This is a genomic window from Hydrogenophaga flava NBRC 102514 (assembly GCF_001571145.1).
Classification (GTDB): domain Bacteria; phylum Pseudomonadota; class Gammaproteobacteria; order Burkholderiales; family Burkholderiaceae_C; genus Hydrogenophaga; species Hydrogenophaga flava.
In genome coordinates, this window is sequence record NZ_BCTF01000021.1 from 54,680 (window position 1) to 111,129 (window position 56,450).

Genomic DNA, 56,450 nt, shown 5'->3' on the forward strand with positions numbered 1-56,450 from the left:
TGCGCCGCACCCCCGTCGCTGGCGCAGGACCGGGTGCTCACCACCCAGCCGCTGCCCGAGCTGGCGCACCGCCTGCTCGGCAGCCGCCTGGCCCGGCTGGACGACGTGTGCCTGGAGTCGCGCCAGGGCCAGCCATGGATCACCTGGGCCGCGCCCGCCGCCGGTTACGACGACAAGGACCGCCTCTCGGCGGCCCGCTTCCAGATCGCCCTGACGCGCTACGGCAGCCTATTGCCGGCCGACGTCGACGGCGTCTGGGGCGAGAAAAGCCGCAACGCCCTGCAGCGCTTCCAGTCCGGCATCGGTCTGGAACCCACGGGCAAGGTCGACCCATTGAGTGGACTGATTTTGGAGAAGTTTTATGTACAAGAGCAGTGACGGTACCGGCGTGACGCCGGGAGGGGACCGTCGCAACCTGGGCAGCTTGCTGATGGCCAGCGGCCTGGTCACCCAGGTCGACATCGATTACGCCTGCCAGAAGCAGGCGGTCGAAGGTCAGAAGCTGGGCCGCATGCTCGTGGAGCTGGGCTTCCTCAGCGCCAAGGACCTGGCGCGTCATCTCGCCATGCAGCGCGGCATCGAGTTCCGCGACGTGCCGCCCGCCATCGACGATGGTGTGGCCGCGGCCTTCAACCGCAGCCTGTGCCTGACGCACAACTTCCTGCCCATCGGGCGCGAGGGCGAGCGCATCCGCATCCTGCTGGGCGACGCCGAGCCCGAGCTGGTGTCGGCCCTGGTGCAGCGCCGCGTCGGCCAGGAAGCGGTGTTCTGGCAGGGCGATTTCTTCGCCGTGGTGGACGCCATCCACCAGCACTACTACTTCCAGGAAAACCCGGTCGAGAAGCTGATCGCGGCCGAGATCCGCAAGCTGTCGGACGACCGCGACCACGCCTTCAGCCCCGAGCGGCTGATGGAGCTGATCCTGCACACGGCGGTGCGCGAGCGCGCCACCGACGTGCACCTGGCCCCCACCGCCAACAGCCGCACCGTGCTGATGCGGGTGGACGGCGTGCTGCGCCCGATGTTCGCCATGCCGCCGTCGCTGGACCGCCTGGTGGCCTTCATCAAGCTCAAGGCCGACATGGACGCCAGCGAGCAGCGCCTGCCGCAGGACGGCAGCTTCACCATCCAGCTGATGGACGCGGCCTACACCATCCGCGTCTCGACCATGATTTCCGAGTTCGGCGAGCGCATGGCCCTGCGCCTGCTGGCCGAGCGCAGCGACCTCGACCGCCTGCAGGACCTGGGCTTCCTGGACGAGGACGTGGCCGAGATGGAACGCTCGTTCTCGCGCCCGCATGGCCTGATCCTCATCACCGGCCCGACCGGCTCGGGCAAGAGCACCACGCTGCACGCCGCGCTGCGGGTGCAGCCGCTGGTCGAACGCAACGTGCTGACGGTGGAAGACCCTGTCGAGTACCGCGTGCCGGTGGCCTGCCAGACCGAGGTGAACCGCCGCGCCGGCTACGACTTCGCCAGCGCCATGCGCCACTTCCTGCGCCACGATCCGGACATCATCCTGGTGGGCGAGGTGCGCGACGCCGAGACCGCGCGCGCGGCGCTGGACGCGTCGTCCACCGGCCACCTGGTGCTGTCGACACTGCACGTGGGCGGCATCTTCGGCGTGGTGCCCCGTCTGCGCCTGCTGGGCGTGGACGCGGAGACCGTGGCCGAGAACCTGGTGGCGGTGATCAACCAGCGCCTGGTGCGCTGCATCTGCCCTCACTGCAAGACCAGCCGTGCGGCCACGCAGGAAGAGCGCCGCTGGCTGGGCGAAGAGGTCGAAGAGGTGTTTCACGGCACCGGCTGCAACCACTGCCGCGGCAGCGGTTACCGCGGCCGGGTGCCGGTGTACGAGATCCTCACCGTGCGCCGCGAACTGGCCGACGCCATCGTGGCCGAGGCGCCGCGGGCGCGCCTGCGCGAGCTGGCCGAGGCCGGTGGCCTCAAGCCCATGGAAGGCCTGGCACGGCGGCGCGTGCTGGCCGGTGAAACCACGATGGACGAGATCCGTCGCGCCATCGGACTGGATTGACCATGAGCACCGCAGGTCTGCGCACCTACTTCTACCGGGTCCTGCTGCCGCACGGCAAGGTTCAGACCGGCTTCCTCCGACTGCTGGTCGAGCGCGACCACTCGGCGCGCCTGCGACTGGAGCAGCAGACCGAAGGCACCGTGCTCACGCTCAAGCGGCTGCCGCAGTGGCTGTCCATGCTCGACGACCTGCGCCGCAAGGTCTTCGCCGGCCACGTGCGGCCGGTGGACCTGGCGGGCTTCCTGCGCGACATGGGCATCATGCTCGACGCCGGCGTGCCGATGATGGAGGCCTTGCGCACCCTGATCGAGGACCAGTCGGGCCACCCCGGCGTGGCCGACATCGCGCGCCGCGTGCACACCGACATGGGCTCGGGCATGCGCATCACGCAGTCCTTCGCACGCCACCCCGACGTGTTTCCCGAGACGGTGCGCAACCTGGCCGAGATCGGTGACGAGTCCGGCGCGCTGCCCAGGATGCTGCTGGAGTCGGCGGCCCACGTGGAGCGGCTGATCGACATCAAGCGCGACATCCGCACCGCCATGATCTACCCGACGCTGGTGCTGGCGTCCATCATGGCCGTGGGCTTCTTCTGGCTCTACTACGTGGTGCCCAACCTGGCCCAGCTGTTCAAGCAGCTGCGCGCCAAGCTGCCGCCGCTTACGCAGTGGCTGATCAACGTGTCCGACGTGCTGGTGCAGTACCTGCTGCTGGTGGCCATCGGCGTGGTGCTGCTGGTGGTGGTCCTGGTCTGGCTCTACCGCTCGGTGCCGAAGTTCAAGCAGGGCTGCCACGAGCTGATGCACCGCCTGCCCATCCTGCGCACGCTCTCGACCTCGTCGGGCATGGCCTTCATCACCGAGCACCTCTCGCTGCTGGTGCGGGCGGGTCTGGACTTCATGATGAGCCTGGACGTGCTCTCGCGCGCCACCTCCAACGAGTACTACCGGGCGCGCCTGATCAAGGTGCGCGACGGCGTGGCGCGGGGCGAGGGCATCGGTGCCTCGATGCGCCGCGTCGGCGGCTTCCCGCCCATGGCGGTGCGCATGATCTCGGTGGGCGAAGAGTCGGGTTCGCTGGAAAAGCAGCTCGACCGCCTCTCCGACGAATACCGCAAACGCCTGGACGTGGTGGTCAAGTCGCTGGGCGAGATCGTCAAGCCGGCGCTGATCCTGCTGGCCGGTGGCCTGTTCATCTTCCTGATCGTGGCGCTGCTGCTGCCCATCTACGACCTGGTGCGCCAGTCGGTCAGCCAGTCCATGGGGGGCGGCTGATGGCCATCCGGGTGCCCCTGCCTTCCCGCCGCACCGTGCAGCGGGGCTTCGGCCTGCTGCAGGTGATGCTGCTCATCGCGGTGCTGGGCGGCCTGGCGACCATGGGGTACCTGGAGTGGCGCGAGCGCACCGCTGTTGAAAACGCGCGGCTCGAACGCCTGCACCTGTCGCAGGCCGACCAGGCGCTGCAGACCTTCGCCACCGTGGCACGCCGCCTGCCGTGTCCCGACACCGACCGCGATGGTGTGGAAGACTGCGGCGGCACCGAACAGAAGGGCTGGCTGCCCGCCACCACGCTGCGCATGGCCGGTGCCGATCCGGGCGTGGACATCGGCCAGATCCGCTACCTGGTGCAGCGCGGCGCGGGCGACTTCGACCTGACGGTGCTGGACGACGCCTGGCGACCGCTCGAATACGACGACGACGGCGCCACCTTCTTCGCCATGCGCGATGCGCCGCCGTACCAGGAAAACATCCGCACCCTGGCCGACTTCTGCCAGCGCCTGCAGGCCGGCGCCGACACCGCGCTGGCCGCCGGCATGGCGCAGGTGAACGCGGCCCCCGCGCGCGCCGTGGCCTACGCCCTGGCCCACCCGGGCGACGAGGACACCGACGGCGACGGCTCGCTGTTCGACGGCGCCAACACCGGGGCCACCAGCGTGCTGGAGGACCCGCAGCGTGCACCGCTGCTGGCCACCTACGACGACATCGTGCTCGACCGCCCCTTCGGTGCGCTGCAGACCGCCTTCCACTGCAACGTGCTGGTCGACTCCATCAACACGGTGGCGCTGGCGCACGACATCTCCAGCTCGGTCGACGAGATGAAGGAGGAGAACATCGAGTCGGCCGAGCGCGCCATCATCTTCGCCTCCATCGGCGCCGCCATCACCGCGGTGGAAACCGCGGGTGTGGTGCTGGAGGGCATCAGCGACGCGGGCAACGCGGCCGGCGAGTGGGCGGCATGCATTGCTTCCCTGGGCATCCTGGCCAACGCCTGTGCGGCTGCGGGCATCCACACCACGTCGGCGGCGCTCACGGCCGGCGTGATCGTGGCCAACGTGGCCTCCATCGCGGCCAACGTGACGGCGGCCGTGCTGGCTGGCAATGCGCTCGCGCTGGCCGACAGCGATGTCGATGCCTCGTCGCTGAGTTGCTCCGTGCCAGATTTGACAGACCAGCTCAACCAGGCACAGGGCGAGCTCAACGATGCCATCGCCGACCGCCAGGCCATCGTGAACGAGATCGCGGCCAAGCAGATCGAGCTGAGCAACGCGATCGCGGCGCGCAACCAGGCCATTGCCAGCCTGCGGTTCTGGGTGCGCTGGGGCTACCCCTGGTCCAGCATCGACGGCCGGGTCGACACGCTGCTGTCGTCGGCCGCCACCTGGGGCACCGCCAACAACAGCTACTCCGACGCGACGACCCAGGTGGCGCTCTACCAGGACGCGGTGACCAACTGGACCGCCACCCGCGACGACTACGCCAACATGATCGCCAACCGCACGTCGATGATCGGCCAGCTGCAGTCGGAGATCGCGGCGCTGGACACGCAGATCGCACCGCTGAGTCAACAGGTGACTTCGCTGAACCAACAGATCAGCGCCACATCCGACCCGGACTTGATTGCTTCCTTGACCGCGCAGCGAGATGCGGTGCAGACCCAACTGACTCCGCTGCAAACGGAGCGCCTGGAGAAAACCGCGCGTCTGTCGCTGCTGCAGGATGCGACCGCTCTGCAGAACGAATACGACGACGCAGTCACCGAGCTGGCGACAGCACAGTCCAACCTGGCCGCCGCGCAGGCGGCGCAGACCGCCGCCCTGACCTCGATCAACTCGGCCCAGTCGTCCTACGCCAGCAACTACAACAGCCTGCAGAACCCGGGCCGCTACCAGCTGCAGGTGCTGCCCAGCGTCGTCTGGGCCTGTTCCACCACCGCCATCAACGTCTGCCAACCCGGGGACATCAACACCTACTCGGCAATCCAGACCGCGCTCAACGACCTGTTCGGTCCGGCCACCAACGTGGCACTGGCCCCGGGGCCGAGCAGCCGCTACTTCCGGCCTGAGCAGATCCAGAGCGAGATTGACGAACTCAACCGTTCGTTGGCCGCTGCCGACCGCCGCATCGACGCGGCGCAGGACTCCTACGACTCGCTGGCGGCCCAGGTGGCCAACCCGCCGCCCTGCAACATCACCGGCTCCGGCGTCACGCCGATGCCGCCCGATGCCGCAGAGAGCATCCTGATCAACGTGGACATCAAGGGGGGCACGCGATGAGGCGGCCACCATTCAGACAACGCGGTTTCTCCCTGGTGGAGATGGGTGTGGCCCTGGTGGCCATCGGCATCATCGGCGTCATGGCCTGGCGCTGGGTGGCGACCACCCAGGCGCCGATGGACCGTACTGACATGCAGCGCCAGCTCAACGAGGCCCAGGCCAGCGTGGAAGGCTTCCTGCTGGCGAACCACCGCCTGCCGTGCCCGGCCGCTGGCACCGACGGCGTCGAGGCCTGCAGCAGCACGACCGCGGTGCGCTTTCCCTGGCGCACGCTGGGCATGGACAGCGAACTGGCGGCGCTGCACTACGGCGCCAACCGCGGCGGCGGTGCCGACCTGGCGGCCCTGCCGGCGGCCCAGGACTGGCCCGACTTCGGCCTCACCTTCACCGAGGTGCCGGTGTTCCCGGCGCTCAGCCCCGTGCCGGCCGATGTGACCGCCGCAGGCACCCGTGTCAACGCTTCCTACGCCGACGCGGTCGCCCTGCGCCCGGTGGTCAACGGCCTGGACTGGTGTGCCGTGGTGCGGCGCCTGGCGGCCAACAGCGGGGCCACGGGTGTGCTGCGCGCCGGCGCCACCGGCGGCAGCGTGCCGGTGGGCTTCGTGATCGCCCACCCGGGCGCGAACCGCCAGTTCGAAGGCAACAACGCCGAAGGGGCCAGCGCCAGCTTCCGCTTCGACCTGCCGGGCCGTTCGCAGGACCTCAACTACGACGACCTCATGCTCGCCGTCGGCCCGGGCGACCTGTCGGCCCGCCTGGGCTGTGCGGTGCGCCTGAGCGAGATGCAGGTGGCCATGCAGTCGAGCTACGCGGCCTACGACACTGCGCGCGTGATGCAGCAGTACTGGTCCCTGCTGCGCTTCGACATCGACCAGGCCGAGTCCGCGGTGGACGGCGCCGAGTCGGGCGTGGCCCTGGCCGCCATGGGCCTGGCGCTGGCCACCACCAGCGCGGTGCTCAGCATCGCCTCGGCGGCCAACACCGAAGGCGTGACCGCCTTCATCGTGGTGATGGCCGCGGTCAACGTGGCCGCGTCGATTGCCGAGACCGTGCTGGCCGCACAGGACCTGACCGCGGCCCAGGAAGACCTGCAGGCCGCACGCGACAAGCTGGTGGCGGGCAACGCCTACGCCATCCACGTCTACAACAGCCTGGCCGACGCGCTGGACAACGCGGTGGTGCTCGACCGGAAGGGACTCAACCCATGATGAAGCGCCACCAGGCGGGTTTTTCGCTCGTCGAGCTTTCCGTCGCGCTGCTGGCGCTGGGCATGGTGCTGCTTGGCGCGGTGGTGTACTGGCAGTTCCAGGAACGCCAGCGGGTCGGTACCGCGCAGATGGACGCACAGCTGCAGGCGCGCGACGCCCTGGTGGGGTTTGCCCACGCCCAGCACCGCCTGCCGTGCCCGGCCGTCGACGCCAACGGGGTCGAGTCCTGCGCGGCGGGCGCCGGCCTGCGCCAGGTGGGCTATGTGCCCTGGCAGACCCTGGGCCTGCCGCGCCCGGAAGCGGGCCGCCTGCGCTACGGCGTGTACCGCGAGGCCTCGGCCACCGCGGCCGGCGACCGCGACCTGGCGGTGGCGCTGGACCGCATGAACCCGCTGCGCGCGCTGACGCCGAACCCGCGCCCGCAGAACGGCGACGGCCCCAACCCCAACATGCCACCCATCCCGTCGCTGGCCACTGTCCAGCTCGGCGCGACCGAGGCCACCACCGGCACCGACCCGTTGAACGCCGCCTGCAGCGCCGCCAACAGCCCGCCCTGTCCGGTGGGCGGTGCCCAGTCGGTCAACCAGATCGACCTGTGCCTGGCGCTGAACACCACGACCGACGCCTTCGCCGGGCCGGCCGGGCGGCTGGCGGTGTCGGCCTCCGGTGCGCGCCGGGCCGTGGCTTTCGTCATCGCGGCGCCGGGCATGCTGGACGCCGACGGCAACGGCCTGTCCTTCGACGGCCTGAACGCCAGCGTCAGCGATGCCGACCCGACCTTCGCCGCGCCGCGCACGCCCATCAGCGACGCCTACGACGACCAGGTGATCGCCATGAGCGCCGCCGAGCTGTTTTCCGAACTGCGCTGTGGCGGCGCGCTCTCCGCCGCCTCGCACGCCCACTTCAACGCCGCCACCGGCGCGCTGGTGATGGAGCGTGCGATGTACGACTACCGCGACCAGCTCTATGTGGCGATCAAACTGGCCGAGGCGGATGTGGCCGCATCGGCGGCGGGCATCGCGGGCGCCATCTCGGCGGACCTGGATGCGGCCAAGGAGATGCTCTCGGCCGTGGGCGACACCACGATGAGCGCGGGTGCTCGCTCGTTCCAGATCGGTCTGGCCGCGGCCGGCATCGTGGCGGCGGTGGCGGGTTCGGTGGCGGCGGCGGCCTCGATGGTGCTGTCGGTGGAGTCGCTGGACGCAGCAGAGCAGGACCACGCCGACTTCGCCGCGCGCACCACGGCCGCGACCGAGCTTTCCATTTCCGTGAACCGCAATGCCCTGCGGGCGGACGCCATCGGCTTCTGAACGCGGCGGACCCCGAGGTGAACCCCATGAACAAACCTTCCTTCTCCGCCCGCCGGCCGGGCCTGGCCCGGCAGCGCGGCTTCACCCTGATCGAACTGGGCGTGGCCCTGCTGGTCATCGGCCTGATGCTGGGGGCGGTGGCGGTGGGGCGCGATCTGCAGCGCAATGCGTCCTACCAGCGGCTGTCCACCGACTTCGTGCAGGGCTGGCAACTGGCCTACGAGGCCTACGTCACTGGCGTGGGCTACCCGCCGGGCGACAACCCCACCGACCCGACCGGCCGCATCAACGGCAACACCGCCCCGGCGGGCACCGCGCTGTGCGGCAACGACCTGATCAACGCCTTCCTGGCCGCCGGTGTGCGCCTGCCCGAGGGTCGCACCGAGGGCCAGCAGGACCGCTACGCCTACCTCGACAGCAACGGCAACCCGCAGGAGGTGCGGGTCTGCTTCCAGAGCGTGAACTGGGCCGAGCCCGGCGCCAGCGTGGGCACCTACGTGACCCGCACGCGCAACGTGATGACGCTGCAGAACGTGACCTACTCGCTGGTGTCGCTGCTGGACCAGCAGGTGGACGGCAAGGGCGACGCCCGCTTCGGCAAGCTGCGCGACATCTCGCTGGCGAATTCGATCGCCGTGACCACCGGCCAGATCTGGCCCCTGGACGACCGCATGGCCTTCGGCAGCACGACGCCGACCTCGCTGGACGAATCGCAGGTGGCGGTGACCACGGCGTACTTCCAGATGCTGCGCTGAGGCCGGCACCGGCCTCGCGGCACAAGCCGCTCGCGGCTGCTGTCAGGTCTGGGCGTCGCGGTGCGCCCGGGCCTGTTCGGCGATGGCCCCGCGCGCCTCGGGCGCCAGCCGGTCCAGGTTCTTCATCTGCATGGCCATGCGCGGGTTCTGCCGCAGCATGGTCTCGTGCCGCATCAAAAAGTCCCAGTACAGCGTGGTGAAGGGGCAGGCCTTCGGTCCGGTGCTCTGCGCTGGGTCGAAGCGGCAGCCGCCGCAGTGGTTGCTCATGCGCTGGATGTATTTGCCGGTGGCCACATAGGGCTTGCTGCCCAGCAGGCCACCGTCGCCGTACTGGCTCATGCCCAGGGTGTTGGGCAGCTCCACCCATTCCACCGCGTCCACGTAGACGCTGAGGTACCACTCGTGAACTGCTTGCGGCCGCACGCCCAGCAGCAGCGCGTACAGGCCCGTGACCATCAGGCGCTGGATGTGGTGGGCGTAGCCGTGCGCCAGGGTCTGCGTGATGGCTTCGCGCAGGCAGGCCATCTCGGTCTCGCCGGTCCAGTACCAGGCCGGCAGTGGGGCTTGTGCGTCCAGCGCGTTGCGGTCCAGGTAGCCGGGCATCTGCGTCCAGTAGATGCCGCGCACGTACTCGCGCCAGCCCAGGATCTGGCGGATGAAACCTTCCACCGCGGCCAGCGGCGCATGGCCGCTGCGGTGCGCCGCTTCGGCCGCGGCCACCACCTCGCGCGGGTTCAGCAGCTTGAGGTTGAGCGCGGCGCTGAGCTGCGAATGCCAGAGCCAGACCTCGCCGGCCCACATCGCATCCTCGAACTGGCCGAACCGCGGCAGGCGAAGCTGGATGAAGTCGTCCAGCGCACGCAGCGCGTCGGCGCGGGTGACGGGCCAGGCGAAGTGGTCCAGCGAGCCTGGATGGTCGGCGAAGCGCGTATTGACCAGGTCGATGACCTCGCGCGTGGTGACATCGGGTTCGATGAAGAACGGCGGCGGCACGTTCTGCGGGCCGGCCTTGCCGAAGCTCTCGCGGTTGTCGGCGTCGAAATTCCACTGGCCGCCCACCGGCTGCTGGCCGTCCATCAGCACGCCGTGTTTCTTGCGCAGCTCGCGGTACCAGTATTCGAGGCGCAGCTGCTTGCGGCCCTGGGCGTGGGCGGCGAACTCGCGCACGGTGCTGAAGAAGTGTGTGTCGTCGCGCAGCTCCAGTGGCAGGCCGGCCTGCGCCGCCACGCCGCGCAGGGCCTGCAGCACGCGCCAGTCGCCGGGGGCGGTGAGGATTAGACCTTGGGGCCGCAGGTCGGCGATGGCGCGCTGCAGTTCACCCGCCAGCGTGCCGGTGTTGTCGGCGTCGTCGAGCCGCGCGTAGCGCAGCGGCAGGTGGCGCTCGCTCAGCTCGGCGGCGAAGTGCCGCATCGCACTCAGGAAGATCGCGATGCGCGGCTTGGCCGACCAGACGTGGGTGGACTCTTGCGCCACTTCGGCCATCCACACCAGGTCCCGCGCGGGGTCGAAGCCGTCGAACGCGGTGCTGTCGTGGTCCAGCTGGTCGCCCAGCACGATGACCAGGTGGCGGATGGGCGCGGCCGGCATCTCAGGCATTCGGCGGCGCGGTGTTCTTGCGCGCCCGGCAGGCGTCGGAACAGTACTTCACGTCGTCCCAGTTCTTTGCCCAGGCCTTGCGCCAGCTCATGGGCCGGCCGCAGACCACACAGGGTTTGCTGGGCAGGTGGGCCTTGTTGCCTTTGAAGTCGTTGTGCACGCGCCGGTTCTACCGCATCCGGCAAAACCGCTTGGGGCCGGGGGTCAGCCGTGCTGCGCCAGTGCCTTCGCAATCTTCCCGCGCTTGACCGTCGGCCGCGGCACCTGGCAGGGCAGGTGCTCGAACCAGCGGCGCACGTCGTCGTCCACGCACAGTCCGTGCATGTAGTTGTAGATCGCCTTGCGCAGGCCCTGGCCCAGCAGGTCGTGGTCCACGCCGGGTGGCATGGACGTGGGGTCGGTGAAGCCGATGTCGTTCTTCGCGAACGTCACTTCGGGCAGCGGGATCAGTTCGACGCCGTAGGCCGCCGGGTCCATGCCGACGGGGGAGTGCACGGTGCAGGAAAAGCGGTGGAAGAAGCCGCTCTGGATGCAGCCGTTCTCGAACAGCTGGCGCACGTATTCGAGTGCGTCCACCGTGTCCTGCAGGGTCTGGGTGGGGAAGCCGTACATCAGGTAGGCGTGCACCAGGATGCCGGCGTCGGTGAAGCCCTTGGTGACGCGCGCCACCTGCTCGACGCTCACGCCCTTTTTCATGAGTTGCAGCAGGCGGTCGCTGGCCACTTCGAGGCCGCCGCTCATGGCGATGCAGCCGCTTTGCGCCAGCAGCTCGCTCAGCTCGGGCGTGAAGGTTTTTTCAAAGCGGATGTTGCCCCACCAGCTGATCTGCAGGTCGCGGCGGATCAGTTCCTCGGCCAGGGCCTTGAGCGCCTTGGGCGGCGCGGCCTCGTCGACAAAGTGGAAGCCGGTCTGGCCGGTCTCGTGGACGATCTTCTCGATGCGGTCGGCCAGGGTGGACGCGGTCGCGGTTTCATAGCGGCCGATGTAGTCCAGGCTCACGTCGCAGAAGCTGCACTTTTTCCAGTAGCAGCCGTGCGCCACAGTCAGCTTGTTCCAGCGCCCGTCGCTCCACAGCCGGTGCATGGGGTTGAGCATGTCCAGCAGGCTCAGGTAGCGGTCGATGGGCAGGCCGTCCCAGGTGGGCGTGCCCACGTCCTCGAACGGGATGTCGGGCTCGGCCAGGTTGACGTACTTCACCTCGCCGTTCTCGCGCAGGAAGGTGCGCTGAAGGCGCTGCTTGCCGCGCTCGCCGTGCAGGTGTTCGATCAGCGAGAGCACGGGCCGCTCGCCCGCGTCCAGCGTCACGTAGTCCACAAAATCGAACACACGAGGGTCTTTCAGCTCGCGCAGTTCGGTGTTGACGAAGCCGCCGCCCAGGCCGATGCGGATGTGCGGGTTCTGCGCCTTGATGGTCTGCGCGATGCGCAGCGCGGCGTACATGGCACCGGGGAAGGGCACCGACAGCAGCACCAGCGTGGGCTGGTGGCGGTGGATGGTCGCCAGGGTCAGGTCGTGCAGCAGCCGGTCGACCAATGAGGGCGGCGCGGCCAGGGCATTGGCCAATGGGTCGAAGCTGGGCTGGCTGCTGGCCAGCGACTCGGCGTAGCGCACGAACTCGAAACGTTCGTCGGCCGCGTCGCGGATCACGTCCGACAGGTCGTTGAGGTAGAGCGTGCACAGGTGGCGCGCCTTGTCCTGCACGCCGAGGGCGCCGAAGGCCCAGCCCAGCGGGTCGCCACTGCCGTCATCCACATAGTTGTCCAGAGCGGAAAAACGCGGCCCCTCGGGCAGCAGGCCACGCGCGGCGATGCGGTAGGCCAGGGTCGAATCACGCCCCTGCAGGTAAGCAATGACCGGGCCGATGGTGGCCCGGTAGGCCTCGAACTGGTCGAGGAAGTTGTGCACGCTGGCCGTGCGCAGCGCCTCGGGTTGCGCCAGGGCGCAGCCGCGCAACGCCTCCAGTCCGGCCGGTGTGAACAGCTGGAGCACCAGCGCCAGCGCCAGGTCTTCCTGCACCGCGTCGATGCCGCGCGAGCGCAGGAAGCCGGTGAGGTAGGCGGTGGAGGGGTAGGGCGTGTTGAGCTGCGTCATCGGCGGGATGAGGCTCAGCACGCGGAAGGCAGCTGCTGTCATCCCCCGATTGTGCCGACAAGGGCCGGTCGGGCGGGCTTGGGGGTCAACACTCCACGATGTTCACCGCCAGCCCGCCGCGGGCGGTCTCCTTGTATTTGGTCTTCATGTCGGCCCCGGTCTCGCGCATGGTCTTGATGACCTTGTCCAGGCTGACGTGGTGCGTGCCGTCGCCGCGCAGCGCCATGCGCGCGGCGTTGATGGCCTTGACCGAGGCGATGGCGTTGCGCTCGATGCAGGGGATCTGCACCAGGCCGCCGACCGGGTCGCAGGTCAGGCCCAGGTGGTGTTCCATGCCGATCTCGGCGGCGTTCTCCACCTGTTCGGGCGTGCCGCCCAGCACCGCGCACAGCGCACCGGCGGCCATGGAGCAGGCCACGCCCACCTCGCCCTGGCAGCCCACCTCGGCGCCGCTGATGCTGGCGTTTTCCTTGTAGAGGATGCCGATGGCCGCAGCCGTGAGCAGGAAGTCGACCACGCCGTCGTCGTTCGCGCCGGGCACGAAGCGCCGGTAGTAGTGCAGCACCGCAGGCACGATGCCGGCCGCGCCGTTGGTGGGCGCGGTCACCACGCGACCACCGGCGGCGTTCTCTTCGTTGACCGCGAGCGCGTAGAGGTTGACCCAGTCGAGCACGGCGAGCGGGTCGGTCAGCGCCTTCTCGGGGTGGCCGGTGAGGTCGCGGTAGAGGGCGGGCGCGCGGCGCCGCACCTTGAAGCCGCCGGGCAGCACGCCGTCGGTGCTGCAGCCGCGCTGCACGCAGGCCTGCATCACGTCCCAGATGCGCAGCAGGCCGACGCGGATTTCTTCGTCGCTGCGCCAGTGGCGCTCGTTGGCGCGCATCACGCCCGCGATGGACAGGCCGTGTTCGCGGCAGCGCTGCAGCAGCTCGTCGCCGGTGCGAAACGGGATCGGCAGTTGTGTGATGTCGGGTGCGATCACCTTCTGCCGCTGGCCGTCGGCCATGACCTCCTCGCTCACCACAAAGCCACCACCCACCGAATAGAAGGTGCGCTCGGACAGCACCGCGCCCGCTGCGTCCCACGCCGTCAGGCGCATGCCGTTGGCGTGCAGCGGCAGGGCCTGGCGGTGCAGGGTCAGGTCCTCGCGGTCGGCCCAGTCGATGGTGTGCGTGCCCATGAGCGGCATGCGCCCCTGTTCGCGGATGGCGCGCACGGTGGGTTCTACCGATTCGATGGGCACCGACTCCGGCTCGTGGCCGCACAGCCCGAGCAGCACGGCCTTGTCGCTGCCATGGCCGCGGCCGGTGGCGCCCAGCGAGCCGTACAGGCCCACCTGCACCCGCGCCACGGCAGGCAGCAGGCCGGCGGTCTCCAGCCCGTGCGCGAACAGGCGCGCCGCGCGCATGGGGCCGACCGTGTGCGAGCTGCTGGGCCCGATGCCGATCTTGAACAGGTCGAAAGCCGATACCGCCATGCGTGTCTCCTGGTTGTTGTTGTGGTGGTGTTGTGTGTGCGTCAGGCCAGCGCGGGCCGGGCCACGCCGCGACCCGAGCGCGCATCTTCCCACTGCGCCACGTGCCCGGCCAGCTGGTGCGCGGTGATGGCCGAGAGCGTCCAGCCCAGGTGGCCGTGGCCGGTGTTGTAGAACACGTTGGGCAGGCGGCCGGGGCCGACGCGGGGCAGCATGTCCGGCATCATGGGCCGCAGACCGGCCCAGGGCTCGACGCGGCGCGTGCTTACGCCTGGGAAGCACTGGTTGACCCAGTCCACCAGCGGCTTGATGCGGTCGGCCCGGATGTCGCGGTTGAAGCCGTTGAACTCGGCCGTGCCGGCCACGCGGAAACGGTCCACACCCAGGCGGCTGGTGACCAGCTTGGTCTCGTCGTCCAGCAGGCTGACGTTGGGCGCGGCGGCCTGGCTGGCCTCGTCGTTCAGCATCACCGTGATCGAATAGCCCTTGACCGGGTACACATTGAGCCGGTCACCCAGCTGCGCGCCAATGGCGCGGCTGTGCACGCCGGCACAGACCACCACGGCGTCCGCGCTCACCACCTGGCCGTCGTCCAGGGTGACGTGGGCGGTTTTGCCGGTGCTCTGCACACGCGCCACGGCGCGGCCGGTCAGCAGGCGCACGCCACGGCGTTCGCAGGCCTGGCTCATGCCGTGGGTGTACTTGTGGATGTCACCGGTGGAATCGCTCTCGGTGTAGTAGCCACCGTAGTAGCTGCCGGCCAGCGTGGGTTCGATGGCGCGCATCTCGTCGGGGGTGACGGCGCAGCGCGGCAGACCGCCCGCGGCCAGCAGCTTGGAGACCTCGCCCGCGTGGTCGAAGCCGGCCTTGTCGCGGTAGATGTGCAGGATGCCCTGCTTCTTCAGGTCGAAATCGATGCCCTCGGCCTGCGCCCAGCCGAACAGGTGCTCGCGCGCGGCAATCGCCAGCTTCGCGGTGGCGATGGTGTTCTCGCGGTACTTGGGAATGGCGGCCGCGAACTCGGCGAACCAGCTCAGCTTGTGCCAGCTCGGCTTGGGGTTGACCAGCAGCGGCGCGTCGGCCTTGAGCATCCACTTGATGCCCTTGAGCAGGGTGGACGGGTGGGTCCAGGTTTCGGCGTTGGATGCCGACAGTTGCCCGCCGTTGGCATGGCTGGTTTCCATGCCCGCGTAGCGGTGCTGTTCGATCAGGGTGACCTGGTGACCTTCGCGGGACAGGGCGTAGGCGCTGGTGACGCCGGTGATGCCGCCGCCGATGACGATGATGTGCGTGGACTGAGCCATGGGAATCTCTCTGGAAAGGCCGTCAAACAGGGATGGGCACGGCCCGCACACCGTGTGCGGACCATGACCCCCTCTGTTTGTGACCTGAGAGATTCACCCGCCGGGTGGGCGGACTTGCTCCTGCGGTGGGCCGGGGGACGAATCCCGGCCACTCTTCAGAGTGTTGCGCTGAGTGCGCGCTGAACGCCGATCGGTCCTTTTGCCTGAGAGTTTCCGGGGCGGTTGCTCCTTCGGCGCCGGTTCCCCTGTGGGGCCGGTCTCTCCCGATCAGCGGAAGAAGGCGCTTATTGTGCCTGCAGACCGATGGATTTGACGATGGCCCTGAACTGTTGGGTGCCATCGGCATACGCCTTGTCGGCCTCGGCCAGCGTCTGCGGTTTGGGCAGCAGCTGGCTGTTGGCTTCCAGCGCGGCGTGCACCGCCGGGTCGCCCAGGGTGCCGGTGATGGCTTTGTGCAGCGCAGCCACGACAGGTTCGGGCGTGTCGCGCTTGACGAAGTAGCCGGTCCAGATCTTGAACGTGAAGTCCTTGAGCTGCTTGCTTTCGCTGATCGCGGGGTACTGCTTCACGCTCTCCAGCCGTTCGCTGTTGAGCATGGCCAGCACCTTCACGCGGCCCTGCTTCTGCATCTCGTCGTACTTCTTGCCGTAGGGCGCAAGGAAGAAGTCCACCTGGCCGGCCATCAGGTCCTGCTCGGCCGGGGCGGCGCCCTTGTAGGGCACGTGCACCATCGGAATGCCGGTGACCTTGGACAGGTGCTCGCCCAGCAGGTGGTAGAACGAACCGGGGCCGACGCTGGCGAAGGTCAGCGGCTTGCCGTCCTTGGCGGCCTTGCGCGCGTGTTCGACGAACTCGTCCACGCTGTTCACCGGCAGGTCTTTCTTTGCGAGGAAGGCGATCTGTGCGGTGGCGATCATCTGCACCAGGCGGAAGTCCTCGCTCTTGAACTTGATGGACGAGATCGCCAGCGGCGCCAGGATCAGCTCGTTCGGCGAACCCTGGAAGAGGGTGTAGCCGTCGCTCGGTCCGTTGAGCACCTTGGCCGCGGCAATCGAGCCGCTGGCGCCGCCCAGGTTTTCCACGATCACCGGCTGGCCCAGCTGCTTGCCCAGGGTGTTGTTGACCGAGCGCGCGATCACGTCCGACAGGCCGCCCGCGGGGTAGGGCACCATCAGCGTGACCGGCTTGGACGGAAAGGTCTGGGCCGCGGCGGTGCTGGCCAGGCCCAGGGTGGCCAGCGCGGTGGCGGCCAGAGCGAAGTGGATGCGGATGCGGGCGTTCATGGGCGTGTCTCCTGTCGTGGTTCTCAAGGGGTGGGGGAAAGCAGCTCGTTGACCAGGGCGATCCAGTAGGCCGCGCCGGGGGCGATGTTGTGATCGTTGAAGTCGTAGGCCGGGTTGTGCACCATGCAGGCGCCGGGTTCGCCGTCGGCGCCGTTGCCGATGAAGAGGTAGCTGCCCGGCACACGTTCGAGCATGAAGGCGAAGTCTTCGCTGCCGCTGACCATCGGGCCCTGCGGGTTGATCTGGTCGGCTGGGAAGTGCTTGCGCGCCACCGCCAGCGCGCGGGCGGTCTGCTGATCGTCGTTGACCAGCACCGCGTAGCCGGCGCGCCAGGCGATCTCGGCGCACACGCCGAAGCTCTGGGCTTGCAGCTGCACCAGTTCGCGGATGCGCTGCTCCACACTGCGCCGCACCTGCGGGTCCAGCGTGCGCACGCTGATCTCCAGCCGCGCCTCGGCCGGGATCACGTTGTTGGCCTCGCCGGCGTGGATCGCGCCCACGGTGACCACGGCCGGCTGCAGCGGGTCGACGTGGCGCGAGACCACGGTCTGCAGCGCCATCACCAGCGAGGCTGCGGCCACCACCACGTCGGTCGCCTTGTGCGGCATGGCGCCGTGGCCGCCGTGGCCGTGCAGGGTGACGGTGGCGTAGTCGGACGAGGCCATGGCCGGGCCGCTGCGGAACACCAGCTGGCCTTGCGGGATGCCCGGCATGTTGTGCATGGCGAAGACGGCGTCGCAGGGGAAACGGTCGAACAGACCGTCCTCCATCATCTTCAGCGCACCGCCGCCGCCTTCTTCGGCCGGCTGGAAGACCAGGTTCAGCGTGCCGTCGAAGCGGCCGTGCTGCGCCAGGTGGTGCGCGGCGGCCAGCAGCATGGCGGTGTGGCCGTCGTGGCCGCAGGCGTGCATCACGCCGTGTGCGCAGCTGGCCCAGGCCGCGCCCGTGGCCTCGGCAATCGGCAGCGCGTCCATGTCGGCGCGCAGGCCGAGGGTTCGGTTCGATGTTCCGCGCTTCAGTTGCCCGACCACGCCGGTGCCGCCCAGGCCGGTGGTGACCTCGTAGCCCCAGGCGCCCAGCTGGGCCGCCACCAGCGCGGCGGTGCGGCGCTCGCTGAAGGCCAGTTCCGGGTGGCGGTGGATGTCGCGGCGGACGGCTATGAATTGTTCGACGGCGGCGTCACTGAGGCGATCCATGCAAAGCGCTCCTGGAACATGAACTTTGTTGCATGTTAGGAAGCGCCTGAATTAAAGTCCAATGCATTGATATGCAATGATCAATGACTTTTGATGGAGATTGGGGATGACCCTTGTGCAGCTGAAGCACTTTGTGGTGCTGGCGGAGGCGGGATCGTTCGTGCAGGCGTCGAAGGTGCTCTACCTGACGCAGCCCGCGCTGACGCGCAGCATCCAGGGGTTGGAGGACGAGCTGGGCGGCCGCCTGTTCGACCGGCTGGGCCGGCGCATCGCGCTCACCCCGTTCGGCCAGGAGGCGCTGCACCGGGCGCGCCGCCTGGTGGCCGACGCCGAGGCGCTCAAGCAGACCGGCAAGGGCCTGCACGCGGGGCTTATCGGCACGCTGCGCATCGGCCTGAGCTCGGGACCGGGCGCGCTGCTGTCGGTGCCGCTGATGCTGCACTTGGGTGAGCACCACCCGAAGCTGCAGCTGCAGATCTCGCGCGGCAACACCAGTGTGCTGGTCGACGCGCTGCGCGAGCAGCAGCTGGACGCAGCGGTGCTGGACGTGCGCTCGGTGCGGCCCGCGGCCGACCTCGCCATCGCGCAGGTGTTCGAGCTGGCGGCGGGCTTCCTGGTGCGGCCGGACCACCCGCTGGTGCAGCTCGGGCGGCCGGCGACCATCGGGGACGTGCTGGCCTACCCCATCGCCTCCACGCCGCTGAGCGACGAGGTGGCGCGCATTCTGATTGGCCGCTACGGCCCGCAGGCCAACCCCGACGACATGGTGACCCTGCGCAGCGACGAGACGCTGACCATCGTCGAGGTGGCGCGCCAGAGCCAGGCCATCGTGCTGACCGCCCATGCGGCCGCGCCGGGGCTGGTGCCGCTGCGCATGTCGCCCGCGCTGGACGCCACCGCGCGTTTCGGACTGGTCACGCTCAGTCAGCGGCAGGAGGCGCCGGCGCTGCGCATCCTGCGCGAGTGGCTGGCGGGCTGGGTGGTCCAGAATGGGGCCGCATGAAACTCACGGCTTTGCTGATCGCGATCGAGGTGGGTGGCACGGTGGCCTTCGCCATGTCCGGGTTGATCGAGGCCATGCGCAAGCGCATGGACGTGGTCGGCGTGTTCTCGGTCGCCTTCGTCAGCGCCTTCGGCGGCGGCACCGTGCGCGACCTGCTGCTGGACCGCCGCCCGCTGTTCTGGGTCGAGCACGAGGCCTATCTCTGGCTGGTGTTTGCCATGGTGATCAGCGCGCCCTGGTGGCTCAAGGCGGTGCTCAAGGACGCGGGCGCGCGGCTGATGGAGTGGGCCGACGCCTTCGGCCTCGGGCTGTTCGCGATCTCGGGCACCAGCATTGCCGTGGCAGCCGGGATGTCGCCGGGCGTGAGCGTGCTGATGGGCGCCACCACCGCCATCGTGGGCGGCGTCGCGCGCGACGTGCTGTGCAACGAGGTGCCCAAGGTCTACCAGGACCACCGGCCTTACGCGCTGTGTGCGGTGGCGGGCAGCGTCGCCTTTCTAGGGCTGGTGGCGCTGGGCCTGGGTTCCGAGCTGGCGAGCCTGGTGGGCATCGCCCTGGCCACCGGCAGCCGCCTGCTGGCTGTCGCCCTCGACTGGCAGCTGCCCGGCTGGCGCCTGCCGCAAAAATGAAAAACGCCGGTGAGGGCAGGCCCCACCGGCGTCTGTTCGAACTCGACGGCGTTCAAGCCCGGGTGCTTACTCGGATTCCTGGATCACGCGGCCATGACCGGGTTGGATCGGGCGGGCGTTGGCGTTGAAGATGCGGCGGAACGCCTTGATCTGTTCTTCGCCCAGCCGCACGGGCTCCTTGAGCACCATCCAGTTCACGCCTTCGGAGCACGGAGGCGTGGTCAGCGAGCCGGTGTAGTGGTAGTAGGCCTTGTTGGCCGGCAGCAGGGCACCCAGGTTCAGCTGCAGATCGTCCACCGTGATGTGTTCGCCCTTGCGCGGCAGGTGGTTGAACACGGGGGCGTAAGCGGCGTTGGTCTTACCCGGCTGGATCAGCACACCGATCACGCCCAGCTGACCCGCGGTATTCTTGTGGACGAAATGCGCCACCATCGCGGCGCGCTTGCCATTGACCGCCTCTTCGCTGGGGGTGTGGAAGTGGAACTGCAGCAGCTCGTAGGTCTGATCGCCGACGGTCAGCGTCTGCCCGGCGGGAACATTGACCTGGATCGTGTGACCGTTGTTGGTGAGGTTCGGTGAGACCGGGTTGTAGGCGAACTGAAGCGCAGGCAATGCCGCCTTGACCGCCTGGCGAATGTCGATGGGGCTTTGCAGCTGCCCCTTGCCACAGGCTTCAAACGCGGGCTCGAGCTCGGCCCAGTGCGCAGGGCCTTCATGGCCCCGTTCGTAGTTCCAGTGCCTGTGTGTTCCGTCGGCGTGGGACGACAACGAAAAAAAGGCCATGGCCAGGCACGCAAGGGGCTTGGCGGCGATGCGGATTCGGTGGTGTGCAGACATGTGATGTGAGAGAAGGGATGCCGCGGGGGCGGGAGTGCGTGCACGACTGGGCACGCACTCCGAGTCTTGGACCCTCTTCTTAGAGGGAACTTAATCCGCGCAGGCACCGCTCCTTTTCACGCCAGCTCGCTCACCGGCACGCAGCTGCAGAACAGGTTGCGGTCGCCGTAGACGTTGTCCACGCGACCCACCGAGGGCCAGTACTTGGTGTTGAGCGCCGTGCCCTGGGCGGCCACCGCCACGTCGCGAGGGTAGGGATGCGGCCACTCGCCCTTGAGCACGCTGGCCGCGGTGTGCGGGGCGTTCTTCAGCGGGTTGTCGTCCTGCGGCCACTCGCCTTTTTCCACGCGGCGGATTTCCTCGCGGATCGCGATCATCGCGTCGATGAAGCGGTCCAGCTCCTCGCGCGTCTCGCTCTCGGTCGGTTCGACCATCAGCGTGTTGGCGACCGGGAAGGACAGCGTGGGGGCGTGGAAGCCGTAGTCCATCAGGCGTTTGGCCACGTCCTCGGCCATCACGCCGCAGGTCTCCTTGAAGCCGCGCAGGTCCAGGATGCACTCGTGCGCCACATGGCCGTTGGCCGAGGCGTAGAGCGTGGGGTAGTGGTCGGCCAGGCGCTTGCTGATGTAGTTGGCCGAGAGGATGGCCGCTTCGGTCGCGTGCTTGAGGCCGTCGGCGCCCATCATGCGGATGTACATCCAGCTGATGGGCAGCACGGCCGCGTTGCCCAGGGGCGCGGCGCTGACCGCGCCCACTGCATGCTGGGACTCGGGCGTTCCACACACACCACCCGGTTCCTTGCCACGGCCATGGCCGGGCAGGAAGGGCACGAGGTCGGCCACCACGCAGACCGGGCCGACGCCCGGGCCGCCGCCGCCGTGCGGGATGCAGAAGGTCTTGTGCAGGTTCAGGTGGCTCACGTCGCCGCCGAACTCGCCCGGTGCGGCCACGCCGACCAGGGCGTTCATGTTGGCGCCGTCCACGTACACGCGGCCGCCGTGCTGGTGCACCAGGGCACAGAGTTCCTTGACGGTGGTCTCGAACACGCCGTGCGTCGAGGGGTAGGTGATCATCACCGCCGCCAGGTTGGCGCTGTGCTGCTCGCACTTGGCCTTCAGGTCGGCCATGTCCACGTTGCCGTTCTCGTCGCACTTGGTCACCACCACCTGCAGGCCCACCATCTGGGCGCTGGCCGGGTTGGTGCCGTGGGCGGACGAGGGGATCAGGCAGATGTTGCGGTGGCTCTCGCCGCGCGAGGCGTGCCAGCCCTGAATGGCCAGCAGGCCGGCGTATTCGCCCTGCGAACCGGCGTTGGGTTGCAGGCTGATGCCGGCATAACCCGTGGCCTGGCAGAGCCATGCGCGCAGCTGCTCGTCCAGTTCCTGGTAGCCCGCCAGCTGGTCGGCGGGGGCGAAGGGGTGCACGCCCGCGAATTCCGGCCAGGTGATGGGGATCATCTCGCTGGTGGCGTTGAGCTTCATGGTGCAGGAGCCCAGCGGGATCATGCTGCGGTCCAGCGCCAGGTCCTTGTCGGACAGCGCGCGGATGTAGCGCAGCATGCCGGTCTCAGAGTGGTGGCTGTCGAACACCGGGTGCGTGAGGTAGGCGCTGGTGCGGCGCAGCTCGGCCGGGATCAGCGGCTCCACGCCCTTCTCGAAGGCGTCGAACGAGGGCAGGGCCTGGCCGTCGGCCGCGAACGCCGACCACAGCAGGGCGATGTCGTCGCGCGTGGTGGTTTCGTCCAGCGAAATGCTGACGAACTGGCCCCAGGACAGGCGCAGGTTGGCGCCCTTGGACAGGGCCTTGGCCACGATGGCTGTTGCCTGGGCGGCGTCGGCGGCCTTCACGGTCAGCGTGTCGAAGGCCGATTCGCTCGTGAGCGTGTGGCCCAGCTGCTGCAGGCCGGCGGCCAGCACGGCGGTGTAGGCGGCCACGCGCTGCGCGATGCGCTTGAGCCCCTGCGGGCCGTGGTAGACCGCGTACATGCTGGCCACGACGGCCGGCAGCACCTGCGCCGTGCAGATGTTGGAGGTGGCCTTCTCGCGGCGGATGTGCTGCTCGCGCGTCTGCAGCGCCAGGCGGTAGGCCGGGTTGCCGTGCGTGTCCACGCTCACCCCGACCAGACGGCCGGGCAGCGAGCGCTTGTACTCGTCGCGGCAGGCCATGTAGGCGGCGTGCGGGCCGCCCGCACCCATGGGCATGCCGAAGCGCTGCGTGGTGCCGACCACGATGTCGGCGTCGAACTCGCCCGGGGGCACCAGCAGGGTCAGCGCCAGCAGGTCGGCCGCCACGATGAAGGCCGCCTGCTTGCCGTGCACGGCCTGCACGTCGGCGCGCAGGTCGTCGATGCGGCCGCTGGTGGACGGGTACTGCGCCAGCACGGCGAAGTAGTCGTCGCCCTTGAGCGCCTCGGCCCATTCGGGCGCCGAGTTGGCCAGCTTCACCGTCAGGCCCAGCGGCTTGGCGCGGGTCTGAATCACCTCGATGGTCTGCGGGTGCGCGTCGCCGGCCACCACGATGGTGTTGCCTTTGGCCTTGACCGAGCGCTTGGCCAGTGTCATGGCTTCGGCGGCGGCGGTGGCTTCATCCAGCATGGACGCGTTGGCAATCGCCATGCCGGTCAGGTCGGTCACCATGGTCTGGAAGTTGACCAGCGCTTCCATGCGGCCCTGCGAGATCTCGGCCTGGTAGGGCGTGTATGCGGTGTACCAGGCGGGGTTCTCCAGGATGTTGCGCAGGATGACGCCCGGCGTGTGCGTGCCGTAGTAGCCCTGGCCGATGAAGCTTTTGAACACCTTGTTCTTGGCAGCAATGGCCTTGAGTTCGGCCAGCGCCGCGGCTTCGATGGCAGCGGGCGGCAGGTCCATGCCGGCGCTGCGAGCGATGCTGCGCGGCACGATGGAGTCGATCAGCGCGCGGCGCGAGGCCTCGCCGATGACCGACAGCATGTGGGCTTCATCGGCTTCGCTGATGCCGATGTGGCGGGCGATGAACTCGCTGGCGTTTTCGAGTTCACCCAGGGGTTTGACGGACGGCATCAGCATGGCGGCAGGCTCCGGGCAGCAGGGAATCAGGCGTTGGCCGAAAAGGCGGTGTAGGCGGTCTCGTCCAGCAGGGCGTCCAGCTGCGAGGCGTCGCTCAGCTTGACCTTGAAGAACCAGCCGGCGCCCAGCGGGTCGCTGTTGGCCAGGGACGGGTCGGCGCGCAGGGCCTCGTTCACCTCGGTGACTTCGCCGCTGATGGGCATGTACACGTCGGCGGCGGCCTTGACCGACTCGACCACACCGGCCACGTCCTTCTGGGCGAAGGTCTTGCCCACTTCGGGCAGGTCCACGAACACCACGTCGCCCAGCGCATCCTGCGCGTGGTGGGTGATGCCGACGGTGGCGGTGTCGCCGTCAACGGTGATCCATTCGTGGTCTTCGGTGTATTTGGTGGTCATGGTGGGCTCCGGTGAAAAGATGAAACAGGTGGAAGGACTCAGCCGCGGTAGTAGCGGTTCGGGACGAAAGGCAGGGACGCGACCTCCATCGGCACGGCCTTGCCGCGCACGATGGCGTTCACGCATGTTCCGACGGCGGCGCATTCAGGGCTGACGTAGCCCATGGCGACCGGCTTGTCGGCGCTGGGGCCGAGCAGGCCGCTGGTGACTTCGCCGATCTTTGCGCCGTCCAGGCTCTGCAGCTCGACGTGTTCGCGCACGGGCACGCGCTCCAGCGCGACCAGGCCCACGCGCTTGCGCGTCAGGGGCTGGGTGCCGTCCAGCTGGGCCAGCACCACGTCGGCGCCCGGGAATCCGCCGGCGCGTTCGCCGCCGGTGCGGCGCACCTTCTGCATGGCCCAGTTCAGGGCGGCTTCGACCGGTGTGGTCGTGGTGTCGATGTCGTTGCCGTAAAGGCACAGGCCGGCTTCCAGCCGCAGCGAGTTGCGGGCGCCCAGGCCGATGGGCTTGACCTCGGGCTGCGCCAGCAGGGCGCGGGCGAAGGCCTCGGCGCTGTCGGCGGGCACCGAGATCTCGAAGCCGTCTTCGCCGGTGTAGCCGCTGCGGGTGACGTACAGGTCGGCGCCGTTCCAGTTGAATCCGTGGCCGGTCATGAACACCAGGTTCTCGACGCCGGGCAGCAGGCGCTGCAGCGCGCTCACGGCCACCGGTCCCTGCAGGGCCAGCAGGGCGCGGTCGAACTGCGGGGTGACGGTGCAGCGGCTGCCGATGCGGGCCTGGATATGGGCCAGATCGCCGTGCTTGCAGGCGCCGTTGACGATCACATAGAGGTGGTCGCCGCGGTTGACGAACATCAGGTCGTCGATGATGCCGCCCTGGTCGTTGAGCAGAAGGCCGTAGCGCTGCTTGTTCACGCCCAGGCCGATCACGTCCACAGGCATCAGGCTCTCGAACGCGGCCGCCGCATCGGGGCCGGACAGCAGCAGCTGGCCCATGTGGGAGACGTCGAACAGGCCGGCCGAGCGGCGCGTGTGGTGGTGTTCGGCCATCAGGCCTTCGGGGTACTGCACCGGCATGGAATAGCCGGCAAACGGCACCATGCGAGCACCGAGTTCGATGTGCAGGGCGTTCAGCGGGGTCTGGAGCAGGGCGGTGGCGTCGGAAGGCGTGGACATGGGGCGGACTCTTGAAGCTGGGGCAGATGCCATGGCACGGGGCCACAGCGACGACACGGTGCATCCGTGTGCTGCCCCCCTGTCCGCTTTACCTGAGAGATTCGCACGGGCGATGCCGCACTTGCTCCTTCGGTGGATGGCCGCTGGGGCCACCTCTCTCCAGTGGGGGACACCGGCCTTGCGGCTGGTGGTCATCAGTCCTTTTGCCTGAGCGTTCAGGGCCGTTGCAACGACCGCCTGCGCCTTCGGCGGCTCCACGGGGGAGCGCTCTCCTGATCGCGCGAGTTTACTGGAATCAAGGTCGCAAAACCGCGCGCCGGTGGCCCGGGCTCGGGTTACGGCGCAGCTTCCAGCAATCCGGCCGGCAGCAGTTTGGCCAGGCGCTCGCTGATGCCGTCGGCACGTTCGCTGCCCGCCAGCGCCTCCACGTCGGCGATCAGGGCGCGGCCCACGGCCAGCATGGCCTCGGGGTCGCGTGCCTCGCGCAGGGCGTCCCGGTAGCGGTTGGCCAGCGCCTTGTCGCGCGGGGCAAACAGGCGCTCGCTCAGATCGAACAGGAACATGCGCGCGGTGGCCAGCGACCGGGTGCCGGCGAACTGCTCGCCATGCGAGGAAGGGGGCGTGGTCTGCGGTGGCGACACAGGCGCAGGCGACGCAGCGTTGCCGGACGCATGCCGCACCAGATAGCCCTGGGCCAGCAACTGGTCGATCAGGCGGCGGCCATCGCCCTGGAACAGCTCGGCCATTTTTGATTCGCTCTGCTGGCCATCGGCCACCAGCAGAAGGGCACGCTCGCGCTGTCCCAGGCTGCGGTGGCCCGGGCGCAGTTCAAGGCGACCTTTTTCGGTCTTGATCAGCATGGTTCACTCCAACGACGAGCGGGCACTGTGCCGCTGTTTCATGTCGTTGTCGTGAAACCCCTGCGGGGTGAAAATGGCTTCAGCCGACGATCCGCTCGGGGCCGGGGAGATGCTGCCTGCGCCGCCAGCGCAGCCACAGCGTGCGCACCACCAGCACCAGCGCCAGCAGCATCATCGGATGGGCCGGTGACGAGTAGCGCGGGATGTTGTGGCTGAGGAAGGCGTAGAACATCAGCAGACCCACGGGCAGCACGGTCACCGCCACCCACTGCGCGTGGCGCCGGAACAGGCCGTAGCAGAACACGCCGAACAGGGCGACGCCGGCGAACAGGTTGAGCAGCTCGCCGATGGCGTCTTGCGTCTCGAGCGACACCAGCGGCACCTCGACCTTCTTGAAGCTCCAGAAGCCGTGCCAGAAGAAAGGCACCGTCATCGCCACGTGGCGCCAGGGCCGTGCCTTGAGCATGGCCATCGCCTCGCCCTTCATCTCGTCGCCCACGGCCTGGTCGGGGAAGGGGTGGCCCGCCTCGCGCTTGCGGAACACCCGCTGGTTGTATTGCGCGGCCAGGTTGTAGTGGAAGCTGATGGCCTGCTCGGGCAGCCCCTCGTAGGCGGCGCGGCGGTCGGACTCCCAGAAGGTGGAGAGGTGGCGGTTGATGCGCTGCCAGCGGCCGCCGCGTTCGAAGTCGCCCGGCCTCTCACCCAGGTGGGTGCCGGCCACGGCGCGCCGGTACAGCGTGGGGCTGTGGTCGTAGACCAGGCCGAGCACCTCTTCGTTGCTCATGTTGTTCATGTGGGCGCGGCCCCAGAGGATCAGGCCACCGCGCTCGTTGATGCGCAGGTTGTCGAAGTGCACGTAGTTGCGCGCCAGCCAGGGCGAGAGGGTGAGCAGGAACGCAAACCCCATCACCAGCCCCCACACGATCACCTGCGAGAAGGCAAACCGGTCGGGGCGCCGGGCGATCAGCAGGGCCGCCATCAGCAACGGCACGGCCACGACCCCGATGTAGGCGAACGAGGCCTTGCCCAGGGCCAGCAAACCCATCAGCATGCCCGAGCCGAAGAACCAGCCCAGCGACTGCTGCTGCACCGACCGCAGCAGGCCGTAGGTGCCCCAGATCATCAGGGTGGCGGCGGACAGCTCGGTGTACAGGGTGTCGATGTAGGTGCCGCCGTGGAAGAAGATCTGGAAGCTCAGGCCCGTGGCCACGGCGCCTGCCAGGTTGCTGCCGCCCAGCCGCCGCGTCAGCGCCCAGATGCCCGCTAGGCCAAGGAACACCCAGAGCAGGTTGCTCATCTTGACGGTGCGGGTGAGGTCGCCCGACCGGAAGTCGGCCATGGGCCGGTCCACTGCGTCGGGCACGGCCAGCTTCAGGTGCAGCGCCACCACCAGCGGGTCCAGCGGCTCGCGGAAGTTGGTGGGCCGGGGGTGGGGGCTGTTGTTGTTGTCCAGCGAGAAGGTGCCGTGCTTGAACAGGTTCACCGCCATCAGCATGTTCTGGATGCCGTCGCCGACGATCGGGTCGCTGGAGATGCGGTCCGAGGCCTTCCAGGTCTGGCCCAGGCACACCACCAGCGGAAGCAGCCAACCGCGGGCCACGGCCTGCCACAGGCCCTGGTGCCACCGCGGGCGCTCGCGGCGCATCCAGCCCAGGGCCAGTTCCGCGGCCAGCCAGGCCAGGCCCGCGAACAGGGCCACACCCAGCGCCACCGGCCAGATCTGGCGCGTGGGCGGGCTGATGACCTGCTTGGGCAGCCGGTACACGAAGTGGGGGTCGGCACCGGTGACCCGGAAGCGGATCATCTCGGGCTCCACCGCCACCACGTCGAGGTCGCTCATGCCCTGTATGGCCTCGCGCAGTTCAGGGCCCTGCAGGGTGAGCACGCCCCAGCGGCTTCGGAGTTCCAGCGCGCCGAAATCCACCTGGCCGGGCAGGGTGGTCGGGTCCATGCGGACCTGGGTCACCTTGCGCAGCGTGTTCACGTTGACCGTGTGCCGCTGCCACTCGCCCGCCCGCGTCGAGCGGGTGTAGTTCAGCCGCTCGCTGAAGTTGCCCTGGTCGTCGGCCAGGTAGAGCTGGTAGGGGCCGGGGCGCTCGACCCGCAGGTCAAAAACAATCTGGAGATCGCGGCTGAGCCTGGCCTGCAGAAAGACCAGGAGGACGGCGAGAAAGGCGACCGCCAGCGACCGGAGGGCCACTTTGCGCGGGGATTGACCTGTTGGCTCGCTGGAGAGCGCCTGATGCATGCAAGACCACCCGTTTTGTTTGTTGTGTCCCCTGGCGGTGCCTGCCGGCCCGATTCGGGATCTGCTCTGGTGCCCTTCGGAGCGTGGGGTCTGCCGAGGAGATACAAAACTTAAGGATGATAAGTTGGGTCACTTAAGTGACGTTTACGAACCCTGGGGCCCGAGCACCCCGGACAGGGGAAATGTTGCGCTGCAGAAACAGGCGATTTGGGGGGCAGGGCATACGCCCTGCGTTCACACAAACTGGCTGCTGCGTTCGTCCCAGGTCACCCGGCGTCGGGCGCGGTGGGCCGAGGCTTCGATGCGGCGGGCGTTGGGTTCGTCGGTCTGTGCGATCCAGGCCAGGGCCTGCTCGCGTGTGCGGCCAAACTGCATGTGGCGCGCGGCAAGCCGTTCCAGCCGCAGGTCCGCAGGTACGTCGAGGTACCAGACCTCGTCGAGCAGGTCTGCGACGGGGGCCCAGGCCGGGTCGTCGTCCAGCAGCAGGTAATTGCCTTCGGTGATGACCAGTGGCGTGGCGGCAAAGACGGGCAGGGCGCCGGCCACGGGTTCTTCGATCTCGCGCCGGAAATCGGGCGCGTAGACCGTCTCGTCGGCGGCCTGCTGGCGCAACCGGCGCAGCAGGGCGGCGTAGCCGGCGGCGTCGAAGGTGTCCGGCGCGCCCTTGCGCTGCGCACGGCCCAGCCGTTCCAGTTCGACCTGCGCCAGGTGGTAGCCGTCCATGGGCACGGCCTGGGCGCGCTCGCCCAGCGCCTGCGCCATCAGCGCCGCCAGGGTGGACTTGCCTGCGCCGGGCGGGCCGACCACGCCGAGCAGCCGGCGCGGACCGGTGGCCAGGGCATGTAGTTGTGTGATCAGGTCGGGGTGCAGTTGCGGAGCGCTCATGGCGCGCCAATGTAGCGCAGCCCGGCTCAGTTCTGCGGGATGGGCTGAGGGCCTGTCTGCGGTGCGGCCAGCACCCGGGTCCGCGCCTGCTGCAGGTGTTCGCGCAGCGTGTACCAGCGGTCGGCGTAGCGGTCGGGCAGCTCCATCTTGTCGACCTGCTGCTCCAGCATCACAAGGCGGCGCGCGGCGGCGCGCAGCCGGACCGGATCGGGGTTTTTGGAGAGGTCCTCCTCCAGGAACTTGAGCTCTCCGTAGAAATGCAGGATGGCGGCGTCGACGCGCCAGTCGATGTAGCGGGGTGCGCGCAGCAGCAGCATGGTGCCCGCCAGGCCCACGGGCAGCAGCGCGTACAGCACCAGCTCGGCCCACTGCGCGATGCCGTAGGGCAGGATGGTTTCCATCCAGGGGCGACCACCGCGCAGCGCTGTCCGGGCGACCGGGGACACCGGGTAGTTGCTGCCGATGGCGGTGGGGTAGAGCCCCTGGCCTTCGAGGAAGCCGGACATCACGTGCAGCTCACCGGCCACGTCCACCAGCGCGCGCTGCAGCGCGGGGTGCAGGTCCTCGCGCACCATCAGGTGGGTCTGCGTGACCATGGTGGGCAGGTCCGCCGCCGGCAGGTTGGCGCGCAGCTCGATCGATCCCTGGGGCATGACCAGGGCGCGCAGCCGGGGTTCGCGCGAGGCCAGCTGCCCGGCGCGTTCCACGCCCAGCAGGCGCACGCCGTCCAGCCGCGCCAGGGTGGCTGCGGTCTGCGAGTCGCCGGTCGCCACATGCACCACGGCGTCCACGCGGCCGGCGGTGATCGCATCGATCGCGGCGTCGCCGACGTCGTTCGTGAACGCCACCTCGTCCTTGGCCAGCCCGGCATGGCGCAGCAGCAGGTCGGCCGCGATGCGGTTGGACGAACCTTCTACCGAGGCCGCCACGCGTCCGCCCCGCAGCTGGTCCAGGTGGTCGATGCCTTCGCGCGCAAACACCCACACGATTTCGTGACCCACCACCGCCAGCGCCTGCACCGCAGTGCCCTTGGGCGCGTACAGACCCTGTGCGAAGGTGACATCGATGCCGCGCTCGCCCGCGGCCATGCGGTCCAGTGCGTCCTGGGGCCGGTCGTGGGCGACGATGTCAGCCTGGATACCCAGGTTCTCCAGCCTGGCCGCGTAGTTGCGGGCCAGCTCCAGATAGCTGCTCTGGCCGGGGCCGGTGCCGATGACCACGCGCTGGGGCGGCAGCGGCTTCCAGACCCACAGGATGGCCACGACCGCCGTGCACAGCAGGAGCAGCAGCGGCAGGTAGATCAGGAACCAGCGGCGCTGGTAGAGCAGCAGGATCTTCATCGGCCGCGGTACTCCCGGATCCGTTGCCGGACGAAGTTCACGTGCTGGCGCAGGGTGTAGCAGCGCTGCGCCAGTTCCGGTGGCAGCCCTTCGCCGACGATGGCCATTTCCATGCCATTGAGCCGACCGTGGATGCGGCTGAGGTCCATGCCGCCCAGGTTGACGGCGTTGTTGGCCAGGTCGTTCTCGATGAACCGAAGCTCGCCATACCAGCGGGTGACGCGGTGCTCCAGCCGCCAGCGCACCCAGGCCGGCACCAGCCGTGCGAGCACCAGGGCCAGCAGCAGCATGGGCACGCCGATCACCAGCAGGCGCTGCAGCACCTGCGCCCACCAGAAGGGCAGCAGAGCCTCCAGACCGCCCAGGCCCTGGGACAGCACCCGGCGCGCTTCGGGGGCCGAGGGAAAGTCGCTGAAGCGCAGGGCCGGGAACTCGCCCGCGCGATGGAACGCATCGGCGCCGCCGTGCACCTCCATCGCCACGGCTATCGCCAGGCGCTTGAGGGCGGGATCCAGGTCCTGGCGCACCAGCAGGTGCGTCGGTGTGGTCAGCACCGGGGTGTCGGCCGGTGGCTGTCTGGGGCCGAGCGCGTCCTCCGGCAGAAGACGGTTTTCCAGGTAGTTGTTGCGCTCCGAGATGGCCGCTGTGCGGCGAAGCGACGCAAGATGAACGCCCCGCGCGGCCAGCAGGGCCCCGATGCCGGGCGCACTCGGCGCTGCCACCATGAACACCGCATCCACCTCGTGCCGCAGCAGTGCATCGCGCGCGGCCACACCGCTGTGCGCCGTCAGCGCCACCTGGCCCAGGTCGACGTGCATCTGTTTCAGCAAGCGCTGCAGCATGGCGCGGTGGCCGCTGCCCTCGGGGCCGGCCGCCACCCGTTTGCCCGCCAGGTCGAGCAGGGAGGTCATCGGCTGATCGCGGCTGAACAGCCACAACACCTCGATGTCCACGCTGCCCAGGGTCTGGACATCGGCCGCCCTGCGGGCCGCCCCGGCGGCGGATGACCAGCCAAACCCGCCCTGCACAAGGGCCAGGTCGGTCTGCGGGGGCTGTGCCTGCAGGCGCTGCAGGTTGGTGGCCGAGCCTTCGGAAGAATGGATCTCCAGCGAAATGCCATGGCGGGAAAAGGCCTCGGCGTAACGCATGGCGTGGCGCTGGTAGGCCCCGTCCGCCTGGCCGCTGCTGATCGTCAGCTGGGTGGACGGCATCGGGTACAGCCACCACCAGGTCGCCGCGGCCATGACCATCACAGCCAGCACGATCGGCAGGCGGATCAGCAGCCAGCGGTGGCGGTAGAGGTGGGCGTAGGTCATGTGGGGAAAACCCATGGTGAGGATACGGGTTCTGTATCCTTTTGCAACCAAACGCAGGCACAAAAAAGCCGCCCGGGCGGGCGGCTGGTGTCAGGAAGCCACAGGGCTCACATGCCGGCGTAGTTCGGACCGCCTCCGCCCTCAGGCGTGACCCAGACGATGTTCTGTGTCGGGTCCTTGATGTCGCAGGTCTTGCAGTGCACGCAGTTCTGCGCGTTGATGACCAGCTGGTCCGTGCCGTCCTTCTCGACGAACTCGTACACGCCGGCCGGGCAGTAGCGGCTCTCGGGGCCGGCGTACTTCGCAAGATTGATCTTCACCGGCACGCCCGCGTCCTTGAGCGTCAGGTGCGCCGGCTGCTGTTCCTCGTGGTTCGTGTTGCTGACGAATACGCTGGAGAGGCGGTCGAAGCTGATCACGCCGTCCGGCTTCGGGTAGGCGATCTTGGGCATCTCGGCCGCGGGGCGCAGCTTGGTGTGGTCCTTGGCTGTGTTGTGCAGCGTCCACGGCGGCACGCTCACGCCCACCTTGGGCAGGAACCAGTGTTCCACGCCGGTCATGAGCTTGCCCATGAGCGGGCTCTTCTTGAACCAGTTCTTGAAGTTGCGGTAGGTCCAGAGTTCCTCGTGCAGCCAGCTGGCCTTGAAGCCGGTCTCGAATGCGGTGAGTTCGTCGGACTGGCGGCCGGCGGCCACGGCCTCGAAGGCGGCCTCGGCGCAGAGCATGCCGCTCTTGATGGCCGCGTGGCTGCCCTTGATGCGCGCGGCGTTCAGGAAGCCCGCGTCACAGCCGACCAGCGCGCCGCCCGGGAACACCGTCTTGGGCAGGGCCTGGGGCGTGCCGTTGTTCAGGGCGCGGGCACCGTAGCCCAGGCGCTTGCCGCCTTCGATGTGCGCCTTGATGGCCGGGTGGGTCTTCCAGCGCTGCATCTCCTCGAACGGGCTCATCCAGGGGTTCTGGTAGTCCAGACCGATCACATAGCCCAGCGTGACCTTGTTGCCTTCAAGGTGGTACAGGAAGCCGCCACCGAAGGTGTCGTCGGCCAGCGGCCAGCCGGCGGTGTGCACCACCAGGCCGGGCTTGGCCTTGTCGGCCGGCACTTCCCACAGTTCCTTGATGCCGATGGCGAAGGTCTGCGCGTCCTTGCCTTCGTCCAGTTTGTACTTGGCAATCAGCTGTTTGCCCAGGTGGCCGCGCGCGCCTTCGGCGAACACCGTGTACTTGGCGTGCAGCTCCATGCCGATCTGGAAACTGTCCATCGGCTCACCGTCCTTGCCCACGCCGAGGTTGCCCGTGGCCACGCCCTTGACCGAACCGTCGTCGTTGTAGAGCACCTCGGCGGCGGCGAAGCCGGGGAAGATCTCCACGCCCAGCGCTTCGGCCTGCTCGCCCAGCCACTTGGTGACCGCGCCCAGGCTGATGACGTAGCAGCCGTGGTTGTCGAAGTTGCGCGGCATCAACCAGTCGGGCGTGCGCTGCGCGCCGGTTTCGGAGAGCACCAGCAGGTCGTCGCCGGTGACGGGCTGGTTCAGCGGCGCGCCCAGTTCTTTCCAGTTGGGGAAGAGTTCGGTGATGGCCCGGGGGTCCATCACAGCGCCCGAGAGGATGTGGGCGCCGGGCTCCGAGCCCTTCTCCAGCACGCAGACGTTGACCTCGCTGCCTTTCTCGGCCGCCAGCTGCTTCAGGCGTATCGCGGTGGACAGACCAGCCGGTCCGCCGCCGACGATCACCACGTCGTATTCCATGGCTTCGCGCGGGCCGAACTGGGCAAGGATTTCTTCAGAGGTCATGGGGGGTCTCGCGGATAATGGTTTTGTACTTTTGCCGCCACCTGGCGCGGCGCCTGTCGTCGGGCGGACAGCATTCTATTGCTGCGGCGCCAGAAAATCGAACGATCGTGCTAATTTGCACCTGCCCGGAGATTATCCCGTGACCTACCAGATCGACCTTTCGGGCCGCGTGGCCCTCATCACCGGCGCTTCCGGCGGCCTGGGCGAACAGTTTGCCAAGACCCTGGCGAAGGCTGGTGCCGCCGTCGTGCTGGCCAGCCGCCGCACCGACCGCCTCATGGCGCTGCGGGCCCACATCGAGGCCGAGGGAGGCGATGCGCACGTGGTGGCGCTGGACGTGACCGACACCGCCTCGATCCGGGCGGCCGTGGCGCACGCCGAGACCGAGGTCGGCCCGATCGACATCCTGGTCAACAACTCGGGCGTGAGCACCACGCAGCGCCTGCAGGACGTGACCGAGGAGGACTACGACTACGTCCTCAACACCAACACCAAGGGCGCCTTCTTCGTGGCCCAGGAAGTGGCCAAGCGCATGCTCGCCCGTGCCAAGGGCGCGGCGCCCGGCACCTTTGTCGGCGGGCGCATCATCAACATCGCGTCGATGGCGGGGCTCAAGGTGCTGCCGCAGATCGGCGTGTACTGCATGAGCAAGGCGGCCGTGGTGCAGATGACCAAGGCGATGGCGGTGGAATGGGGCAAGTTCGGCATCAACGTGAACGCCATCTGCCCGGGCTACATCGACACCGAGATCAACCACCACCACTGGCAGACCGAACAGGGACAGAAGCTGATTGGCATGCTGCCGCGCAAGCGCGTGGGGCAGCCGGCCGATCTGGACGCGGTGCTGGTCATGCTGGCGTCCAACGAGAGCCATTTCGTCAACGGAGCAGTGATCGCGGCAGATGACGGCTTCGGTGTCTGAGCGCGCGCTGGCGGGCCTGCCGCCCGGCATGGCGGCGGGCATCGCGGCCGGTCTGGGGGCGGGGGCGTTCTGGGGCACGACCTTTGTGGCGCCGCTGGTGGCGCCCGGGTTTTCGTCGGTGGATTACACGGCGGGGCGCTTCATCGCCTGTGGCCTGTTTTCACTGGCCTGGATGCTGTGGCAGACGCTGCGCGTGCCATCGCACCAGCGCGCCGGGCAGTGGCCTGACATGGCCCAGGCCGGCTCAGCGCTGTGGCTCAGCGTGCTGGGCTACACCGGCTACTACCTGCTGCTGGTCTACGGCATTGCCGATGCCGGGGCCGCGCTGCCGGCGCTGATCATCGGCACGCTGCCGGTCTGGATGATGCTGCTGGGCAAGCCTGCGCACCTGCGCTGGGCGGCGCTGCTGCCGGGGCTGCTGCTCACGGCGGCCGGCATGGTGCTGATGATGGACGCCACGGCGGAAGAGGTGAATGCCTCCGGGGCCGGCCACTTCTGGCGTGGCGTGCTGCTGGCCGTGGGCGCCATGCTCAGCTGGCTGGCCTTTGGCATGCTCAATGCCCGCTGGATCCGCCGCCACCCCGGGGTGAAGTCCACCGCCTGGGCCAACTGGCTGGGTCTGGCCGCCGGTCTGGGCGGGCTGATGCTCTGGCTGGGCTGGGGCACGGGCTGGGCCGAACTCATCGGCCGGCCCGGCTTCGGCCGGTTCGTGTTCGTGTGCGCCTTCACCGGTATCGGCTCGGCCTGGATCGCTTCGGTGATGTGGAACGTCGCCAGCCGCCGGCTGAGCACCAGCCTGGCCGGCCAGCTGGTGGTGAGCGAGACCGTGTTTGCGCTGATCTATGCCTTCGCCTGGAGCGGCGACTGGCCGGCCACCACGCAGCTGCTGGCCTGTGTGCTGTTCGTGGCCGGCATCCTGGCCTCAATCAAAGCCCATCAATAAGGGCCGACATGAAACTGGAACTGCCTGCCGAGAAACGCCTGGTGCATGAAATCGTGGTGCCCATCCGCTGGGGCGACATGGACGCCATGGGGCACGTCAACAACACCATCTATTTCCGCTACATGGAGATTGCGCGGCTGGACTGGTTCTTCGGCATGGGCCTGCCGGCCGACCCGCAGGGCGAGGGTCCGGTGATCGTCAACGCCTTCTGCAACTTCATCCGGCAGTTCGAGTTCCCGGGCGACGTGCTCGTGCGCACCTACGTGGGCACCATGGGCAAGACCTCGTTCGACACTTTCCACGAGATGCTGCGCACAGACGACCCGGCCACGGTGTGTGCCAACGGTGGCGCGACGGTGGTGTGGGTAGACTTCCCTAGGCAGAAGTCTGTGCCCATGTCGGACCATGCGCGTGCCCTGATCGAAGGCGCCGGCCACCCGCCGCTGCTGGGGCGCTGAAGACGGCGATCCGGCGCCGGGCCTCTATTTCTGTTTCGGCACTCTGCCCATCAGATAGAACTCGGGGTTGGGCATCATCCCGCTGAAGCTGGCCATGCGGTTGGACAGGCCGAAGAACGCGGTGATGGCGGCGATGTCCCATGCGTCCTCGTCGCTGAAGCCATGCGTGGCCAGGGCGGCGAAGTCGGCGTCGTCGATCTCGTGCGAGGCCAGGCAGACCTTCATCGCGAAGTCGAGCATGGCGCGCTGGCGCGGCGGGATGTCGGCCTTGCGGTGGTTTACCGCCACCTGGTCGGCCACCAGCGGTTTCTTTTCGTAGATGCGCAGGATCGCACCGTGCGCCACCACGCAGTACAGGCAGTGGTTGGCGGCGCTGGTGGCGGTGACGATCATTTCGCGGTCACCCTTGGTCAGGCCAGACGTGCGTCCCACCGACTCGGGGACCATCAGCGCGTCGTGGTAGGCGAAGAAGGCTCGCCACTCGGCCGGGCGGCGGGCCAGCGCGAGGAAGACGTTGGGCACGAAGCCTGCTTTCTCCTGCACCTCCAGGATCTTGGCCTTGAGGTCGTCGGGCAGGCTGTTCAGGTCGGGCAGGGGATAGCGGTCGCTCATGTTTGTCTCCGGTCAGGTTCTGGGCAAAGGCCCAGCTTATCCTCGCGCGTTGAACCGACTCTGACACCTGGGGAACAAATCATGCAAGACGAGCAGTACCACCGAGGCCTCCAGACCCGCCGCGAGGTGATGGGCGACGACTTTGTCGACCGAGCCCTGGCGGGCGCCACGCCCTTCACCCAGCCGATCCAGGACCACATCTCGCGCGCCGCCTGGGGCGATGTCTGGCAGCGGCCCGGCCTGGACCGCAAGACCCGCAGCCTGATCACCGTGGCGATGCTGACCGCGCTGGGCAAGCAGCACGAACTCAAGGGCCACGTGCGCGGCGCCCTCAACAACGGCGCCACGCCCGCGGAGATCCAGGAGGTTCTGCTGCACGCGGCCGTCTACTGCGGCATCCCGACGGCGGTGGAGGCCTTCCGCACCGCGGCCGAGGTGGTCCCGGTGGATGGTCTGTGACCACATTGATTTTCGTTTGGCCAATAAAACAACTGTCAATTAAATAAACATCGTTCAGTAAAAAGGAGTTTGTCATGACCTCAAGCCGCCGTTCATGGGTGCTGCGCACGTTCGCCGCGCTCGCCACTTCATCGGCCCTGCTGTCGCCGTTCACGGCACACGCACAGGCGCCAACCACCCGAATCCTGGTCGGTTTTCCGGCGGGTGGTGGCACCGATGCCATCGCCCGCATCCTGGCCGAGCGCCTGCAGGCCGAGATGGGCAGCAATGTGGTGGTGGAGAACAAGGCCGGCGCCGGCGGGCAGCTGGCGGCGCAGGCGCTCAAGGCGGCCGCGCCCGATGGCCACACCCTGTTCCTGAGCCATGACCACAGCGTGTCCATACTGCCGCTGACCATGAAGAACCCGGGCTTTGATCCGGCCAAGGACTTCGTGCCAGTGGCCGGCTTCGCCACCTTCGTCAACGCGGTGGCGTTGTCGGGCGGCACCCCGGCGCGCGACTTCAAGGCCTGGATCGACGGCGTGAAGGCGGCCGGCGGCAAGGCGACCATGGGCATTCCCGCGCCAGCCTCCACGCCGCAGTTCGCGGTGCAGGTGATCGGCAGGCAGTTCGGCCTGGACCTGGTGGCCGCGCCCTACCGCGGCAGCGCGCCCATGATGGCCGACATGCTGGGCAACACCATCCCGGCTGGCGTGGGCTCGGTGCCCGACTTCATCGAGAACCACAAGGCCGGCAAGCTGCGCGTGGCCGCGGTGATGGGCACGCAGCGCCAGGCCGCGCTGCCCGAGGTGCCGACCTTCACGGAACTGGGCATCAAGGGCTTCGAGGAAGTGCCGTACTACGGCCTCTTCGCGCCGGCCGGCACGCCCAAGGCCGAACTCGACAAGCTCGCGGCCGCGCTGCAGAAGGTGATTGCGCAGGCCGACGTGAAAGACAAGCTGACCGCCATGGGCCTGACCGTGGGTTATATGGGCGGCGCCGAACTGGGCAAGCGCGAGGTGGCCTACCGCGAGGTGTGGGCGAAGATCATCAAGGACTCGGGCTACCAGCCGCAGTGAGCGGGGGAATCCCTATGCACTTCGATACCGTTGTCGTGGGCGGTGGCGCTGGTGGGCTGGAACTGGCGGCACGCCTGGGCCGCCGTCTGGGGCCCCGCGAGGGGCGCGAGCGCGTGCTGCTGGTCGATCGCTCCACGTTCCACATCTGGAAGCCCACCCTGCACGAGGTCGCCGCCGGCACGCTGGATGTGCGCCAGGAAGGGCTGTCCTACACGGTGCTGGCCCGGCGAAACCACTTCGGTTTCGCGCTGGGGTCGCTGGAGGCGCTGGATGCCGGTCGCAAGACCATCACGCTCTCGGAGATCCTGGACTCCGAAGGGGGTGTCATCGTGCCACGGCGCACGGTGAGCTTCACCTGGCTGGTGCTGGCGCTGGGCAGCGGTTCCAACGCCTTCGGCACGCCCGGCATCGAACACGCCTACCTGCTGGAAAACGCGCAGGACGCCCAGCGGTTCCACGGGCATTGGCTGGCCGCCTGTGCCCGCGCGGCCTTCTCGGAGAAGCGCTCGCTGGCGGTGGCCATCGTGGGAGGCGGTGCCACGGGGGTGGAGTTATCGGCCGAGCTGCTGGAAGCCCACGCGGAGATTCAGGAGAGCCTGGGCTCCGGGCAGCGTTTCCGGCTCGACATCAGCCTCATCGAAGGCGGTCCGCGCATTCTGGGTGGCCTGCCCGAAAAGATCTCGGACCAGGCCAGCCTGGCGCTGAAGCGCAAGCAGGTGCAGGTGCGCACCGGCACGAAGGTGACGGCGCTGCACAAGGGGGGCGTGGTGACCAGCGAGGGCACGGTGGAGGCGGACATGATTGTCTGGGCGGCCGGCATCAAGGCCGCCGACAGCAACGCGCAACTGGGGCTCGTGGTGAACCGGCTCAACCAGTTCGTGGTGGACGAACGGCTGTGCACCTCCGCTCCGAACATCTGGGCCCTGGGCGATTGCGCGGCCTGCCCTTGGGAGGACGGAAAAACCGTGCCGGCCCGTGCCCAGGCGGCACACCAGCAGGCCGAATACCTGGCCCAGGTGCTGGGCGCGGCGCTGCGCGAGTGGGAAGTCACCGCAGCTTTTGTCTACCGGGACTTTGGTTCGCTGGTGTCCCTGGGCGACAACAAGGGCGTGGGGAACCTGATGGGTGGGCTGGCGGGCCGCAACTTTTTTGTTGAGGGCCTGATTGCCAAATGGATGTACATGTCGCTGCACCTGAACCACCACCGGGCCATTCTTGGCCTGGGCAAGACGGTGGTGTTGGCGCTGGCGCGGCTGCTGCAAAAGCGCGTGTCCGGCCGTCTCAAGCTGCATTGACGGCGCTCGCGCCGGCCCCTGCCAGCAGCCGGTGCACCAGGTCCGGCGTGCTGTGCGCCTGGTACTTGCGCATCAGCCGCGCGCGGTGGATCTCCACCGTGCGGTGGCTGATGCCCAGCTGTTTGCCGATCTCCTTGCTGGTCAGGCCGTCCATCAGGCAGGCCGCCACCTCGCGTTCGCGCGGGGTCAGCGCGGCGCCCACCGGCCGGCGTTCGCTCAGATCCTCAAAACTCCAGATGCCCGCGGCGTGCGGGTCGGCCGGGTCCAGCGCGCGTCCGGTCACGTGGCACCAGAAGGTCTCGCCCTTGAAGCGGCCGTCCACCCGCTGCATGATGCGTTCGTCCGCGTAGGTGCTGGCCCCGCGCTTGATGATGGGTTCGATGCGCGCGCCGGTGCGCTCGTATTCGTCGGTGCTGGGGTAGAGGATGCGGAAGCTCTGCCCCACGAGCTGCTCGCGCGTGGCGCCGAACATCTCGCACAGGGCCCGGTTGCAGTCCACCATGGTGCGCTGGCGCGAGAGCGCGAGGCCCACCGGGGCCAGGTCGAAGGCAAGGCGGTAGTCGATCTGGTCCATGGGTGTGTGCGGGTTGGTCCTTAGGTCAAACTACGTATGTAGATACGTAGTATCGTTCCGCCACTCGATTTTTCGATCCCTGTTTGTTCAACCACTGGAGTCTTTTCACGTGAACAAGATCTACCCCAGCGCGGCCGAAGCCCTCAAGGGCGTGGTGGCCGACGGTCAGCTGATAGCAGTCGGCGGTTTCGGCCTCTGCGGCATTCCCGAGGCCCTGATCGACGCCCTGCGCGATTCGGGCGTCAAGAACCTGACGGCGATCTCCAACAACGCCGGCGTGGACGACTTCGGTCTGGGCAAGCTGCTGCAGACGCGCCAGATCAAGAAAATGATCTCGTCCTATGTGGGCGAGAACAAGGAGTTCGAGCGCCAGTACCTGGCCGGCGAACTCGAACTCGAATTCACGCCCCAGGGCACGCTGGCCGAAAAGCTGCGCGCTGGTGGCGCCGGTATCCCGGCCTTCTTCACCAAGACCGGTGTCGGCACCATCGTGGCCGATGGCAAGGAACTGCGCGAGTTCAACGGCGAGACCTATGTGATGGAGCACGCGCTGTTCCCTGAGGTGGCGCTGGTCAAGGCCGATGTGGCCGACATGTCCGGCAACCTGCGCTTCAACCTGACGGCGCGCAACTTCAACCCGGCCGCCGCCATGGCCGGCAAGGTCTGCATCGTCGAGGTCGAGCGCATCGTGGCCACCGGCGAGATCGCACCGGACGACGTGCACCTGCCCGGCATCTATGTGCACCGCATCGTGCACAACCCCACGCCCGAAAAGCGCATCGAAAAGCGCACCACCCGCGACCGCAAGTAAGGAGCACGAACATGGCATGGACCCAAGACCAGATGGCCGCGCGTGCGGCCCAGGAACTGCAGGACGGTTTCTATGTGAACCTCGGCATCGGCATCCCGACGCTGGTGGCCAACCACGTGCCCGACCACGTCGAGGTGTGGCTGCAGAGTGAGAACGGCATGCTGGGCATTGGCCCCTTCCCCTATGAGGACGAGGTGGACGCAGACCTGATCAACGCTGGCAAGCAGACGGTGACCACCATCAAGGGCTCGTCGATTTTCGGCAGCCACGACAGCTTCGCCATGATCCGTGGCGGCAAGATCAACCTGTCCATCCTCGGTGCCATGCAGGTCACCGGCACGGGCGACCTGGCCAGCTGGATGATCCCCGGCAAGATGGTCAAGGGCATGGGCGGCGCCATGGACCTGGTGGCTGGCGTGAAGCGCGTGATCGTGCTGATGGAGCACGTGGCCAAGAAGAAGGACGGCAGCACCGACCTGAAGATCTTGCCCGAGTGCACCCTGCCGCTGACCGGCAAGGGCGTGGTCGACCGCATCATCACCGACCTGGGCGTGATGGACGTGACGCCCGAAGGCCTGAAGCTGGTGGAGCTGGCCGACGGCGTGACGCGCGAGGAGATCCAGAGCAAGACGGGTGTGCCGCTGATCTGATCGCCCGCTGGGCCCACAAAGCCAAAGGCCCCGCTGCTTGCGCCGCGGGGCCTTCGTCATTCTGGAGCGGGTGAAGGGAATCGAACCCTCGTATGAAGCTTGGGAAGCTGCCGTTCTACCATTGAACTACACCCGCGAAGGCGCGTAGTTTACTTGAGGACGTCGCCGATGCAGACGTACTTGATCTCGACGTAGTCGTCCATGCCGTAGTGGCTACCCTCGCGGCCCAGGCCGGACTGCTTGACGCCGCCAAAGGGCACGTGCTCGGTGGCCAGGATGCCGACGTTCACGCCCACCATGCCGTACTCCAGCGCCTCGCTCACGCGCGTGATGCGGCCGATGTCGCGGCTGTAGAAGTAGCTGGCCAGACCGAACTCGGTGTTGTTCGCGGCGTCGATGGCTTCCTGCTCGGTCTTGAACTTGAACACCGGCGCGAAGGGGCCGAAGGTCTCTTCACGCGCGCACAGCATGTCGGCGGTGGCGTCGGCCACCACGGTGGGTTCGAAGAACTGGCCGTCCAGGCGCTTGCCGCCCACCAGCACGCGGCCGCCCTTGGCCTGCGCGTCGGCGACGTGGCGCTCGACCTTCTGCAGCGCCGCTTCCTCGATCAGCGGGCCCTGGTTCACACCGTCTTCAAAGCCGTTGCCGACCTTGGCGGTCTTCACCTTGGCGGCGAACTTCTCGACGAAGGCGTCGTACACGCCTTCCTGCACGTACAGGCGGTTGGAGCAGACGCAGGTCTGGCCGGCGTTGCGGTACTTGCTGGCGAAGGCGCCTTCGACGGCGGAGTCGATGTCGGCGTCGTCGAACACGATGAAGGGCGCGTTGCCGCCCAGTTCGAGCGACATCTTCTTGACCGTGGGCGCGCTCTGCGCCATCAGGATGCGGCCGACTTCGGTGGAGCCGGTGAAGCTGATGTGGCGCACCACGTCGCTGGCGCACAGCACCTTGCCGACGGCGATGGAGTTCTGGTCGTCGGCGGTCAGGATGTTCAGCACACCGGCCGGGATGCCGGCGCGGATCGCCAGCTCAGCCGCGGCCAGCGCCGTCAGCGGGGTCAGCTCTGCGGGCTTGATGACCACCGGGCAGCCGGCGGCCAGCGCGGGCGCGACCTTGCGCGTGATCATGGCCAGCGGGAAGTTCCAGGGCGTGATGGCTGCGCAGACGCCGATGGGTTGCTTGAGCACCATCAGTCGGCGGTTGTTGTCGAACTGCGGCAAGGTCTCGCCGTTGACGCGCTTGGCCTCTTCGGCGAACCACTCGACGAAGCTGGCGCCGTAGGCCACTTCGCCTTTGGCCTCGGCCAGGGGCTTGCCCTGTTCTGCGGTCATCAGGCGGCCCAGGTCGTCCTGGTTGGCCATCAGCAGGTCGTACCACTTGCGCAGGATGATGCTGCGCTCCTTGGCGGTCTTGTTCTTCCAGCCGGTCCAGGCGGCGTTGGCCGCGGCGATGGCCCGCTCGGCGTCGGCCGGGCCCAGGTTGGCCACATCGGCGAGCTTCAGGCCCGTGGCGGGGTCCAGCACGTCAAAGCGGCTGGCGCCCTTGACCCATTCGCCGTTGATCAGGCCGTCGGTCTTGAGCAGGCTGGGGTCCTTGAGCAGCGAGAGGGGAGAGGTCTTCATGTCCATGGATGTCTCTTTGTCAGAAGTTGATTCGATAGGGTACCCGGAGGGCGATCAGCGCATTTCGATTTCCACGAACACGACCTCGTGTCCGGTGGGGTTGATGACGTTGTGCTCCACGCCCACCTGGCGCGTGTACGACTGGCCCGGGGTCAGCGGCGAGGTGCGGTTGCCTTCTGGCGTTTCCAGCAGCAGTTCCCCGCCGGTCATGGGCACGACGACGTAGTCGTGCGCGTGGCGGTGCCAGCCGGTTTCGGCGCCAGGCGGGAAGCGCCACTCGGTGACGATCACGCGGTCGTTGTCGATCTGGACGGTGGGAATGGCTTGAGGGCGGCTCATCGGATGTTCCTTGTCAGGCAGAGGTTCAGCGGTACGCCACGCCGGGCAGCACGCAGAGCATTTCAAACAGCAGGTTGGCGCCCAGCAGCGCGGTGTTGCCGCTGGTGTCGTAGGCGGGCGAGACCTCGACCAGGTCGCAGCCGACCAGGTTCAGGCCGCGGCAGCCACGCACGATCTCCAGCGCCTGCGGCACGTTCAGGCCGCCGATCTCGGGCGTGCCGGTGCCGCCGGCGTAGGCCGGGTCGATGCCATCGATGTCGAAGCTGAGGTAGGTCGGTGTGTCCGGGCCGATCTTGTCGCGGATCTGCGCCATCAGCGGTGCCAGCGACTGCCACCAGACCTCGTGCGCCGGTACGATGGTGAAACCCTGCTGGCGCGGCCAGTCGAAATCTTCGGCCGAGTAGCCGCTGCCGCGCAGGCCGATCTGCCAGACCTTGTCGCCGATCAGCAGGCCTTCCTCGACGGCGCGGCGGAACGGGGTGCCGTGAGCAATGCGTTCGCCGAACATGTCGGGGTTCACATCGGCATGGGCGTCCACGTGGATCAGGGCCACCGGGCCGTGTTTCGCTTTCATGGCACGCAGGATCGGCAGGGCGATGGTGTGGTCGCCGCCCAGCGTCAGCGGGATGCAGCCGGCTTCGATGACCGGGCGGTAGTGCTGCTCGATGATGTCGACCGACTTGAGCAGGTTGTAGGTGTTGATGGGCACGTCGCCCAGGTCGGCCACCTGCAGCGCGTCGAACGGTGCGGCGCCCGTCGCCATGTTGTAGGGGCGGATCAGGCAGGACTCGGCGCGGATCTGGCGCGGACCGAAGCGGGCGCCGGGCCGGTGGCTGGTGCCGATGTCCAGCGGGACGCCGATGAAGCCGGCGTTGAGCCCGACGGCGGAGGTGGCGACGGGCAGTCGCATCATGCTGGCCAGGCCGCCGAAGCGCGGCATCTCATTGCCGCCCAGCGGCTGGTTGAAGGTGGTGGGTTCGCTCATGTCTTCAGGTGCGGGGCTTGCTCAGCTGGAAGTCCAGGTGGGATTTGACCGAGGGCCATTCGCTGGCCACGATGCTGTAGACGCAGGTGTCGCGCAGCGCGCCTTGCGCGTCGGGATGGCGGTTGATCTGGTGCGAGCGCAGCACGCCGTCGAGCTTGGCGCCCAGGCGCTCGATGCCGCGGCGGCTGGCATGGTTGAACCAGTGGGTTCGGAACTCGACCGCGATGCAGTCCAGCGTCTCGAAGGCGTGGGCCAGCAGCAGGCGCTTGGCTTCGGTGTTGAGCGGCGTGCGCTGCACCGCCTGGCGGTACCAGGTGGAGCCGATCTCGACCCGGCGGTTGGCGGCGTCGATGTTCATGTAGGTGGTCATGCCCACGGCCTTGCCCGTGGTGTCGAGCACGGCGAAGGGCAACATGCTGCCGGCTTGCTGCAGACCCAGGCGGCGCTGGATCTCGGCCGCCATGCCCTCGGGCGTGGGGATGGCGGTGTACCAGAGCTTCCAGAGTTCGCCGTCGCGCACCGCCTCGACCAGGTCGTCGTGGTGCTCGGCGGTCAGCGGCACCAGCTGGACGTGCTTGCCGCGCAGCGTGGTGTCTTGCGTGAAGGACATACGAGGTCCCGCCTTACTTGCGCCGCCCGCGCAGCCACTCCAGCGTCAGCATCAGCGCAGTGGTGAACAGGATCAGCAGCGTGGCGACGGCGGCGATGGTGGGCGAGATGTTTTCGCGGATGCCGGTGAACATCTGGCGCGGCAGCGTGACCTGCTCGGGCCCGGCCAGGAACAGGGTCACCACCACTTCGTCGAACGAGGTGGCGAAGGCGAACAGCGCGCCCGAGATCACGCCCGGTGCGATCACCGGCAGCGTGACGCGGAAGAACGTCTCCAGCGGGCTGGCGCCCAGGCTCAGGCTGGCCTTGACCAGGTTGTGGTTGAAGCTCTGCAGCGTCGCCAGCACGGTGGTCACCACGAACGGCGCGCCCAGCGCGGCGTGCACGATCACCAGACCGAGGTAGGAGTCGTTCAGGCCCCAGCGCGCGAAGTACAGGTAGGCGCTGACGCCGACCACGACGATGGGCACCACCATGGGCGAGATCAGCAGGCCAGTGATGAAACCCTTGCCCAGGAACCTGGTGTTGGCCAGGCCCATGGCGGCCAGCGTGCCCAGCGTGGTCGCCAGCAGGGTGGCCAGCGGCGCGACGATGAAGCTGTTCTTGGTGGCGCGGATCCAGTCGTCCGAATGGAACATCTCCTGGTACCAGCGCAGCGACCAGCCTTCGATGGGGTAGGCGAGGAAGGACGAGTCGCTGAACGACAGCGGGATGATCACGATCACCGGCATCAGCAGGAAGGCCAGCACGGCCAGCCCACCGGCGCGCAGGGCGAGCCAGCCGAGCTTGTCGAGCAGGGTGTAGTAGGCGGGGAAGTCGGGCAGTTTGAACATATGGACTCCCGCTCAACCGAGGCTCAGCTCGGCCTTCGAGACCTTGCGGTAGATCGAATACAGGATCAGCGTGGTGGTCAGCAGCACGCCGCCGAGCGCGCAGGCCATGCCCCAGTTGACTTCGACGTTGGTGTATTGCGCGACGTAGTAGCTCAGCATCTGGTCACCCGCGCCGCCCAGCAGGGCCGGGGTGACGTAGTAGCCGATGCTGGTGATGAAGACCAGCAGGCCGCCCGCGGCCACGCCGGGGTAGGTCTGCGGCAGGTAGACGCGCACGAAGGCGGCGAACGGCGCGCTGCCCAGCGAGATGGCGGCACGCAGGTAGTTGGGCGGCACCGACTTCATCACGCTGTAGAGCGGCAGGATGGCAAAGGGCAGCAGGATGTGCACCATCGCGATGATCACGCCCACGCGGTTGAACAGCAGCGGGATCGGCGCGTCGGTCAGGCCGATCCACATGAGGAAGCGGTTGACCAGTCCGTTGTTCTGCAGCAGCACGATCCAGGCGGCGATGCGGACCAGCACCGAAGTCCAGAATGGCAGCAGCACCAGGATCAGCATCACGTTGGCCTTGCGTTCGGGCAAGGTCGAGAGCCAGTAGGCCAGCGGGTAGGCCAGCAGCAGACAGAAGAAGGTGACGACCGCGCTCATCTGGAAGGTGCGGCCCAGGATGTCGGAGAAGGCGGCCTCGTCGTCGGCCACGCGCACGATGTCGCCCTGCGGCGTGCGCTTGAGGTCGACCGCTGCCAGCAGGTAGTCGGGCGTCCAGCGCGAGCTGTTCTGGGCGATGGCCTGCCAGTAGGGCAGCTCTTCCCTGCGCGCGTCCTGCTCGATCAGTTTGGCCCTGGCCTGTTCGGAGGGAAGGTCCTTGAAACCCGAGTCTTCGGATTGCACGGCACGGTAGGTGCCCATGACCAGCGAGCGTCCACCGGGGACTTCGCTGTTGAGGCGCCGCGCCAGCACGCCGGCCTGCGCGGTGTCCTCGATCGCCGACAGGTCGGCGATCACCGCCGCGTAGGCGGCGGCGTCGGGCGGGCTGCTTCGATCCCAGCCGGCCAGCGCCTGCCCCGTGCGGGGCAGGGCGTCGGCCACTTCCGGGTTCTCCACCGCCCGCACCAGCAGCGATGCCAGCGGAACCAGGAAAAACACGACCAGGAACGCCAGCAGCGGCAGCGTGAGCGCCACCGCGCGCTGTTTGCGGCGCCGCTCGGCGCGGCGCAGCTGCGTGGCCAGGTCCAGGGTTCCGCCGGCCATCATCATTGCGCCGCCCAGGCCGAGAAGCGCTTCTCCAGGGCTTCGCCCTGGTCGGCCCAGAAGCCCACGTTGAACTGCAGCGCGTCCTTGCTGTTCGCAGGCGAGGTCGGCAGCATGCCCAGCACCTTGGTGTCCAGCTTGGTCAGCGCCTTGTTGTTCGTCGGGCCGTAGCTGATGTTCTTGGCGTATTCGGCCTGCGCATCGGCGGAGCTGGCGGCAGCGATGAACTTCAGGGCGGCGTCCTTGTTCGGCGTGCCCTTGGGCATGACCCAGTAGTCCAGGTCGTAGATGCCGCCGGTCCAGGTGATCTTGAGGTTCTTGCCTTCGCGCTGGGCGGCGTCGATGCGGCCGTTGTAGGCGGTGGTCATGGCCACGTCACCGGCGACCAGGAACTGCGGAGGCTGTGCGCCGGCTTCCCACCACTGGATGTTGGGCTTGAGCTCGGTCATCTTCTTGAAGGCACGGTCGGCGCCGTCCTTGGTGGCCAGCACCTTGTAGACGTCGGCGGGCTTGACGCCGTCGGCCATCAGGGCGAATTCGAGGTTGTAGCGGGCGCCCTTGCGCATGCCGCGCTTGCCGGCGAACTTCTTGGTGTCCCAGAAATCGGCCCAGGTGACGGGAGCGTCCTTGAGCTTGTCGCCGTTGTAGGCCATCACGGTGGACCACACGAAGGTGCCCACGCCGCACTCGTGCACAGCGGCCTTCTGGAAGTCGGCCTTGTTGCCGATCTTGGCCCAGTCCAGCTTCTCGAACAGGCCTTCGTCGCAGCCGCGGCTCAGGTCCGGGCTTTCGACTTCCACCACGTCCCAGGTGACCTTCTTGGCTTCGACCATGGCCTTGATCTTGGCCTGCTCGCCGTTGTATTCGACGGCGGTGATCTTGCCGCCGGCCTTCTCGAAGGGCTCGAAATAGGCCTTCTTCTGCGCGGCGCCGTTGGCACCGCCGAAGTTCACCACGGTCAGGTTCTGGGCCATGGCGGGCAGGGCCACGAGGGCGGCCACGGCAATCAGCACGGGTTTGAGTTTCATGTGGAGAGTCTCCAGGGTTGAGGAACAGGGGAACGGAAAACGGAAGGATCAGCGGTACACGCGCAGATGGGTGGGCGGCAGGTGCAGGTGCACCGTCTGCCCGGCCTGCATGTGGCCCAGGTGCTGCAGCGGCACCTTGACACTCATCTCGGGCTGCTCTGGCATCTGGCAGCGCAGGCGCAGGTGGTCGCCGAAATAGATCACGTCGGAAATCGTTGCGGCCACGCGGTTGCCGGCGCTGTGGCCGGCGTCCACCACGGCGATGCGCTCGGGCCGCACGCTGCACTGCACGGTGTCGCCCACCTGGGCGTGGTTGACGTTGACACCGTGCAGGTGTGTGCCGTCGGCCAGCTGCACCTCGCAGGTGTCGCCGTTGTTCTGGATCACGCGTGCATCGAGCACGGAGTTGTCGCCCACGAAGCCGGCGACGAAGCGGTTGGCGGGTGTTTCGTAGAGGCGGTCGACCTGGTCGATCTGCTGGATCACGCCTTCGTTGAACACCGCCACGCGGTCGGACATGGTCAGCGCTTCGCTCTGGTCGTGCGTCACGTAGACGAAGGTCACGCCCAGGCTGCGGTGCAGGGCCTTCAGTTCGATCTGCATGTGTTCGCGCAGCTGTTTGTCCAGTGCGCCCAGCGGCTCGTCCATCAGCACCAGCTGCGGGTCGAACACCAGGGCACGCGCCAGCGCCACGCGCTGTTGCTGGCCGCCCGACATCTGCGACGGATAACGCTGGCCCATGTGGCCCATCTGCACCATGTCCAGCGCGCGCTTGACCTTGGTGTCGATGTCGTTCTTGTCGAGCTTTCGCACCGTCAGCGGGTAGGCGATGTTGTCCGCCACCGTCATGTGCGGGAACAGTGCGTAGTTCTGGAACACCATGCCGAAGTTGCGCTTGTGCGGCGGGGTGCGCGTGATGGGCACGCCGTTGAGTGCGATCTCGCCCGAGGTCGGTGACTCGAAGCCGGCGAGCATCATCAGCGTGGTGGTCTTGCCCGAGCCCGACGGGCCCAGCAGCGAGAGAAATTCCCCCTTCTGGATCTCGAGGTTGAGGTCGCGCACCACCAGGGTGTTGCCGTCGTAGGTTTTCTGCACACCGGTGAAGGTGACGAGTGCGGAGCTGGTGGTCATGAAGGCTTGGGTTGTATGTAGGAGCAGGCCCGGCGGGCGGATCTTCAGGACGTATGCAACCACCGTGCCTGATGCGCGTCCAGCGCGGGCGGCGGCAGGTCGGCGACCGGGCGCTGGCCATCGAACAGCATGGGGTTGGCCACCATGGGCGGGGTCAGCGCGTCGCGTGGTTGTAGCGCCATTCCGCGCGCCGCCACATGCGGGTGTTCCATCACTTGAGCAATGTCAAGGATTGGCGCGCAGGGCACGCCCGCCTGGTCGAGCAGGGCGACCCACTCGGCGGTGTCCTTCTGCATCGTCCAGCCGGTGATCAGCGGCACCAGCGTGGCGCGGTGTTCGACGCGCGCCGGGTTGGTCGAGAAGCGCGCATCGCGCGAGACCGCAGGCTGTCCGGCGGCGTCGCAGAACTTGGCGAACTGGCCGTCGTTGCCCACCGCCAGCACCATGTGGCCGTCGCGCGTGGGGAACACCTGGTAGGGCACGATGTTCGGGTGCGCATTGCCCATGCGCGTCGGCGTCTTGTTCCCGATGAGCTGGTTGCTGGCCTGGTTGGCGAGCATGGCCACCTGCACGTCGAACAGCGCGGCGTCGATCACCCGGCCATTGCCGGTGCGGGCCCGCTCGTGCAGTGCCGCGAGGATGGCGGTGGTGGCGTACACACCCGTCATCAGGTCGGTCACAGCCACGCCCACCTTCTGCGGCTCTTCGCCCTTGTTGCCGGTGATGCTCATCAGGCCGCCTTCGGCCTGGATGGCGAAGTCGTAGCCCGCCTTGTGGGCCAGCGGACCGGTCTGACCGTAGCCGGTGATGGAACAATAGATCAGGCGCGGGTTGATGGCCTGCAGGCTCACCGCGTCCAGGCCGTAACGCGCCAGCTGGCCGACCTTGTAGTTCTCGATCAGCACATCCGCCTCGCGCGCCAGTTCGCGCACGGTCTGTATGCCTTCGGGCGAAGCGATGTCGATGGCCACCGAGCGCTTGCCGCGGTTGGCGCACACGAAGTAGGCGGCCACGCGCGCATCGCCGTCGCCCCACCACGGCGGGCCCCAGGTGCGGGTGTCGTCACCCGCGCCCGGGCGCTCGACCTTGAGCACCTCGGCGCCGTAGTCGGCCAGCATCTGGCCGGCCCAGGGACCGGCCAACACGCGCGAGAGGTCGAGCACACGAACGCCCGCGAGCGGGCGGGGGGGCAGGGCGCTCATTGAGCCGCAGCGGCCAGCGAAGCGGCCATGATGTCCAGGCCTTCGTCGAGGATGGCGTCGCTGGCCACCAGCGGCACCAGCACGCGGATCACGTTGGCGTACACGCCGCAGCTCAGCAGGATCAGGCCGCGCTTCTGCGCCTCGGCCACCATGCGCTTGGTCAGGTCGGCGTCGGGCTGGTGCGGGTCGCCGTTCTTGCACAGCTCGATGGCCACCATGGCGCCCAGGCCGCGCACCTCGGCGATGCAGTTGTTCTGCGCTTGCAGGGCCTTGAGGCGGCTGGTCAGGCGCTCGCCCACGGCGCGGCTGCGCGCCAGCAGGTTTTCCTTTTCAAAGGTGTCGATCACCGCCAGCGCGGACGCGCAGGCCAGCGGGTTGCCGGCGTAGGTGCCGCCCAGGCCACCCACGGCGGCGGCGTCCATGACCTCGGCCTTGCCGATCACGGCCGACAGCGGCATGCCACCGGCCAGCGACTTGGCCATGGTGATCACGTCGGGCGCCACGCCCCACTGCTCGCAGGCCAGCCAGGTGCCGGTGCGGCCGGCACCGGTCTGAACCTCGTCGGCGATCAGCAGGATGCCGTGCTGATCGCACAGGGCGCGCAGGCGCTGGGCAAACGCGGGTGATGCCGCGTAGAAGCCGCCTTCACCTTGCACCGGCTCCAGGATGATGGCGGCCACGCGCGACGCTTCCACGTCGTACTTGAACAGCGCTTCCACCGAGGCCATGGCGTCGTCCTCGCTCACGCCGTGCAGCGGGTTGGGGAACTTGGCGTGGAACACCTCGGCCGGGAAGGGGCCGAAACCGGCCTTGTACGGGGCGACCTTGCCGGTCAGGGCCATGCCCATCAGGGTGCGGCCATGGAAGCCGCCGCCAAAGGCGATCACGGCCGAGCGCTTGGTGTAGGCGCGGGCCACCTTGACGGCGTTTTCCACCGCTTCGGCGCCGGTGGTCAGGAAGAAGCTCTTCTTGGCGAAGTTGCCCGGCGCCATGGCGTTGAGCTTTTCGGCCAATTCCACATACGACTCGTAGGCCAGCACCTGGAAGCAGGTGTGCGTGAAGCGTTCGAGCTGGTCGGCCACGGCCTTGACTAGCGCAGGGTGGCGGTGGCCGGTGTTGAGCACCGCAATGCCGCCCGCGAAGTCGATGTAGCGCCGACCTTCCACGTCCCAGACCTCGGCGCCTTCAGCGCGGTCGGCGAAAATTTCAAAGCCTTGGCCCAGCCCGTTGGGCAGGGCAGCGCGACGGCGGGCCATCAGGGCGGCGTTGGTGAAGTGGGGTTCGCGTTGCATGCAGGGCTCCGTTCGTGAACAAGAAAAATCATGACCCCCAAACCTGGCTTTGCCAGGCCCCCCGAGGGGGTGCGGTCGTTCTTGGGGCGGCCCGGCGAACAACCTGGGACTGGGGCGCACTGTAGGCGCCAAAGCCGGCGGCTAACATATACAGACACCGGCTGCACAGCGATGCACTGTATAGCCCTGTTGGCCTGTACAGACAAACCCCAATTCCCCTCGTCCATGTTTTCCCTTAACCCGAAAGGCGCGACCCCGCTGGTGGTGCAGATCGTCGAGGGTTTCCGCGCCGCCATCCAGGGCGGGGGCCTGCGCCCCGGCTCCAAGGCCCCTTCGATCCGCCAGTTTGCGCACGCGCACGGTGTCAGCACCTATACAGTTGTCGACGCCTACGACCGGCTGGTGGCGCTGGGCTACTTCGTTTCACGCCCGCATTCGGGCTTTTTCGTGCGCCAGCGGGACGCGCTGGCGCGCGTGGCGTCCAACGGCGCACCGGCCGAAGCGGCCAACTACAACTTCGATTCGATGTGGTACCTGCGCCGCGTGTTCGAGGCGCGGGCGCTGCGCATGAAGCCAGGCTGCGGCTGGCTGCCCGGCGACTGGCTGTTCGAGGAGGGCATGAGGCGCAGCCTGCGCACCCTGGCGGCTGAGAACGTGGACCTTGGCGGCTACGGCGAGCCCAAGGGCTTCATGCCGCTGCGCCAGCTGGTGCGCGACCTGCTGGCCGAGCAGGAGATCGCCGTCAGCGCCGACCAGGTGCTGCTCACCCAGGGCTCCAGCCAGGCCATGGACCTGGTGGCGCGCCGCCTGGTGCGCCCGGGTGACGCCGTGCTGGTGGACGACCCCGGCTACCCGAACATGCTGTTTTCGTTGCGTTTCCTGGGCGCGCGCCTGATCGGCGTGCCGCGCACGCCCGACGGCTACGACCTGGCCGCGCTGGAAGCCCTGGTCAAGGAACACCAGCCCAAGGTGTTCTTCACCCACCCGCGTCTGCAGAGCCCGACCGGCTCGGTCGCCAACCTGGCCCACCTGCACCGGGTGGTGCTGCTGGCCGAGCAGCACCGGTTCACCGTGGTCGAGAACGACATCTACGCCGACCTCGACCCCGAGCCGCGCCCCTCGCTGGCCAGCCTGGACCAGCTGCAGCGCGTGGTCTACATCAGCAGTTTCTCCAAGACCATCTCACCCAACATCCGCGTGGGCTACATGGCCGCGCCGCCCGACCTGCTGGAAGACTTCGCCCAGCTCAAGATGATTTCCGGCCTGACCTCGTCCGAGTTCAGCGAACGGCTGGCCTACGGCGCGCTGGTGGACGGCCGCTGGCGCAAGCACCTGCGCGGCCTGCGCGAACGGCTGGCGCAGGCGCACCAGCGGGTGGGCCAGGCTCTGGAGAGTCTGGGTTTCGACCTGTTCTGCGAGCCCAAGGCCGGCATGTTCCTCTGGGCGCGCCACCCCGACATCCAGAACGCCACCGAGCTGGCCTACCAGGCGGCCGAACAGGACATCCTGCTCGGCCCCGGTCACCTGTTCGACCCGGAGCTGCGGCCCAGCCCCTGGTTCCGTTTCAACGTCGCGTTCACCGACGATCCTAGGGTGCTGAGCTTCCTCAGCGACCACCGCCACGCCGGTTGAGTGCGCCGTTTGCGCGAAAATAGCGGGCTTCGCGCCCGCAAACCACTGGGTTAAGCGCCCGCGTCAGCCGGCGCCACCCACCGATAACCCCTCAGACAGGCCACCATGACCGCCCCTGCCGTTGCTTCCGTCGCCGACATCCGCAAGACCTTCCTGGACTTCTTCGCCTCCAAGGGCCACACCGTGGTGGCGTCCAGCCCGCTGGTGCCGGGCAACGACCCCACGCTGATGTTCACCAACTCGGGCATGGTCCAGTTCAAGGACGTGTTCCTGGGCACCGACAAGCGCAACTACGTGCGCGCCGCGTCGGTGCAGGCCTGCCTGCGCGCCGGTGGCAAGCACAACGACCTGGAAAACGTGGGCTACACCGCCCGCCACCACACCTTCTTCGAGATGCTGGGCAACTGGTCGTTTGGTGACTACTTCAAGAAGGAAAGCCTGAACTGGGCCTGGGAGCTGTTGACCCAGGTGTACAAGCTGCCCGCGGACAAGCTGTACGCCACGGTCTACCAGGAAGACGACGAGGCCCATGCCATCTGGGAAGACATCTTCGTGAAGGCTGGCTGGACGCCCGAGCGCGTCAAGCAGGAGGGCCGCATCATCCGCATCGGCGACAACAAGGGCGGCCGCTACAAGAGCGACAACTTCTGGATGATGGCCGATACCGGCCCCTGTGGTCCCTGCTCGGAAATCTTCTACGACCACGGCGACCACATCCCCGGCGGCCCTCCGGGCAGCCCCGACGAAGACGGCGACCGCTTCATCGAGATCTGGAACAACGTGTTCATGCAGTTTGACATGAAGGAAGACGGCTCGGTCACGCCGTTGCCCGCGCCCTGCGTGGACACCGGCATGGGCCTGGAGCGCCTGGCCGCCATCCTGCAGCACGTGCACAGCAACTACGAGATCGACATCTTCGACGTGCTGATCAAGGCCGCCGCGCGCGAGACTTCGACCGCTGACCTGAGCAACCCTTCGCTCAAGGTGATCGCCGACCACATCCGCGCCACGGCGTTCCTGATCAGCGACGGCGTGATCCCCAGCAACGAAGGCCGCGGCTACGTGCAGCGCCGCATCATCCGCCGCGCCATCCGCCACGGCTACAAGCTGGGCCAGAAGACCCCGTTCTTCCACAAGCTGGTGCCCGATCTGGTGAAGATGATGGGCGAGGCCTACCCCAACATGGCGTCGCAGGCCCAGCGCATCACCGAGGTGCTCAAGGCCGAGGAAGAGCGGTTCTACGAGACCCTGGCCAATGGCATGGAAATCCTCGACGCGGCCCTGGCCGACGGCGCCAAGGTGCTGCCGGGTGATGTGGCCTTCAAGCTGCACGACACCTACGGCTTCCCGCTCGATCTGTCGGGCGACGTCTGCCGCGAGCGCGGCCTGACGGTGGACGAAGCCGGTTTCCACGCCGCGATGGAAGCACAGAAGGCCAAGGGCCGCGCGGCGGGCAAGTTCAAGATGGACAAGGCGCTGGAATACACCGGCGCCGGCAACACCTTCGTCGGCTACGAGCAGCTCGAAGCCCCCTCCAGGGTGGTGGCGCTGTACCTGGACGGCACGCCCGTGGCCGAACTCAAGACCGGCCAGCAGGGCGTCGTGGTGCTGGACACCACGCCGTTCTACGCCGAGAGCGGTGGCCAGGTCGGTGACGAGGGTGTCATCACCAGCGGTGTCGCGACGTTCGCCGTCGGCGACACGCAGAAGATCAAGGCCGACGTGTTCGGCCACCACGGTGTGGTGGAGCAGGGCACGCTGGCCGTGGGCGACACGGTCACCGCGTCGGTCAACCTCGACCAGCGCGCCGCGACCATGCGCAACCACAGCGTTACCCACCTGATGCACAAGGCCCTGCGCGAGGTGCTGGGCGCCCATGTGCAGCAGAAGGGTTCGCTGGTCGATGCCGAGAAGACGCGCTTTGACTTCACCCACAACGCGCCGGTCACCGACGAGCAGATCCGCGAGATCGAGCGCCGCGTGAACGTGGAGATCGTCGCCAACGCGCCGACCCAGGCGCGCGTGATGGACATCGAATCGGCCCAGAAGACGGGTGCCATGATGCTGTTCGGCGAGAAGTACGGCGACACCGTTCGCGTGCTCGACATCGGTAGCAGCCGCGAACTCTGCGGTGGCACGCACGTCAAGGCCACGGGCGACATCGGCTTCTTCACCATCACCGCCGAGGGCGGGGTGGCCGCCGGCGTGCGCCGTGTCGAAGCGACCACCGGCCTGAGCGCGCTGCGCTACGTGCAGGGTATGGAAGACACGCTGGGCGGCGTGGCCGGCACGCTCAAGGTGGCGCCGGGCGAAGTGCCTGCCCGCGTGGGCGCGCTGCTCGAGCAGATGCGCGAACTGGAAAAGGAAATGAACGCGCTCAAGAGCCGGCTGGCCTCGGCCCAGGGCGACGAGCTGGTGAACCAGGCGGTCGACGTGAAGGGCATCAAGGTGCTGGCTGCGACGCTGGCCGGTGCCGACGCCAAGGCTCTGCGCGAAACCATGGACAAGCTCAAGGACAAGCTCAAGACCGCCGCCATCGTGCTGGCCGCGGTTGATGGAGGCAAGGTGCAGCTGGCCGCGGGCGTGACGGCCGACAGCGTGGGCAAGCTCAAGGCTGGTGAGCTGGTGAACTTCGTTGCCCAGCAGGTGGGCGGCAAGGGCGGCGGCAAGCCCGACATGGCCATGGCCGGTGGCACCGGTGCGTCGGGCCTGCCGAAGGCTCTGGCGTCTGTGCAGGCCTGGGTCGCAGAGAAGCTGTAAATCTCAGTCCGGGCTGGGCCAGTCCAGGCTCAGCCCGCTTTCAAAGCGCCGTCGCTCGCCCGTCACCGGGTCGGTGAACCCGATGCCCCGCGCCAGCAGGCGCAGCGGGTCCGCGAAATCCTCCGGCTCTCCCGGCCCGCGTCGCACGCGCGGGTAGAACTGGTCACCCGCCAGCGGCAGACCCAGCGCGGCCATGTGCACGCGCAGCTGGTGGCGCTTGCCGGTGACGGGTTCCAGGCGGTAGCGGGCCCAGGCGCCGCGACGCTCCAGCAAGGCGATGGCGGTTTCGCTGTTGGGCTCACCCTCGATTTCGGTCATGCGGTAGAACGCGTCGGGGTCTTCGGCCATGCGGCTGCGGTGCACGCGGGGCAGTGGCAGCACCGAATCGAACGGTGCGATCGCCTCGTACACCTTGTCGACCGAGCGTTCGCGGAACAGCGCCTGGTAAGCGCCGCGGTCCTGCGGGCGGACGCTGAACACCACCAGCCCTGCGGTCTCTCGGTCGATGCGGTGGATGGGGCTGAGCGTGTCGATGCCGGTGGCCTGCTTGAGCCGCACCAGCAGGCTTTGGCGCACGAAGCGGCCGGTGGGCGTGACGGGCAGGAAGTGCGGCTTGTCGACCACCAGCAGGTGTGCGTCCTGGAACCGCAGCGT

49 protein-coding genes, 1 tRNA gene and 4 riboswitches (2 of these 54 running past the window's edge) are annotated in these 56,450 nt (G+C 68.1%); of the genes, 19 read left to right on the forward strand and 31 right to left on the reverse strand.

The window, feature by feature from the left end; all coding sequences use genetic code 11:
* The 7 genes in view from HFL01S_RS17805 to HFL01S_RS17835 are tightly spaced (at most 41 nt apart) and all read left to right on the forward strand, a layout consistent with a single transcriptional unit that may run on beyond the window.
* A protein-coding gene (locus HFL01S_RS17805; protein WP_066261033.1) for an ExeA family protein crosses the window boundary here: on the forward strand, positions 1-378 show its 3' portion. 1,146 nt of this gene lie to the left of the window's left edge; only the last 378 of its 1,524 coding nucleotides appear in the window; its start codon lies off the left edge, out of view; the stop codon is at positions 376-378.
* Positions 362-2,035: a GspE/PulE family protein gene (locus tag HFL01S_RS17810; protein ID WP_084383463.1), complete on the forward strand. Its 1,674-nt coding sequence runs from the start codon at positions 362-364 to the stop codon at positions 2,033-2,035. Before HFL01S_RS17805 ends, HFL01S_RS17810 begins: the two co-directional genes overlap by 17 nt.
* Before the next feature lie 2 nt (positions 2,036-2,037).
* On the forward strand, positions 2,038-3,309 hold the full coding sequence (locus HFL01S_RS17815) for a type II secretion system F family protein (RefSeq protein ID WP_066261034.1): 1,272 nt from the start codon (positions 2,038-2,040) through the stop codon (positions 3,307-3,309).
* Between the two features lie 11 nt (positions 3,310-3,320).
* Complete coding sequence (locus HFL01S_RS17820; protein WP_245644850.1) at positions 3,321-5,588, forward strand: coiled-coil domain-containing protein; 2,268 nt, start codon at positions 3,321-3,323, stop codon at positions 5,586-5,588.
* Between the two features lie 41 nt (positions 5,589-5,629).
* Positions 5,630-6,796: a prepilin-type cleavage/methylation domain-containing protein gene (locus HFL01S_RS17825; protein WP_245644853.1), complete on the forward strand. Its 1,167-nt coding sequence runs from the start codon at positions 5,630-5,632 to the stop codon at positions 6,794-6,796.
* The gene (locus tag HFL01S_RS17830) at positions 6,793-8,106 is read left to right on the forward strand and encodes a type II secretion system protein (protein ID WP_084383465.1); all 1,314 of its coding nucleotides are present in this window, start codon (positions 6,793-6,795) and stop codon (positions 8,104-8,106) included. Before HFL01S_RS17825 ends, HFL01S_RS17830 begins: the two co-directional genes overlap by 4 nt.
* A gap of 26 nt (positions 8,107-8,132) precedes the next feature.
* Positions 8,133-8,861 carry a type II secretion system protein gene (locus tag HFL01S_RS17835; RefSeq protein ID WP_066261038.1) on the forward strand — a complete coding sequence of 243 codons (729 nt, stop codon included), beginning with the start codon at positions 8,133-8,135 and terminating at the stop codon, positions 8,859-8,861.
* A 42-nt stretch (positions 8,862-8,903) separates the two neighbouring features.
* Here HFL01S_RS17835 and HFL01S_RS17840 read toward each other — a convergent pair whose 3' ends face one another.
* The 7 genes from HFL01S_RS17840 to HFL01S_RS17865 form a co-directional block, all read right to left on the reverse strand.
* On the reverse strand, positions 8,904-10,457 hold the full coding sequence (locus HFL01S_RS17840; RefSeq protein WP_066261040.1) for a cryptochrome/photolyase family protein: 1,554 nt from the start codon (positions 10,455-10,457) through the stop codon (positions 8,904-8,906).
* Complete coding sequence (locus tag HFL01S_RS24775; RefSeq protein ID WP_084383467.1) at positions 10,450-10,617, reverse strand: DUF2256 domain-containing protein; 168 nt, start codon at positions 10,615-10,617, stop codon at positions 10,450-10,452. Before HFL01S_RS24775 ends, HFL01S_RS17840 begins: the two co-directional genes overlap by 8 nt.
* 44 nt (positions 10,618-10,661) lie before the next feature.
* Entirely contained in the window at positions 10,662-12,590 is a 1,929-nt protein-coding gene (locus HFL01S_RS17845) for a B12-binding domain-containing radical SAM protein (RefSeq protein ID WP_066261042.1), read from the reverse strand.
* A 43-nt stretch (positions 12,591-12,633) separates the two neighbouring features.
* Positions 12,634-14,022, reverse strand: a complete 1,389-nt coding sequence (locus HFL01S_RS17850) for an L-serine ammonia-lyase (RefSeq protein WP_066261043.1) — start codon at positions 14,020-14,022, stop codon at positions 12,634-12,636.
* Between the two features lie 41 nt (positions 14,023-14,063).
* Positions 14,064-15,323, reverse strand: a complete 1,260-nt coding sequence (locus HFL01S_RS17855; protein WP_066261044.1) for a D-amino acid dehydrogenase — start codon at positions 15,321-15,323, stop codon at positions 14,064-14,066.
* A gap of 63 nt (positions 15,324-15,386) precedes the next feature.
* Positions 15,387-15,492: riboswitch (glycine riboswitch) on the reverse strand.
* A gap of 12 nt (positions 15,493-15,504) precedes the next feature.
* Positions 15,505-15,599: riboswitch (glycine riboswitch) on the reverse strand.
* Between the two features lie 8 nt (positions 15,600-15,607).
* A complete protein-coding gene (locus tag HFL01S_RS17860; protein ID WP_066261046.1) occupies positions 15,608-16,606 on the reverse strand; it encodes a tripartite tricarboxylate transporter substrate binding protein in 999 nt (332 codons plus the stop codon).
* 23 nt (positions 16,607-16,629) lie between these two features.
* Complete coding sequence (locus tag HFL01S_RS17865) at positions 16,630-17,802, reverse strand: M20 aminoacylase family protein (RefSeq protein WP_066261048.1); 1,173 nt, start codon at positions 17,800-17,802, stop codon at positions 16,630-16,632.
* 106 nt (positions 17,803-17,908) lie between these two features.
* Here HFL01S_RS17865 and HFL01S_RS17870 point away from each other — a divergent pair, with 106 nt between their 5' ends.
* Positions 17,909-18,805, forward strand: a complete 897-nt coding sequence (locus tag HFL01S_RS17870; RefSeq protein WP_066261051.1) for a LysR family transcriptional regulator — start codon at positions 17,909-17,911, stop codon at positions 18,803-18,805.
* A complete protein-coding gene (locus tag HFL01S_RS17875; protein ID WP_066261053.1) occupies positions 18,802-19,434 on the forward strand; it encodes a trimeric intracellular cation channel family protein in 633 nt (210 codons plus the stop codon). Before HFL01S_RS17870 ends, HFL01S_RS17875 begins: the two co-directional genes overlap by 4 nt.
* Positions 19,435-19,500: 66 nt before the next feature.
* On the opposite strand, the gene HFL01S_RS17880 is transcribed toward HFL01S_RS17875, so the two are convergent.
* From HFL01S_RS17880 to HFL01S_RS17925, 10 genes are all read right to left on the reverse strand, one after another.
* Positions 19,501-20,271 carry a carbonic anhydrase gene (locus HFL01S_RS17880; protein ID WP_066261055.1) on the reverse strand — a complete coding sequence of 257 codons (771 nt, stop codon included), beginning with the start codon at positions 20,269-20,271 and terminating at the stop codon, positions 19,501-19,503.
* A gap of 116 nt (positions 20,272-20,387) precedes the next feature.
* Positions 20,388-23,315 (reverse strand): aminomethyl-transferring glycine dehydrogenase, encoded by a 2,928-nt coding sequence (gene gcvP / locus HFL01S_RS17885; RefSeq protein ID WP_066261056.1) that lies wholly within the window; start codon positions 23,313-23,315, stop codon positions 20,388-20,390.
* Between the two features lie 26 nt (positions 23,316-23,341).
* Complete coding sequence (gcvH, locus tag HFL01S_RS17890; RefSeq protein ID WP_066261058.1) at positions 23,342-23,713, reverse strand: glycine cleavage system protein GcvH; 372 nt, start codon at positions 23,711-23,713, stop codon at positions 23,342-23,344.
* 38 nt (positions 23,714-23,751) lie between these two features.
* Positions 23,752-24,888: a glycine cleavage system aminomethyltransferase GcvT gene (gene gcvT, locus HFL01S_RS17895; RefSeq protein WP_066261060.1), complete on the reverse strand. Its 1,137-nt coding sequence runs from the start codon at positions 24,886-24,888 to the stop codon at positions 23,752-23,754.
* A 69-nt stretch (positions 24,889-24,957) separates the two neighbouring features.
* Positions 24,958-25,061, reverse strand: a riboswitch (glycine riboswitch).
* Between the two features lie 12 nt (positions 25,062-25,073).
* Positions 25,074-25,173, reverse strand: a riboswitch (glycine riboswitch).
* Between the two features lie 50 nt (positions 25,174-25,223).
* Positions 25,224-25,748 carry a hypothetical protein gene (locus HFL01S_RS17900; RefSeq protein WP_066261063.1) on the reverse strand — a complete coding sequence of 175 codons (525 nt, stop codon included), beginning with the start codon at positions 25,746-25,748 and terminating at the stop codon, positions 25,224-25,226.
* Positions 25,749-25,827: 79 nt separating this feature from the next.
* Complete coding sequence (locus tag HFL01S_RS17905) at positions 25,828-27,996, reverse strand: ArnT family glycosyltransferase (RefSeq protein WP_157538939.1); 2,169 nt, start codon at positions 27,994-27,996, stop codon at positions 25,828-25,830.
* Between the two features lie 234 nt (positions 27,997-28,230).
* Positions 28,231-28,881: a nucleoside/nucleotide kinase family protein gene (locus tag HFL01S_RS17910; RefSeq protein WP_066261067.1), complete on the reverse strand. Its 651-nt coding sequence runs from the start codon at positions 28,879-28,881 to the stop codon at positions 28,231-28,233.
* A gap of 26 nt (positions 28,882-28,907) precedes the next feature.
* The gene (locus HFL01S_RS17915; RefSeq protein ID WP_066261069.1) at positions 28,908-30,221 is read right to left on the reverse strand and encodes an ABC transporter substrate-binding protein; all 1,314 of its coding nucleotides are present in this window, start codon (positions 30,219-30,221) and stop codon (positions 28,908-28,910) included.
* Entirely contained in the window at positions 30,218-31,537 is a 1,320-nt protein-coding gene (locus HFL01S_RS17920) for a TAXI family TRAP transporter solute-binding subunit (protein WP_169802351.1), read from the reverse strand. Before HFL01S_RS17920 ends, HFL01S_RS17915 begins: the two co-directional genes overlap by 4 nt.
* A gap of 107 nt (positions 31,538-31,644) precedes the next feature.
* Positions 31,645-33,327: an electron transfer flavoprotein-ubiquinone oxidoreductase gene (locus HFL01S_RS17925; RefSeq protein WP_066261072.1), complete on the reverse strand. Its 1,683-nt coding sequence runs from the start codon at positions 33,325-33,327 to the stop codon at positions 31,645-31,647.
* A gap of 139 nt (positions 33,328-33,466) precedes the next feature.
* On the opposite strand from HFL01S_RS17925, the gene HFL01S_RS17930 reads away from it, so the two are divergent.
* From HFL01S_RS17930 to HFL01S_RS17940, 3 genes are read left to right on the forward strand one after another with little or no spacing between them, the layout of a single operon-like run.
* Complete coding sequence (locus HFL01S_RS17930) at positions 33,467-34,249, forward strand: SDR family oxidoreductase (protein ID WP_066261073.1); 783 nt, start codon at positions 33,467-33,469, stop codon at positions 34,247-34,249.
* On the forward strand, positions 34,230-35,192 hold the full coding sequence (locus HFL01S_RS17935) for a DMT family transporter (RefSeq protein WP_245644851.1): 963 nt from the start codon (positions 34,230-34,232) through the stop codon (positions 35,190-35,192). The genes HFL01S_RS17930 and HFL01S_RS17935 overlap by 20 nt, the downstream gene beginning before the upstream one ends.
* Positions 35,193-35,200: 8 nt before the next feature.
* On the forward strand, positions 35,201-35,650 hold the full coding sequence (locus tag HFL01S_RS17940; protein WP_066261074.1) for an acyl-CoA thioesterase: 450 nt from the start codon (positions 35,201-35,203) through the stop codon (positions 35,648-35,650).
* 24 nt (positions 35,651-35,674) lie between these two features.
* Here HFL01S_RS17940 and HFL01S_RS17945 read toward each other — a convergent pair whose 3' ends face one another.
* Entirely contained in the window at positions 35,675-36,262 is a 588-nt protein-coding gene (locus HFL01S_RS17945) for a peroxidase-related enzyme (protein ID WP_066261078.1), read from the reverse strand.
* Between the two features lie 81 nt (positions 36,263-36,343).
* Between HFL01S_RS17945 and pcaC the strand changes: the two genes are divergently transcribed.
* From pcaC to HFL01S_RS17960, 3 genes are all read left to right on the forward strand, one after another.
* Entirely contained in the window at positions 36,344-36,721 is a 378-nt protein-coding gene (gene pcaC, locus HFL01S_RS17950; protein ID WP_066158287.1) for a 4-carboxymuconolactone decarboxylase, read from the forward strand.
* Positions 36,722-36,795: 74 nt separating this feature from the next.
* Complete coding sequence (locus tag HFL01S_RS17955; protein WP_066261079.1) at positions 36,796-37,779, forward strand: Bug family tripartite tricarboxylate transporter substrate binding protein; 984 nt, start codon at positions 36,796-36,798, stop codon at positions 37,777-37,779.
* A gap of 14 nt (positions 37,780-37,793) precedes the next feature.
* Positions 37,794-39,074, forward strand: a complete 1,281-nt coding sequence (locus HFL01S_RS17960; protein WP_066261080.1) for an NAD(P)/FAD-dependent oxidoreductase — start codon at positions 37,794-37,796, stop codon at positions 39,072-39,074.
* Here the strand turns inward: HFL01S_RS17960 and HFL01S_RS17965 are convergent.
* Positions 39,061-39,648: a LuxR C-terminal-related transcriptional regulator gene (locus HFL01S_RS17965; protein WP_066261081.1), complete on the reverse strand. Its 588-nt coding sequence runs from the start codon at positions 39,646-39,648 to the stop codon at positions 39,061-39,063. The genes HFL01S_RS17960 and HFL01S_RS17965 overlap by 14 nt on opposite strands.
* 109 nt (positions 39,649-39,757) lie before the next feature.
* Between HFL01S_RS17965 and HFL01S_RS17970 the strand changes: the two genes are divergently transcribed.
* Together HFL01S_RS17970 and HFL01S_RS17975 are read left to right on the forward strand one after the other, a co-directional pair.
* Positions 39,758-40,459, forward strand: a complete 702-nt coding sequence (locus tag HFL01S_RS17970; RefSeq protein ID WP_066261083.1) for a CoA transferase subunit A — start codon at positions 39,758-39,760, stop codon at positions 40,457-40,459.
* 11 nt (positions 40,460-40,470) lie between these two features.
* The gene (locus HFL01S_RS17975) at positions 40,471-41,109 is read left to right on the forward strand and encodes a CoA transferase subunit B (RefSeq protein WP_066261084.1); all 639 of its coding nucleotides are present in this window, start codon (positions 40,471-40,473) and stop codon (positions 41,107-41,109) included.
* Positions 41,110-41,171: 62 nt separating this feature from the next.
* On the opposite strand, the gene HFL01S_RS17980 is transcribed toward HFL01S_RS17975, so the two are convergent.
* The 11 genes from HFL01S_RS17980 to gabT all read right to left on the reverse strand — a co-directional run bounded on the left by HFL01S_RS17980 (position 41,172) and on the right by gabT (position 51,404).
* A tRNA-Gly gene (locus tag HFL01S_RS17980) sits at positions 41,172-41,245 on the reverse strand.
* 13 nt (positions 41,246-41,258) lie between these two features.
* Entirely contained in the window at positions 41,259-42,737 is a 1,479-nt protein-coding gene (locus HFL01S_RS17985) for an NAD-dependent succinate-semialdehyde dehydrogenase (protein ID WP_066261085.1), read from the reverse strand.
* A gap of 48 nt (positions 42,738-42,785) precedes the next feature.
* Positions 42,786-43,070, reverse strand: coding sequence for a cupin domain-containing protein (locus HFL01S_RS17990; protein WP_066261086.1), 285 nt, complete (start codon positions 43,068-43,070; stop codon positions 42,786-42,788).
* Positions 43,071-43,095: 25 nt separating this feature from the next.
* The gene (gene speB / locus HFL01S_RS17995; protein WP_066261091.1) at positions 43,096-44,055 is read right to left on the reverse strand and encodes an agmatinase; all 960 of its coding nucleotides are present in this window, start codon (positions 44,053-44,055) and stop codon (positions 43,096-43,098) included.
* Positions 44,056-44,059: 4 nt separating this feature from the next.
* On the reverse strand, positions 44,060-44,665 hold the full coding sequence (locus tag HFL01S_RS18000) for a GNAT family N-acetyltransferase (protein ID WP_066261093.1): 606 nt from the start codon (positions 44,663-44,665) through the stop codon (positions 44,060-44,062).
* A 13-nt stretch (positions 44,666-44,678) separates the two neighbouring features.
* Entirely contained in the window at positions 44,679-45,497 is an 819-nt protein-coding gene (locus HFL01S_RS18005; RefSeq protein WP_066261094.1) for an ABC transporter permease, read from the reverse strand.
* Positions 45,498-45,509: 12 nt separating this feature from the next.
* Positions 45,510-46,754, reverse strand: a complete 1,245-nt coding sequence (locus HFL01S_RS18010) for an ABC transporter permease (RefSeq protein ID WP_066261122.1) — start codon at positions 46,752-46,754, stop codon at positions 45,510-45,512.
* The gene (locus HFL01S_RS18015; RefSeq protein WP_066261098.1) at positions 46,754-47,779 is read right to left on the reverse strand and encodes an ABC transporter substrate-binding protein; all 1,026 of its coding nucleotides are present in this window, start codon (positions 47,777-47,779) and stop codon (positions 46,754-46,756) included. Before HFL01S_RS18015 ends, HFL01S_RS18010 begins: the two co-directional genes overlap by 1 nt.
* 48 nt (positions 47,780-47,827) lie before the next feature.
* The gene (locus HFL01S_RS18020; protein WP_066261100.1) at positions 47,828-48,910 is read right to left on the reverse strand and encodes an ABC transporter ATP-binding protein; all 1,083 of its coding nucleotides are present in this window, start codon (positions 48,908-48,910) and stop codon (positions 47,828-47,830) included.
* 44 nt (positions 48,911-48,954) lie between these two features.
* Positions 48,955-50,112, reverse strand: coding sequence for a CaiB/BaiF CoA transferase family protein (locus tag HFL01S_RS18025; RefSeq protein WP_066261102.1), 1,158 nt, complete (start codon positions 50,110-50,112; stop codon positions 48,955-48,957).
* Positions 50,109-51,404 (reverse strand): 4-aminobutyrate--2-oxoglutarate transaminase, encoded by a 1,296-nt coding sequence (gabT, locus tag HFL01S_RS18030; RefSeq protein ID WP_066261104.1) that lies wholly within the window; start codon positions 51,402-51,404, stop codon positions 50,109-50,111. Before gabT ends, HFL01S_RS18025 begins: the two co-directional genes overlap by 4 nt.
* Positions 51,405-51,629: 225 nt before the next feature.
* On the opposite strand from gabT, the gene HFL01S_RS18035 reads away from it, so the two are divergent.
* Together HFL01S_RS18035 and alaS are read left to right on the forward strand one after the other, a co-directional pair.
* The gene (locus HFL01S_RS18035; protein WP_066261106.1) at positions 51,630-53,036 is read left to right on the forward strand and encodes an aminotransferase-like domain-containing protein; all 1,407 of its coding nucleotides are present in this window, start codon (positions 51,630-51,632) and stop codon (positions 53,034-53,036) included.
* A gap of 105 nt (positions 53,037-53,141) precedes the next feature.
* On the forward strand, positions 53,142-55,796 hold the full coding sequence (alaS, locus tag HFL01S_RS18040; RefSeq protein ID WP_066261107.1) for an alanine--tRNA ligase: 2,655 nt from the start codon (positions 53,142-53,144) through the stop codon (positions 55,794-55,796).
* A gap of 3 nt (positions 55,797-55,799) precedes the next feature.
* Here alaS and HFL01S_RS18045 read toward each other — a convergent pair whose 3' ends face one another.
* Positions 55,800-56,450: the 3' portion of a pseudouridine synthase gene (locus HFL01S_RS18045; protein ID WP_066261108.1), read on the reverse strand. 291 nt of this gene lie beyond the right edge of the window; only the last 651 of its 942 coding nucleotides appear in the window; the start codon falls outside the window, past its right edge — the gene reads right to left on this strand; the stop codon is at positions 55,800-55,802.

Bases quoted from the DNA above. Each gene is read 5' to 3' on its own strand.
- HFL01S_RS17815 (WP_066261034.1), top strand. From the start codon at position 2,038: ATGAGCACCGCAGGTCTGCGCACCTACTTCTACCGGGTCCTGCTGCCG.
- HFL01S_RS17875 (WP_066261053.1), top strand. From the start codon at position 18,802: ATGAAACTCACGGCTTTGCTGATCGCGATCGAGGTGGGTGGCACGGTG.
- HFL01S_RS18010 (WP_066261122.1), bottom strand. From the start codon at position 46,754: ATGATGGCCGGCGGAACCCTGGACCTGGCCACGCAGCTGCGCCGCGCC.
- HFL01S_RS17960 (WP_066261080.1), top strand. From the start codon at position 37,794: ATGCACTTCGATACCGTTGTCGTGGGCGGTGGCGCTGGTGGGCTGGAA.
- HFL01S_RS17825 (WP_245644853.1), top strand. From the start codon at position 5,630: ATGGGTGTGGCCCTGGTGGCCATCGGCATCATCGGCGTCATGGCCTGG.
- speB (WP_066261091.1), bottom strand. From the start codon at position 44,055: ATGAGCGAACCCACCACCTTCAACCAGCCGCTGGGCGGCAATGAGATG.
- HFL01S_RS17940 (WP_066261074.1), top strand. From the start codon at position 35,201: ATGAAACTGGAACTGCCTGCCGAGAAACGCCTGGTGCATGAAATCGTG.
- gcvH (WP_066261058.1), bottom strand. From the start codon at position 23,713: ATGACCACCAAATACACCGAAGACCACGAATGGATCACCGTTGACGGC.
- HFL01S_RS17925 (WP_066261072.1), bottom strand. From the start codon at position 33,327: ATGACCTCTGAAGAAATCCTTGCCCAGTTCGGCCCGCGCGAAGCCATG.
- HFL01S_RS17905 (WP_157538939.1), bottom strand. From the start codon at position 27,996: ATGCATCAGGCGCTCTCCAGCGAGCCAACAGGTCAATCCCCGCGCAAA.
- HFL01S_RS17990 (WP_066261086.1), bottom strand. From the start codon at position 43,070: ATGAGCCGCCCTCAAGCCATTCCCACCGTCCAGATCGACAACGACCGC.
- HFL01S_RS17830 (WP_084383465.1), top strand. From the start codon at position 6,793: ATGATGAAGCGCCACCAGGCGGGTTTTTCGCTCGTCGAGCTTTCCGTC.
- HFL01S_RS17840 (WP_066261040.1), bottom strand. From the start codon at position 10,457: ATGCCTGAGATGCCGGCCGCGCCCATCCGCCACCTGGTCATCGTGCTG.
- HFL01S_RS17850 (WP_066261043.1), bottom strand. From the start codon at position 14,022: ATGGCGGTATCGGCTTTCGACCTGTTCAAGATCGGCATCGGGCCCAGC.
- HFL01S_RS17860 (WP_066261046.1), bottom strand. From the start codon at position 16,606: ATGAACGCCCGCATCCGCATCCACTTCGCTCTGGCCGCCACCGCGCTG.
- HFL01S_RS17900 (WP_066261063.1), bottom strand. From the start codon at position 25,748: ATGCTGATCAAGACCGAAAAAGGTCGCCTTGAACTGCGCCCGGGCCAC.
- HFL01S_RS18015 (WP_066261098.1), bottom strand. From the start codon at position 47,779: ATGAAACTCAAACCCGTGCTGATTGCCGTGGCCGCCCTCGTGGCCCTG.
- HFL01S_RS17945 (WP_066261078.1), bottom strand. From the start codon at position 36,262: ATGAGCGACCGCTATCCCCTGCCCGACCTGAACAGCCTGCCCGACGAC.
- HFL01S_RS17935 (WP_245644851.1), top strand. From the start codon at position 34,230: ATGACGGCTTCGGTGTCTGAGCGCGCGCTGGCGGGCCTGCCGCCCGGC.
- HFL01S_RS17810 (WP_084383463.1), top strand. From the start codon at position 362: ATGTACAAGAGCAGTGACGGTACCGGCGTGACGCCGGGAGGGGACCGT.
- HFL01S_RS18005 (WP_066261094.1), bottom strand. From the start codon at position 45,497: ATGTTCAAACTGCCCGACTTCCCCGCCTACTACACCCTGCTCGACAAG.
- HFL01S_RS18025 (WP_066261102.1), bottom strand. From the start codon at position 50,112: ATGAGCGCCCTGCCCCCCCGCCCGCTCGCGGGCGTTCGTGTGCTCGAC.
- HFL01S_RS17865 (WP_066261048.1), bottom strand. From the start codon at position 17,802: ATGGATCGCCTCAGTGACGCCGCCGTCGAACAATTCATAGCCGTCCGC.
- HFL01S_RS17870 (WP_066261051.1), top strand. From the start codon at position 17,909: ATGACCCTTGTGCAGCTGAAGCACTTTGTGGTGCTGGCGGAGGCGGGA.
- gcvT (WP_066261060.1), bottom strand. From the start codon at position 24,888: ATGTCCACGCCTTCCGACGCCACCGCCCTGCTCCAGACCCCGCTGAAC.
- HFL01S_RS17845 (WP_066261042.1), bottom strand. From the start codon at position 12,590: ATGACAGCAGCTGCCTTCCGCGTGCTGAGCCTCATCCCGCCGATGACG.
- HFL01S_RS17955 (WP_066261079.1), top strand. From the start codon at position 36,796: ATGACCTCAAGCCGCCGTTCATGGGTGCTGCGCACGTTCGCCGCGCTC.
- gcvP (WP_066261056.1), bottom strand. From the start codon at position 23,315: ATGCTGATGCCGTCCGTCAAACCCCTGGGTGAACTCGAAAACGCCAGC.
- HFL01S_RS17915 (WP_066261069.1), bottom strand. From the start codon at position 30,221: ATGAAGATCCTGCTGCTCTACCAGCGCCGCTGGTTCCTGATCTACCTG.
- HFL01S_RS18035 (WP_066261106.1), top strand. From the start codon at position 51,630: ATGTTTTCCCTTAACCCGAAAGGCGCGACCCCGCTGGTGGTGCAGATC.
- HFL01S_RS17880 (WP_066261055.1), bottom strand. From the start codon at position 20,271: ATGTCTGCACACCACCGAATCCGCATCGCCGCCAAGCCCCTTGCGTGC.
- HFL01S_RS18000 (WP_066261093.1), bottom strand. From the start codon at position 44,665: ATGTCCTTCACGCAAGACACCACGCTGCGCGGCAAGCACGTCCAGCTG.
- pcaC (WP_066158287.1), top strand. From the start codon at position 36,344: ATGCAAGACGAGCAGTACCACCGAGGCCTCCAGACCCGCCGCGAGGTG.
- HFL01S_RS17920 (WP_169802351.1), bottom strand. From the start codon at position 31,537: ATGACCTACGCCCACCTCTACCGCCACCGCTGGCTGCTGATCCGCCTG.
- HFL01S_RS17855 (WP_066261044.1), bottom strand. From the start codon at position 15,323: ATGGCTCAGTCCACGCACATCATCGTCATCGGCGGCGGCATCACCGGC.
- HFL01S_RS17835 (WP_066261038.1), top strand. From the start codon at position 8,133: ATGAACAAACCTTCCTTCTCCGCCCGCCGGCCGGGCCTGGCCCGGCAG.
- HFL01S_RS17985 (WP_066261085.1), bottom strand. From the start codon at position 42,737: ATGGACATGAAGACCTCTCCCCTCTCGCTGCTCAAGGACCCCAGCCTG.
- alaS (WP_066261107.1), top strand. From the start codon at position 53,142: ATGACCGCCCCTGCCGTTGCTTCCGTCGCCGACATCCGCAAGACCTTC.
- HFL01S_RS17965 (WP_066261081.1), bottom strand. From the start codon at position 39,648: ATGGACCAGATCGACTACCGCCTTGCCTTCGACCTGGCCCCGGTGGGC.
- HFL01S_RS17910 (WP_066261067.1), bottom strand. From the start codon at position 28,881: ATGAGCGCTCCGCAACTGCACCCCGACCTGATCACACAACTACATGCC.
- HFL01S_RS17975 (WP_066261084.1), top strand. From the start codon at position 40,471: ATGGCATGGACCCAAGACCAGATGGCCGCGCGTGCGGCCCAGGAACTG.
- HFL01S_RS18020 (WP_066261100.1), bottom strand. From the start codon at position 48,910: ATGACCACCAGCTCCGCACTCGTCACCTTCACCGGTGTGCAGAAAACC.
- gabT (WP_066261104.1), bottom strand. From the start codon at position 51,404: ATGCAACGCGAACCCCACTTCACCAACGCCGCCCTGATGGCCCGCCGT.